Source organism: Candidatus Nanopelagicales bacterium (genome assembly GCA_041393815.1).
Lineage (GTDB): Bacteria > Actinomycetota > Actinomycetes > S36-B12 > JAWKJK01 > JAWKJK01.
Map to the genome: position 1 here is coordinate 575946 of JAWKJK010000002.1, position 56860 is coordinate 632805.

60 protein-coding genes and 2 tRNA genes (2 of these 62 only partly in view) are annotated in these 56860 nt (G+C 74.6%); 52 read left to right on the plus strand and 10 right to left on the minus strand.

What is annotated here, in order from left to right; genetic code table 11:
- The 3 genes from gltX to R2737_08135 all read left to right on the plus strand — a co-directional run.
- Window positions 1-229, plus strand: the end of a protein-coding gene (gene gltX, locus R2737_08125; protein ID MEZ5116221.1) for a glutamate--tRNA ligase. It extends 1268 nt beyond the left edge of the window; the window shows 229 of its 1497 coding nt (coding positions 1269-1497); its start codon lies off the left edge, out of view; the stop codon is at window positions 227-229.
- Between the two features lie 66 nt (window positions 230-295).
- Window positions 296-367 (plus strand) — tRNA-Gln (locus R2737_08130).
- 63 nt (window positions 368-430) lie between these two features.
- Window positions 431-503 (plus strand) — tRNA-Glu (locus R2737_08135).
- A gap of 146 nt (window positions 504-649) precedes the next feature.
- Here the strand turns inward: R2737_08135 and R2737_08140 are convergent.
- Window positions 650-1366: an IclR family transcriptional regulator gene (locus R2737_08140; protein MEZ5116222.1), complete on the minus strand. Its 717-nt coding sequence runs from the start codon at window positions 1364-1366 to the stop codon at window positions 650-652.
- Between the two features lie 61 nt (window positions 1367-1427).
- Here R2737_08140 and leuC point away from each other — a divergent pair, with 61 nt between their 5' ends.
- The 3 genes from leuC to R2737_08155 all read left to right on the plus strand — a co-directional run bounded on the left by leuC (window position 1428) and on the right by R2737_08155 (window position 4443).
- On the plus strand, window positions 1428-2846 hold the full coding sequence (leuC, locus tag R2737_08145; protein MEZ5116223.1) for a 3-isopropylmalate dehydratase large subunit: 1419 nt from the start codon (window positions 1428-1430) through the stop codon (window positions 2844-2846).
- Between the two features lie 23 nt (window positions 2847-2869).
- Window positions 2870-3472 (plus strand): 3-isopropylmalate dehydratase small subunit, encoded by a 603-nt coding sequence (gene leuD, locus R2737_08150; GenBank protein MEZ5116224.1) that lies wholly within the window; start codon window positions 2870-2872, stop codon window positions 3470-3472.
- A 413-nt stretch (window positions 3473-3885) separates the two neighbouring features.
- Window positions 3886-4443, plus strand: a complete 558-nt coding sequence (locus tag R2737_08155; GenBank protein MEZ5116225.1) for an HU family DNA-binding protein — start codon at window positions 3886-3888, stop codon at window positions 4441-4443.
- A gap of 66 nt (window positions 4444-4509) precedes the next feature.
- Here R2737_08155 and R2737_08160 read toward each other — a convergent pair whose 3' ends face one another.
- Together R2737_08160 and cofC are read right to left on the minus strand one after the other, a co-directional pair.
- Window positions 4510-4728, minus strand: coding sequence for a hypothetical protein (locus R2737_08160; protein MEZ5116226.1), 219 nt, complete (start codon window positions 4726-4728; stop codon window positions 4510-4512).
- Window positions 4725-5408 (minus strand): 2-phospho-L-lactate guanylyltransferase, encoded by a 684-nt coding sequence (gene cofC, locus R2737_08165; protein ID MEZ5116227.1) that lies wholly within the window; start codon window positions 5406-5408, stop codon window positions 4725-4727. Before cofC ends, R2737_08160 begins: the two co-directional genes overlap by 4 nt.
- Window positions 5409-5513: 105 nt before the next feature.
- Here cofC and R2737_08170 point away from each other — a divergent pair, with 105 nt between their 5' ends.
- Window positions 5514-6290, plus strand: coding sequence for a lysophospholipid acyltransferase family protein (locus R2737_08170; protein ID MEZ5116228.1), 777 nt, complete (start codon window positions 5514-5516; stop codon window positions 6288-6290).
- A complete protein-coding gene (locus tag R2737_08175; GenBank protein MEZ5116229.1) occupies window positions 6287-7300 on the plus strand; it encodes an NAD(P)H-dependent glycerol-3-phosphate dehydrogenase in 1014 nt (337 codons plus the stop codon). The genes R2737_08170 and R2737_08175 overlap by 4 nt, the downstream gene beginning before the upstream one ends.
- On the opposite strand, the gene R2737_08180 is transcribed toward R2737_08175, so the two are convergent.
- Entirely contained in the window at window positions 7285-8451 is a 1167-nt protein-coding gene (locus tag R2737_08180; protein ID MEZ5116230.1) for a PLP-dependent transferase, read from the minus strand. The two genes, R2737_08175 and R2737_08180, sit on opposite strands and share 16 nt — an antisense overlap.
- Window positions 8452-8520: 69 nt before the next feature.
- Here R2737_08180 and R2737_08185 point away from each other — a divergent pair, with 69 nt between their 5' ends.
- Window positions 8521-9633, plus strand: coding sequence for a D-alanine--D-alanine ligase family protein (locus R2737_08185; protein MEZ5116231.1), 1113 nt, complete (start codon window positions 8521-8523; stop codon window positions 9631-9633).
- A gap of 16 nt (window positions 9634-9649) precedes the next feature.
- Here the strand turns inward: R2737_08185 and R2737_08190 are convergent, their stop codons facing one another.
- A complete protein-coding gene (locus tag R2737_08190) occupies window positions 9650-10129 on the minus strand; it encodes a DUF3515 family protein (protein MEZ5116232.1) in 480 nt (159 codons plus the stop codon).
- Window positions 10108-10344, minus strand: coding sequence for an Lrp/AsnC ligand binding domain-containing protein (locus R2737_08195; GenBank protein ID MEZ5116233.1), 237 nt, complete (start codon window positions 10342-10344; stop codon window positions 10108-10110). The genes R2737_08190 and R2737_08195 overlap by 22 nt, the downstream gene beginning before the upstream one ends.
- Before the next feature lie 148 nt (window positions 10345-10492).
- Here R2737_08195 and R2737_08200 point away from each other — a divergent pair, with 148 nt between their 5' ends.
- Window positions 10493-11452: a thiamine-phosphate kinase gene (locus R2737_08200; GenBank protein ID MEZ5116234.1), complete on the plus strand. Its 960-nt coding sequence runs from the start codon at window positions 10493-10495 to the stop codon at window positions 11450-11452.
- 154 nt (window positions 11453-11606) lie between these two features.
- On the opposite strand, the gene rpmB is transcribed toward R2737_08200, so the two are convergent.
- Complete coding sequence (gene rpmB, locus R2737_08205) at window positions 11607-11795, minus strand: 50S ribosomal protein L28 (GenBank protein MEZ5116235.1); 189 nt, start codon at window positions 11793-11795, stop codon at window positions 11607-11609.
- Between the two features lie 168 nt (window positions 11796-11963).
- On the opposite strand from rpmB, the gene R2737_08210 reads away from it, so the two are divergent.
- The 15 genes from R2737_08210 (at window position 11964) to R2737_08280 (ending at window position 27007) form a co-directional block, all read left to right on the plus strand.
- Entirely contained in the window at window positions 11964-13637 is a 1674-nt protein-coding gene (locus tag R2737_08210; protein MEZ5116236.1) for a DAK2 domain-containing protein, read from the plus strand.
- A 13-nt stretch (window positions 13638-13650) separates the two neighbouring features.
- Entirely contained in the window at window positions 13651-16020 is a 2370-nt protein-coding gene (gene recG, locus R2737_08215; protein MEZ5116237.1) for an ATP-dependent DNA helicase RecG, read from the plus strand.
- Window positions 16021-16107: 87 nt separating this feature from the next.
- The gene (locus tag R2737_08220) at window positions 16108-16998 is read left to right on the plus strand and encodes an alpha/beta fold hydrolase (protein MEZ5116238.1); all 891 of its coding nucleotides are present in this window, start codon (window positions 16108-16110) and stop codon (window positions 16996-16998) included.
- On the plus strand, window positions 16995-17579 hold the full coding sequence (gene rsmD / locus R2737_08225; protein ID MEZ5116239.1) for a 16S rRNA (guanine(966)-N(2))-methyltransferase RsmD: 585 nt from the start codon (window positions 16995-16997) through the stop codon (window positions 17577-17579). Before R2737_08220 ends, rsmD begins: the two co-directional genes overlap by 4 nt.
- Before the next feature lie 28 nt (window positions 17580-17607).
- Window positions 17608-18132 (plus strand): pantetheine-phosphate adenylyltransferase, encoded by a 525-nt coding sequence (gene coaD, locus R2737_08230; protein ID MEZ5116240.1) that lies wholly within the window; start codon window positions 17608-17610, stop codon window positions 18130-18132.
- Window positions 18102-18587, plus strand: coding sequence for a hypothetical protein (locus tag R2737_08235; GenBank protein ID MEZ5116241.1), 486 nt, complete (start codon window positions 18102-18104; stop codon window positions 18585-18587). The genes coaD and R2737_08235 overlap by 31 nt, the downstream gene beginning before the upstream one ends.
- Before the next feature lie 192 nt (window positions 18588-18779).
- Window positions 18780-19346 carry a YceD family protein gene (locus R2737_08240; GenBank protein ID MEZ5116242.1) on the plus strand — a complete coding sequence of 189 codons (567 nt, stop codon included), beginning with the start codon at window positions 18780-18782 and terminating at the stop codon, window positions 19344-19346.
- 1 nt (window position 19347) lies between these two features.
- Entirely contained in the window at window positions 19348-19521 is a 174-nt protein-coding gene (gene rpmF / locus R2737_08245; GenBank protein ID MEZ5116243.1) for a 50S ribosomal protein L32, read from the plus strand.
- 7 nt (window positions 19522-19528) lie between these two features.
- Entirely contained in the window at window positions 19529-20644 is a 1116-nt protein-coding gene (locus R2737_08250; GenBank protein ID MEZ5116244.1) for a hypothetical protein, read from the plus strand.
- Entirely contained in the window at window positions 20641-20913 is a 273-nt protein-coding gene (locus tag R2737_08255) for a phosphopantetheine-binding protein (GenBank protein ID MEZ5116245.1), read from the plus strand. Before R2737_08250 ends, R2737_08255 begins: the two co-directional genes overlap by 4 nt.
- Window positions 20910-21653, plus strand: a complete 744-nt coding sequence (gene rnc / locus R2737_08260; protein MEZ5116246.1) for a ribonuclease III — start codon at window positions 20910-20912, stop codon at window positions 21651-21653. Before R2737_08255 ends, rnc begins: the two co-directional genes overlap by 4 nt.
- A gap of 11 nt (window positions 21654-21664) precedes the next feature.
- Window positions 21665-22534 (plus strand): bifunctional DNA-formamidopyrimidine glycosylase/DNA-(apurinic or apyrimidinic site) lyase, encoded by an 870-nt coding sequence (gene mutM / locus R2737_08265; GenBank protein MEZ5116247.1) that lies wholly within the window; start codon window positions 21665-21667, stop codon window positions 22532-22534.
- Between the two features lie 149 nt (window positions 22535-22683).
- On the plus strand, window positions 22684-22887 hold the full coding sequence (locus tag R2737_08270) for a hypothetical protein (GenBank protein MEZ5116248.1): 204 nt from the start codon (window positions 22684-22686) through the stop codon (window positions 22885-22887).
- Between the two features lie 161 nt (window positions 22888-23048).
- A complete protein-coding gene (gene smc / locus R2737_08275; protein ID MEZ5116249.1) occupies window positions 23049-26633 on the plus strand; it encodes a chromosome segregation protein SMC in 3585 nt (1194 codons plus the stop codon).
- Complete coding sequence (locus R2737_08280) at window positions 26630-27007, plus strand: hypothetical protein (protein ID MEZ5116250.1); 378 nt, start codon at window positions 26630-26632, stop codon at window positions 27005-27007. Before smc ends, R2737_08280 begins: the two co-directional genes overlap by 4 nt.
- Here R2737_08280 and R2737_08285 read toward each other — a convergent pair.
- On the minus strand, window positions 26973-27728 hold the full coding sequence (locus tag R2737_08285; protein MEZ5116251.1) for a lysoplasmalogenase: 756 nt from the start codon (window positions 27726-27728) through the stop codon (window positions 26973-26975). The genes R2737_08280 and R2737_08285 overlap by 35 nt on opposite strands.
- Window positions 27729-27784: 56 nt before the next feature.
- On the opposite strand from R2737_08285, the gene ftsY reads away from it, so the two are divergent.
- The 27 genes from ftsY (at window position 27785) to R2737_08420 (ending at window position 55737) form a co-directional block, all read left to right on the plus strand.
- Entirely contained in the window at window positions 27785-29017 is a 1233-nt protein-coding gene (gene ftsY / locus R2737_08290) for a signal recognition particle-docking protein FtsY (protein ID MEZ5116252.1), read from the plus strand.
- 127 nt (window positions 29018-29144) lie between these two features.
- Window positions 29145-30482, plus strand: coding sequence for an ammonium transporter (locus R2737_08295; GenBank protein MEZ5116253.1), 1338 nt, complete (start codon window positions 29145-29147; stop codon window positions 30480-30482).
- Window positions 30479-30817, plus strand: coding sequence for a P-II family nitrogen regulator (locus R2737_08300; GenBank protein ID MEZ5116254.1), 339 nt, complete (start codon window positions 30479-30481; stop codon window positions 30815-30817). Before R2737_08295 ends, R2737_08300 begins: the two co-directional genes overlap by 4 nt.
- A 42-nt stretch (window positions 30818-30859) precedes the next feature.
- A complete protein-coding gene (locus R2737_08305) occupies window positions 30860-33217 on the plus strand; it encodes a [protein-PII] uridylyltransferase (GenBank protein ID MEZ5116255.1) in 2358 nt (785 codons plus the stop codon).
- Between the two features lie 81 nt (window positions 33218-33298).
- On the plus strand, window positions 33299-34861 hold the full coding sequence (gene ffh, locus R2737_08310) for a signal recognition particle protein (protein ID MEZ5116256.1): 1563 nt from the start codon (window positions 33299-33301) through the stop codon (window positions 34859-34861).
- Window positions 34862-35511: 650 nt separating this feature from the next.
- Window positions 35512-36090 (plus strand): 30S ribosomal protein S16, encoded by a 579-nt coding sequence (gene rpsP / locus R2737_08315; GenBank protein MEZ5116257.1) that lies wholly within the window; start codon window positions 35512-35514, stop codon window positions 36088-36090.
- Between the two features lie 2 nt (window positions 36091-36092).
- Entirely contained in the window at window positions 36093-36338 is a 246-nt protein-coding gene (locus tag R2737_08320) for an RNA-binding protein (protein ID MEZ5116258.1), read from the plus strand.
- Between the two features lie 10 nt (window positions 36339-36348).
- A complete protein-coding gene (gene rimM, locus R2737_08325) occupies window positions 36349-36894 on the plus strand; it encodes a ribosome maturation factor RimM (protein MEZ5116259.1) in 546 nt (181 codons plus the stop codon).
- A gap of 1 nt (window position 36895) precedes the next feature.
- Window positions 36896-37606 carry a tRNA (guanosine(37)-N1)-methyltransferase TrmD gene (gene trmD, locus R2737_08330; GenBank protein ID MEZ5116260.1) on the plus strand — a complete coding sequence of 237 codons (711 nt, stop codon included), beginning with the start codon at window positions 36896-36898 and terminating at the stop codon, window positions 37604-37606.
- Window positions 37607-37807: 201 nt separating this feature from the next.
- On the plus strand, window positions 37808-38179 hold the full coding sequence (gene rplS / locus R2737_08335) for a 50S ribosomal protein L19 (protein ID MEZ5116261.1): 372 nt from the start codon (window positions 37808-37810) through the stop codon (window positions 38177-38179).
- Window positions 38180-38284: 105 nt separating this feature from the next.
- Window positions 38285-38953: a signal peptidase I gene (gene lepB / locus R2737_08340; GenBank protein MEZ5116262.1), complete on the plus strand. Its 669-nt coding sequence runs from the start codon at window positions 38285-38287 to the stop codon at window positions 38951-38953.
- Between the two features lies 1 nt (window position 38954).
- Complete coding sequence (gene lepB, locus R2737_08345) at window positions 38955-39809, plus strand: signal peptidase I (protein ID MEZ5116263.1); 855 nt, start codon at window positions 38955-38957, stop codon at window positions 39807-39809.
- Window positions 39810-39835: 26 nt separating this feature from the next.
- Window positions 39836-40582, plus strand: coding sequence for a ribonuclease HII (locus tag R2737_08350; protein MEZ5116264.1), 747 nt, complete (start codon window positions 39836-39838; stop codon window positions 40580-40582).
- A gap of 28 nt (window positions 40583-40610) precedes the next feature.
- Window positions 40611-40919 carry a DUF2469 domain-containing protein gene (locus tag R2737_08355; GenBank protein ID MEZ5116265.1) on the plus strand — a complete coding sequence of 103 codons (309 nt, stop codon included), beginning with the start codon at window positions 40611-40613 and terminating at the stop codon, window positions 40917-40919.
- A gap of 147 nt (window positions 40920-41066) precedes the next feature.
- Complete coding sequence (locus R2737_08360; protein MEZ5116266.1) at window positions 41067-41423, plus strand: YraN family protein; 357 nt, start codon at window positions 41067-41069, stop codon at window positions 41421-41423.
- A 1-nt stretch (window position 41424) separates the two neighbouring features.
- Entirely contained in the window at window positions 41425-43014 is a 1590-nt protein-coding gene (locus R2737_08365; GenBank protein ID MEZ5116267.1) for a YifB family Mg chelatase-like AAA ATPase, read from the plus strand.
- Window positions 43011-44189, plus strand: a complete 1179-nt coding sequence (gene dprA / locus R2737_08370; GenBank protein MEZ5116268.1) for a DNA-processing protein DprA — start codon at window positions 43011-43013, stop codon at window positions 44187-44189. The genes R2737_08365 and dprA overlap by 4 nt, the downstream gene beginning before the upstream one ends.
- Window positions 44190-44418: 229 nt before the next feature.
- A complete protein-coding gene (locus R2737_08375; protein MEZ5116269.1) occupies window positions 44419-45459 on the plus strand; it encodes a tyrosine recombinase XerC in 1041 nt (346 codons plus the stop codon).
- Complete coding sequence (gene whiG / locus R2737_08380; protein ID MEZ5116270.1) at window positions 45434-46408, plus strand: RNA polymerase sigma factor WhiG; 975 nt, start codon at window positions 45434-45436, stop codon at window positions 46406-46408. Before R2737_08375 ends, whiG begins: the two co-directional genes overlap by 26 nt.
- A 1148-nt stretch (window positions 46409-47556) precedes the next feature.
- Window positions 47557-48492, plus strand: coding sequence for a 30S ribosomal protein S2 (gene rpsB, locus R2737_08385; protein ID MEZ5116271.1), 936 nt, complete (start codon window positions 47557-47559; stop codon window positions 48490-48492).
- Window positions 48493-48643: 151 nt separating this feature from the next.
- Complete coding sequence (gene tsf, locus R2737_08390) at window positions 48644-49459, plus strand: translation elongation factor Ts (protein ID MEZ5116272.1); 816 nt, start codon at window positions 48644-48646, stop codon at window positions 49457-49459.
- Between the two features lie 209 nt (window positions 49460-49668).
- On the plus strand, window positions 49669-50499 hold the full coding sequence (gene pyrH, locus R2737_08395; protein ID MEZ5116273.1) for a UMP kinase: 831 nt from the start codon (window positions 49669-49671) through the stop codon (window positions 50497-50499).
- Window positions 50496-51053 carry a ribosome recycling factor gene (gene frr / locus R2737_08400; GenBank protein MEZ5116274.1) on the plus strand — a complete coding sequence of 186 codons (558 nt, stop codon included), beginning with the start codon at window positions 50496-50498 and terminating at the stop codon, window positions 51051-51053. The genes pyrH and frr overlap by 4 nt, the downstream gene beginning before the upstream one ends.
- A 9-nt stretch (window positions 51054-51062) precedes the next feature.
- Window positions 51063-51944, plus strand: coding sequence for a phosphatidate cytidylyltransferase (locus R2737_08405; protein MEZ5116275.1), 882 nt, complete (start codon window positions 51063-51065; stop codon window positions 51942-51944).
- A 20-nt stretch (window positions 51945-51964) separates the two neighbouring features.
- On the plus strand, window positions 51965-53068 hold the full coding sequence (gene rlmN, locus R2737_08410) for a 23S rRNA (adenine(2503)-C(2))-methyltransferase RlmN (GenBank protein ID MEZ5116276.1): 1104 nt from the start codon (window positions 51965-51967) through the stop codon (window positions 53066-53068).
- Between the two features lie 83 nt (window positions 53069-53151).
- Window positions 53152-53736 carry a potassium channel family protein gene (locus R2737_08415; GenBank protein ID MEZ5116277.1) on the plus strand — a complete coding sequence of 195 codons (585 nt, stop codon included), beginning with the start codon at window positions 53152-53154 and terminating at the stop codon, window positions 53734-53736.
- A 120-nt stretch (window positions 53737-53856) separates the two neighbouring features.
- The gene (locus R2737_08420; protein MEZ5116278.1) at window positions 53857-55737 is read left to right on the plus strand and encodes a propionyl-CoA synthetase; all 1881 of its coding nucleotides are present in this window, start codon (window positions 53857-53859) and stop codon (window positions 55735-55737) included.
- Window positions 55738-55754: 17 nt separating this feature from the next.
- On the opposite strand, the gene R2737_08425 is transcribed toward R2737_08420, so the two are convergent.
- Window positions 55755-56375 carry a LysE family transporter gene (locus R2737_08425; GenBank protein MEZ5116279.1) on the minus strand — a complete coding sequence of 207 codons (621 nt, stop codon included), beginning with the start codon at window positions 56373-56375 and terminating at the stop codon, window positions 55755-55757.
- A 19-nt stretch (window positions 56376-56394) separates the two neighbouring features.
- Window positions 56395-56860: the 3' end of an acyl-CoA dehydrogenase family protein gene (locus R2737_08430; protein MEZ5116280.1), read on the minus strand. Its footprint extends 707 nt past the window's final position; 466 of the gene's 1173 nt are visible here — the last part of the coding sequence; the start codon falls outside the window, past its right edge; it ends in the stop codon at window positions 56395-56397.

Here is a 56860-nt window from a genome sequence, read left to right on the forward strand (position 1 = left end):
CGCTCACGCGGCGCTGTCCGGACTCCCCGACTGGACCGCGGCCGACATCGAGACGGCTCTTCGCTCGGCCCTGGTCGAAGGGCTGGGGCTGAAGCCCAAGCTGGCGTTCGGCCCGGTCCGGGTCGCGGTCACCGGTCGCCGGGTCTCGCCCCCGCTGTTCGAGTCGCTGGAGATCCTCGGCCGGGACGCGACGCTGCGGCGGATCTGGGACGCCACCCGGCAGCCGTGAGTTTGGGGCTGCTCGCACCTGCTGGCTATACTCGCCCGGTCGCCGTCCGCGAGGGCGGAGACCCCTTGGGGTATGGGGTAATTGGCAGCCCGACGGATTCTGGCTCCGTTAGTCTAGGTTCGAGTCCTGGTACCCCAGCTGGGTCGTGACCCTCCGGCGCAGCCGGTGGAGCACGACCTCGTCGGTCCCACCGACACGCACGGCCCCGTTGTGTAGCGGCCTAGCACGCCGCCCTCTCAAGGCGGTAGCGCGGGTTCGAATCCCGTCGGGGCTACGCGGATGACGAAGGGCCCCGCACCTCACCGAGGTGCGGGGCCCTTCGTCATCCCCGCAGCCCCTGTGGTGCCGGTTGCGTGAGCTGTAGCTCACGCAACCGGCACCACAAGCGGTGGGCGGTGGGCGGTGGGCGGTGGGCGCGGGTCAGGACGGGCGGCGGAGGGCGTCGGTGAGCCGCTGGGCGGCGGCCAGCACGGCGGGGGCGTGCAGCCGGCCGGGGGCCCGCCCGAGCCGCTCGATCGGCCCGGACACCGACACCGCGGCCACGACCCGGCCCTGGGGGCCGCGCACCGGAGCCGACACCGAGGCGACGCCCGCCTCCCGCTCGGCGACGCTCTGCGCCCAGCCGCGTCGACGCACCCCTGCGAGCGTGGTCGCGGTGAACGAGGCGCCCTGCAGGCCCAGGTGCATCCGCTCCGGCTCCTCCCAGGCCAGCAGCACCTGCGCCGCGGAGCCCGCGTGCATCGACAGCACCGCGCCGACCGGGACGGTGTCGCGCAGCCCGGACAGCTTCTCCGCGGCGGCGACGCAGATGCGCTGGTCGCCCTGGCGGCGGTACAGCTGGGCGCTCTCCCCGGTGGCGTCACGCAGGGCCGCGAGGACCGGTCCGGCAGCGACCAGCAGTCGGTCCTGGCCCGCCGCGGTGGCCAGTTCGGCCAGCCTCGGGCCGAGCACGAACCGCCCGCCGAGGTCGCGCGAGACCAGCCGGTGGTGCTCCAGCGCGGTGGCCAGCCGGTGCGCGGTCGGCCGGGCCAGCCCGGTGGCGGTGACCAGACCGCCCAGCGAGAGCGGGCCCGCTTCCAGCGCCGACAGCACGAGCGCACACTTGTCCAGGACGCCGACACCGCTAGACTTGTCCATGTACTGATACTGATGTCTCGAATCGTGAGACGTCAAGTGCGACGCGACGAAGGGAACGGCCGTGGGACGCACGCTGGCGGAGAAGGTCTGGGACGCGCACGTGGTGCGCCGCGCGGAGGGCGAGCCCGACCTGCTCTACATCGATCTGCACCTGGTGCACGAGGTCACCAGCCCGCAGGCCTTCGACGGGCTGCGGATCACCGGGCGCACCGTCCGGCGGCCCGACCTGACCCTCGCCACCGAGGACCACAACGTCCCCACCGTGGACACCCACCTGCCCATCGCCGACCCGGTGTCGCGGGCGCAGGTCGAGGCGCTGCGGGCCAACTGCGCCGAGTTCGGGGTGCCGCTGGCACCGATGGGCCATGAGGAGCAGGGCATCGTGCACGTGGTCGGCCCGCAGCTGGGTCTGACCCAGCCCGGCATGACGGTGGTCTGCGGCGACTCGCACACCTCGACCCACGGGGCCTTCGGCGCGCTCGCATTCGGCATCGGCACCAGCGAGGTCGAGCACGTGCTGGCCACCCAGACCCTGCCGCTGAAGCCGTTCAGGACCATGGCGATCACGGTGGACGGCGAGCTGCCCGTGGGGGTGACCGCCAAGGACCTGATCCTGGCGATCATCGCCCGGATCGGGACCGGCGGCGGCCAGGGCCACGTCCTGGAGTACCGCGGCGAGGCCATCCGGGGCCTGTCCATGGAGGGCCGGATGACGCTGTGCAACATGTCGATCGAGGCCGGTGCCCGGGCCGGCATGGTCGCGCCGGACGAGACGACCTTCGCCTACCTGGCCGGCCGCCAGCACGCCCCCCGGGGCGAGGACTGGGACGCCGCGGTGGCGTACTGGCGGACCCTCGGCACGGACCCGGACGCGCAGTTCGACCGCGAGGTCGTCATCGACGCGACCACGCTGACCCCCTTCGTCACGTGGGGCACGAACCCCGGGCAGGGGGCACCGTTGGGGTCCGCGGTCCCGTCGCCGGACGACGCGAGCGACCCGGTGGAGCGCGCCGCCATCGAGAAGGCACTGGCGTACATGGACCTCGCGCCGGGCACCCCGCTGCGCGACGTGTCCGTCGACACGGTCTTCGTCGGCTCGTGCACCAACGGCCGGATCGAGGACCTGCGGGCGGTCGCCGAGGTGCTGCGCGGCCGCCGGGTTGCCGACGGCGTACGGATGCTCGTCGTGCCCGGTTCGGTACGCGTCAAGGCGCAGGCCGAGGAGGAGGGGCTGGACCGGGTCTTCACCGCGGCCGGTGCGGAGTGGCGCGCGGCCGGCTGCTCGATGTGCCTGGCGATGAACCCGGACAAGCTGGCGCCGGGGGAGCGCAGCGCGTCCACCTCCAACCGGAACTTCGAGGGCCGGCAGGGACCGGGGGGACGCACCCACCTGGTGTCGCCGTACGTGGCCGCCGCCACGGCCGTCACCGGCCGTCTTGCCGCCCCCGCCGACCTCGACCCCGTCCCCGCCGGCGTCTGACGCCGAGAACGCAGGAGCCCGACATGGAGAAGTTCACCCGGCACACCGGTCGCGCCGTGCCGCTGCGTCACAGCAACGTCGACACCGACCAGATCATCCCGGCGGAGTACCTCAAGCGCATCACGCGCACCGGCTTCCACGACGGCCTGTTCGCCGCCTGGCGGCGCGAGCCGGACTTCGTGCTCAACCGCGAGCACCACGCGGGGGCGACGATCCTGATCGCCGGGCCCGACTTCGGGACCGGGTCCTCGCGCGAGCACGCGGTCTGGGCGCTGCAGGACTACGGCTTCGCGGTCGTGATCTCCTCGCGGTTCGCCGACATCTTCCGGGGCAACTCGGGGAAGGGCGGCCTGCTCACGGCCGAGGTCGACCAGTCCGTGGTCGAGGCGCTGTGGGACCTGGTCGAAGCCGACCCGGCGGTGCACATCACCGTGGACCTGGTCGACCGGGAGATCCGCGCCGGGGACCTCAGCGCGCCGTTCGAGGTGGACGACTACGTCCGCTGGCGGCTGCTGGAGGGCCTGGACGACATCGGGATCACGCTGCAGCACGTGGGCCTGATCGAGCAGTACGAGTCCGAGCGGCCCGCGTTCATGCCGACGACCGCGTCGCTCGGGGGCCGGTGACGGGTCCGTGGCGCCGTCCGAACGTCCTGGCGGGGGAGCGCCGTCCGGTGGCCGCGGAAACCCCGACCCGGATGGCGACCACGGTGACTCGGGCTGGACAGAGCCGGAAGTCGTTGCCGCGGAACTACTTCGGGTCGTCACCGCACTGATCGCGACGCCCGGGCTCGCCCGTGACCAGGTGCTGCGCTGGAGCCGCAGTGCCGCCAGGGCGGCCGAGCGGGCCAAGCAGTCGGCGGACTCGGCGGTGCCCCGCCTGCGCGATCTGGAGCGCGAGATCCGATCGGCTCTGGACAGCCGAAGGCGTTGAAGCGCAACATCTCCCCCGGCGTGGCGCCCCGCGTCACCCGGGTGCGGCGGCTAGCGTGCCCTCGAGTCGGCCGTCCGGCCGACCTGACCCTCCGGAGGGGTAGGCAGTGAACAAGGCGGACCTGATCGACGCGTTGTCCGCGCGTCTGGAGATCAGCAAGAAGGAGGCCTCGGAGGCGGTCGAGCACATCATCGACCTCATCAAGGCCGAGGTGAAGAAGCCCGGCGGCAAGGTCGCCATCAGCGGTTTCGGTGTCTTCGAGGCGGCCTCCCGGGCCGCTCGCACCGGCCGGAACCCGCGCACCGGCGAGGTCGTGAAGATCCGCGCGACCCGCCTGCCGAAGTTCCGCCCGGGTGCGGAGTTCAAGGCCATGGTGTCCGGCGCCCGCAAGGCGACGGCGAAGGCCACGGCTCCGGCGAAGGCGGCGGCCAAGAAGGCCGCGGCCCCGGCCAAGGCGGCGGCCAAGAAGGCCGCGGCTCCGGCCAAGAAGGCCGCGCCGGCGAAGAAGGCGGCTCCGGCCAAGAAGGCCGCGCCGGCGAAGAAGGCGGCTCCGGCCAAGAAGGCCGCGCCGGCGAAGAAGGCGGCTCCGGCCAAGAAGGCCCCGGCCGCCAAGAAGGCCCCGGCGAAGAAGGCCCCGGCCAAGCGCACCGCGGCGAAGCGCTGACGCGGTTCGACGCACCACACGGAGCAGGGCCCGCCCCCTCGGGGCGGGCCCTGCTCCGTGTCGGTATCAGGCCTCCGCGGCCTCGGCGCCGGGCAGTCGTAGCGCCGTGACGGTGAGCCGGTCCGCGTCCAGCTCCACCTCGAGACGCTGACCCGGTCGCAGCAGCCGCAGGCCGGACGCCGCGAACGCCTCGGTCGCGAACGGCAGGCTCCGGCCGTCGTCCAGCACGACCCGGCCCGACCCCGTGTCCGGCCGGAAGTCCTGGCAGGTCGCACCGGTCGTCATCGGCCGCAGTCCCGGTCGCGAGCCGGCTCCGCCGCAGTTGCGGCAGCGGCCAGCACCGTTGCGGTCGCGGTGCCGACGCCGAGCCGAGCCGCGTCCCACAGGTCCACCTCGGTGTCGACGTCGCGGCGCAGCCCGCTGATCCCGCGTAGCGCGAGCTCCCGGGCCCCGCCCGCCGCGTGGGCGGCCCGGGATCGCGCGCCGAACCGCGGCTCCAGCGCGACTCCGGGCGGCGCGCAGAGCAGCGTGGTGCCGGTCCCGGCCACGTCGCTGACGAAGCAGCGCACGCCCGCCGCTCCCGCTGCTGACAGGGCCAGGGCCAGCTGGCCGGGCGTCAGCGCCGGCAGGTCCGCCGACACCGCCGCCACGCCGGTCGCCGGGTCTGCCAACGACGCCCCGTACGCCAGAGCGGGGTTCAGGCCCGCATCGGGGCGGTCGGGGACGACGTGCGCCCCGTCGTCCGCGAGTGTCCGGGCGGCCCTCCGGTCGTCGGTCACCGCGATCACCTGCGTCACGAGGGGGCAGGCGCGCGCGGCCGCGACCACGTCCCGGGCGAAGGCCAGCGCGAGCGCGACGCGCTCGTCGGAGGTCCGGGTCGACAGCCGGGTCTTGGCCCGGTCCAGCCGCTTCACCGGGACGACCACCGTCCAGCGCAGGTCGTCCCGGACCTCCCGATCGCCCACATGCGCCATCCAACCACCGGCCCGCGGAACGGCCTGGGATGATCGTGGCTCGCCCGCTCGGGGCGAGGGCACGCCGGGACCGGTCCCGGCACGAGGAGGGTGGCGGTGGCGCGTCGGCGACGCGGCTTCTGGTACGCCTTCGCGGAGGGCGTGCTGCGTCCGCCGATGGCCGTGCTGACCCGGCGGGACTGGGAGGGCACCGAGAACCTCGAGCAGGACGGCGGCGGGATCATCGTCGCGGCCAACCACTTGTCCTGGTTCGACCCGATCGTCATCGCGCACGTGCTCAACAACAACGACCGCCCGCCGCGGTTCCTGGCCAAGGAGGCGGTGTTCCGCATCCCGGTGGCGGGGGCCATCATCGGCGGTGCCGGGCAGATCCCGGTCTACCGGGAGAGCCGGGACGCGGCCCGGGCGGTGCGGGCGGCGGTCGACGCCGTGAAGGCCGGCGAGTGCGTCGTCGTCTACCCCGAGGGCACGATCACCCGCGACCCGGACCTGTGGCCGATGAGCGGCAAGACCGGGGCCGCGCGCATCGCGCTGATGTCGGGCCGTCCGGTGATCCCCCTGGCCCACTGGGGCGCCCAGGACGTGATGGGTCCGTACCAGAAGGAGTTCAAGGCACTGCCGCGCAAGACCATGCGGGTCAAGGTCGGTCCGCCGGTGGACCTGTCCGACCTCGAGGGCAGGTCCCTCGTCGCGGAGACGCTCCGGATCGCCACCGACCGCATCCTGGACGCCATCACCGGCCTGCTCGCCGACATCCGCGGCGAGCAGCCGCCCGAGGTGCGGTTCAAGTACCGGGGGAAGGACGGCGCCGACTCGAACGGCGCCGGCGACGACCCGAAGAACACAGACCGCGACAGCGGGAGGGACTCATGACGCGTGTGGCCGTGATGGGCAGCGGATCCTGGGGGACCGCGTTCGGCATGATCCTGTCCGACGCCGGCGGGGACGTCGCCATGTGGGCGCGCGAGGCATCGGTCGCCCGGTCGATCGACGAGGACCACGTCAACGAGCGCTACCACCCGGGCATCCCTCTGCCGCCGGCGATGCACGCCACGACCGACCCGGCTGCGGCCCTCGAGGGCGCCGAGATCGTCGTGCTCGCCGTACCCGCGCAGTCGCTGCGGGAGAACCTGGCCGCCTGGCTCCCCGCGATCGCGCCGGACAGCATCCTCGTCAGCCTGATGAAGGGCATCGAGCTCGGGACGACCCGGCGGATGAGCGAGGTGATCGCCGAGGTCGCGCACGCGGACACCTCGCGGGTCGCCGTCGTCTCGGGGCCGAACCTGGCCCGCGAGATCGCCGAGCGCCAACCGGCGGCCACCACGGTCGCCTGCGCCGACGAGGGCAGCGCCCGGCGGCTGCAGGACGCCTGCACGACCGCGTACTTCCGGCCCTACTTCACCACCGACGTCGTGGGAGCCGAGATCGGCGGATCCGTCAAGAACGTCATCGCGCTCGCCAACGGGATGGCGGTGGGCCTCGGCTTCGGGGAGAACGCCCAGGCCTCGCTGATCACCCGCGGGCTGGCCGAGATGACCCGGCTCGGGGTCGCACTCGGCGCCAATCCGCTGACGTTCCTCGGGCTGGCCGGCATCGGGGACCTGATCGCGACCTGCCAGTCGCCGCTGTCCCGCAACCGCACCTTCGGGGAGAACCTCGGCAAGGGACTGACGGTGGACGAGACGATCGCCGTCACCAAGCAGACCTGCGAGGGCGTGAAGAGCTGCCAGCCGATCCTCGACCTCGCCACGGCCCACGGCGTGGAGATGCCGATCACCGAGCAGGTGGTCCAGGTGGTGCACCACGGCATGGCGCCCCGGGAGATGCTGGCGGCCTTCATGTCCCGGGAGACCCGGGCCGAGCAGGGTCAGACCGGGTTCTGACCCTGCGGCACCGCCGCGAGCGCCCGGTCGAGGTCGTCCCACAGGTCCTCGACGTCCTCCACGCCGACCGACAGGCGCAGCAGCGTCTCGGGCACCCCCGACCGTTCGGCCGGCCAGCGCCGGCGCCGCTCGACCAGCGACTCCACCCCGCCGAGGCTGGTGGCGTGGGTCCACACCCGCACCGCCGCGCACACGCGCTCCGCGTCCGACGCGTGGCCGGCGGTCTCGACCGCCAGCACCGCGCCGAACCCCGCCATCTGGCGGGCGGCCACCGCGTGACCCGGGTCGTCCGGCAGCCCCGGGTAGCGCACCCGGGTGACGGCCGGGTGCTCACGCAGCCGGTCGGCGAGCACCGCCGCGCTGGCCTCGCCCCGGCGCAGCCGCAGCGGCAGCGTGCGCATGCCGCGCAGGGCCAGGAAGCACTCCAGGGCCCCTGGCACCGCGCCGAGGAGTACCCGTCGCTCCCGCACCGCCTCGGCGCCCCCCTCGTCGCGGACCACCAGCGCGCCCATGAGCAGGTCGGAGTGGCCCGCGAGGAACTTGGTCACGCTGTGCATCACCACGTCGGCACCGAGGTCCAGGGGCCGTTGGTTCAGCGGAGTGGCAAAGGTGTTGTCGCACAGCACCCGCGCGCCGGCGGCGTGCGCAGCCTCGGCGCACGCGGCGATGTCGGCGACCTCGAGCATCGGGTTCGTGGGCGACTCCAGCCACAGCAGCTCGGCACCGTCACACGCCGCGGCCACCTCGTCGGTCCGTTGCACGTCCACCGTCCTCAGCCGCAGCCGGCCCGCCGCCGCGAGCTCCTCCAGCCGGACGGCCGTTCCGGTGTAGGTGTGCCTCGGCGCCACCACCAATGCGCCGACCGGCAGCGGGTCGAGTGCGGCGTTGACGGCGGCCATCCCGGAGCCGAACGTCACCGCGTAGCCGCCCTCGAGCAGTCCCAGCGCGTCCTCCACCGCGAGCATGGACTCGGTGCCGTCCCGGGCGTACCCCAGCGGCCCGCCGGCGTGGAACGTCGACGACAGCACGACCGGTGGGTTGACCGGTGCCCCGGGCGTCGGTGCGGGGCGGCCGGCCTGGACCAGCCGGGTCTCGATCGCCAGCGGCCGGGCGGGGACGTCGTCGGACGGCGTGGCTGCGGGGTCACTCACGAGCCGCGACCCTAGCCGCCGCACGACCGCCCCGGGCGGCTGCGGGCACCCGGCCGATAGGGTCCACGCGTGTCCGAGTCGCCCCGCCGCACCCGGGTCGCGGTGGTCTTCGGCGGCCGCTCCAGCGAGCACGCGATCTCCTGCGTCAGCGCGGGCAGCATCCTGCGGTCCCTGGACCGCGACCGGTTCGAGGTCGTCCCCATCGGCATCACCCCCGACGGCCGCTGGGTGCTCGAGCGCGACGACCCGGACCGGCTGGTCATCACCGACGGCCGGCTGCCGGCGGTGGGCGAGGACCGGCACGAGGTGGTCCTGCACGCCGATCCCGGCCGCGGGCTGGAGGTGCGGCCCGCCGCGGACGTCCCTGGCGAGCTGACCACGGTCGACGTCGTGTTCCCGGTGCTGCACGGCCCGTGGGGCGAGGACGGCACCGTCCAGGGCCTGCTGGAGATGGCCGGGGTCCCGTACGTCGGCTCGGGGGTGTACGCCTCCGCCGCCGCGATGGACAAGGGCCACATGAAGGCGGCCTTCCGGGCCGCCGGGCTGCCGGTGGGCCCGTACGCGGTGGTCACCGACCGGGAGTGGCGGGACGACCGCGACGGTGCCCTGGCGCGGATCGCGGACCTCGGGCTGCCGGTGTTCGTGAAGCCCGCGCGCGCCGGGTCCAGTCTGGGGATCACCAAGGTGCACCGGGCGGAGCGGGTCGCCGCCGCCGTGGAGGAGGCCCGCCGGCACGACCCCCGCGTCGTCGTGGAGGCGTCGCTGGAGGGGGTGCGGGAGATCGAGTGCGGCGTGCTGGCCGACGCCGACGGGCTGCCGGCCGCGAGCGTGTGTGCGGAGATCCGGGTGCGCGAGGGGCACGAGTTCTACGACTTCGCGGCCAAGTACCTCGACGACAGCGCCGACCTCATCGTCCCCGCGGACCTGCCGGAGCCGGTGTCGGACGAGGTCCGCGCGCTGGCCGTGCGGGCGTTCGACGCGCTGTCCTGCGAGGGGCTGGCCCGGGTGGACTTCTTCGTGGCCGCCGACGGCGGCGTCGTCCTCAACGAGGTCAACACGATGCCGGGGTTCACGTCCATCTCGATGTTCCCGCGGATGTGGCAGGCCACGGGGCTGACCTACCCGCAGTTGCTCGAACGGCTCATCGAGGACGCGCTGCGCCGGGGGACCGGGCTGCGCTGAGGTGACCCCTGCGCGGTCAGGGAGTCTGCAGCGGCACGGTCGCGGTGATCGCGGGCGCGAGGTCGACCAGCGGGTTGACCTCGGGGGAGTAGGCGTCCGGCACCGTGACCTCCACCGTGGCCACCCGCCCGACGGTGGAGAACCGGTAGCCGGCGCTGAGCTCCTCGGCCAGCCAGTCCACCCCCTCGATGCTGAGCAGCTCCGACGTCGGCTCCAGGGCGGAGGGGACGGGCACGCCGCAGCGCAGCACGAGCGGCGGGTCGGCCCAGGCCCAGGCCAGGTCGCTGTCGGGCTCGGTCGGGCGCCGCTTCTGGCCCTCCAGCAGCCACGGCAGCCGGGGCCCGAGGGCTGCGCACGCGGCGGCCGCCTCCCCGGTGGGGGACGGGCTCGGCGGGGGGACCGCGACGGGGGACGAGCAGCCGGCCAGCAGCGCCGCCACCAGCAGGCCGGCGGCCAGGGGCGGGAGCGGTCGGGTCAGAGGTGGACCACCGGGCACGTGAGGGTGCGGGTGATGCCCTCGACGCCCTGGATCCGGGCCACCACGAGCTTGCCGAGCTCGTCGACGGTCTGGGCCTCCGCGCGCACGATCACGTCATACGGACCGGTGACGTCCTCGGCCAGCGTGACCCCCTTGATCCCGGCGATCTCGCTGGCGACCGAGGCGGCCTTGCCCACCTCGGTCTGGATCAGGATGTATGCCTGGACGACCACGGACGTTCCTCTCTCGCGAGGCGAAACCGTGGGCGGCTGCGCCTGCCGGGAGACTACCGGGGTGGGCGCGGCCCGGTGATCGGGATCCCCGGTTCCGGCGGCGGCGCCGGGCGGACGGACGAGCGGACGGACGAGCGGAGGCGGCACGGTGGCGGCACAGGGGCAGACGCTGGGGGAGCTCGGCGAGTTCGGGCTGGTCGATCGGTTGGTCGCGGGGACCCCGGTGGGGGCGGGCGTGCTGCTCGGGCCCGGGGACGATGCCGCGGTGGTGGCGGCACCCGACGGCCGCGTGGTGGCCACGACCGACATGCTGGTGGAGGGCCGGCACTTCCGGCGGGACTGGTCGGACCCGGGCGAGATCGGGCGCAAGGCCGCCGCGCAGAACCTCGCCGACGTCGCGGCCATGGGCGCCCGACCCACGGCGTTGCTGGTGTCGCTGGGCGCACCGCCCGACCTGCCTGCGGACTGGGCGCTGGCGCTCGCGGACGGCCTGCGGGCCGAGGCGGCGGTCGTGGGGGCGTCGCTGGTGGGGGGCGACCTGGTCCGCAGCGACGCGGTCGTGGTCGCGGTCACCGCGCTGGGCGACCTCGAGGGCCGCGCCCCGGTCACGAGGGCCGGGGCGCGCGTCGGCGACGTGGTCGCCGTCGCCGGTCGGCTGGGCTGGGCGGCGGCCGGGCTGGCGGTGCTGTCGCGGGGGTTCCGGTCCCCCCGGGTGCTGGTGGAGGCGCACCGGGTCCCGGTGCCGCCGTACGCCGCCGGGCCCGCCGCGGCGCTGGCCGGCGCCACCGCGATGATCGACCTCAGCGACGGGCTGCTGGCCGACGCCGGGCACCTGGCCCGGGCATCGCAGGTGGCCGTGGACGTCCGGGCCGGCGACCTGGTGGTGGACGATCCGGTGGCTCAGGCGGCCGCGGCGTTCTCCGCCGACCCGCTGGTGTGGGTGCTGTCCGGTGGCGAGGACCACGCGCTGCTGGCCACGTTCCCGCCGGATGCCGTCCTGCCCGAGGCGTTCCGGCCGGTGGGCGTGGTGTGCGAGGGGGAGGCCGGCGCCGTGACCGTCGACGGCCGGGCCTGGGAGGGTCCGACCGGCCACGACCACTTCCGCTGACCCTCACCTCGCTGGTGGAACGTTCGACCAGTCCCGGCGCGCCCCTACGCGGCCGTACGTTCCACCGGCGGGGGCGGGTGGGGCGGGACGTGCGACGGCCCCGGTCCCCCTGGTGCGGGGGAGCCGGGGCCGTCGGAGTCGTCGGGCTGGTGCCTCAGGCGCGGGCCACCTTGCCGGCCTTCAGGCACGACGCGCACACGTTCATCCGGGTGGGGGCGCCGCCCACGACGGCGCGCACCTTCTGGATGTTGGGGTTCCAGCGCCGCTTCGTGCGCCGGTGGCTGTGCGAGATGCTGTGCCCGAAGCCGGGACCCTTGCCGCAGACGTCGCAGGTGGCAGCCACGGTGAACACTCCAACGATGAGGGGGTCGACTCACGCGCCCGCACGGGCGCGGCCCGGACGGCCGGGCAACCCGCACAGGGTAGCCGAGTCGTGCGGGCGCCCCCAAATCGCGGCCGCTACCGTGACGACCGTCACCCGGCCGGGCGACGAGCGGCGGAGGGAGCGGGTGTGCGACGGGTCGTCGACGCCGACACGGTACGCGCCTGGGCACACACCTGCCTGAGCGCGCTCGGGGACGCGCGGGCCGAGATCGACGCGCTCAACGTCTTCCCCGTCCCCGACGGGGACACCGGGACCAACCTGTTCCTCACCATGGAGGCCGCGTGCGCGGCCGTGGACGAGGCGTACGCGCAGTCCGGCGGCGACCCCGACGCCCTGGTCGACGTCGAGGCGGACGCGGCGGACCCGCCGTCGGACGGCGTGCAGCTGCACGCGGTGGCCCGGGCGCTGTCCACCGGAGCCCTGCTCGGGGCCCGCGGCAACTCCGGCGTCATCCTCAGCCAGATCCTGCGCGGCACCGGCGAGATCCTGGCGGAGACCCCGGACGGCGTGCGCTTCGGCGGCGACCTGGTGCGCCAGGTGCTGCGCCGGTCCGCGGACCTCGCCTACCAGGCGGTGGCCAAGCCGGTCGAGGGCACCATGCTCACGGTGGCGCGCGCCGCCGCCGAGGCGGCAGAGGCCGTGGCGGGCGACGACCTGGTCGCCGTCGTCACCGCGGCGGCGGAGGGTGCGCGGGAGGCGCTGGAACGCACCCCGATGCAGCTGGAGGCCCTGCGGCGGGCCGGCGTGGTCGACTCCGGTGGCCGCGGCGTCGTCGTGCTCTACGACACCCTGCTCGACGTCGTCACCGGGGTGCACCGCTCGTCCGCGCCGGTGCACCTGCCCAACCCCCACCCGGTCGACGCCGGGGCCCCCGCGCACTATGCGGGACCGGCCTACGAGGTCATGTACCTGCTGGACGCCGACGATGCCGGGGTGCCCGCGCTCAAGGACCGCCTGGCCGGCCTCGGCGACTCACTGGTGGTCGTCGGTGGCGACGGGCTGTGGAACGTGCACGTCCACGTCGACGACGCGGGAGCGGCGGTGGAGGCCGCGCTGGACGCGGGGCGCCCGTACCGCATCCGGATCACGCACCTGGAGACCGCGGACGTCCTGCGCGAGAGCGGCCGCGGCCAGCGGTCGCAGCGCGCGCTGGTCGTGGTGGCCCACGGGCCGGGGATCGCGGCACTGCTGGAGTCCGACGGCGCGACGATCGTGCCCGCGGCACCGCGCAAGCGGCCGTCGACCGGCGAGATCCTCGAGGCGATCCTGCGTGCATCGGCCGGCGAGGTCATCGTGCTCCCCAGCGACGGCGACGTGCGCGCGGTCGCGGAGGCCGCCGCCGAGGAGGCGCGCTCCTCGGGAGTCCGGGTGGCGGTCATCCCGACCCGATCGGTCGTCCAGTCGCTGGCCGCCGTCGCGGTGCACGAGCCGGGGGCCCGCTTCGACGACGACGTCGTGGCGATGACCCGGGCCGCCGGCGCCACCCACTACGGCGCCGTGACCGTCGCGTCCCGGGAGGCCGTGACGACGGCCGGCGTCTGCCAACCCGGCGACGTGCTCGGGCTCGCCGACGGCGACATCGTGGAGATCGGCCAGGCACCGGGCGACGTGGCGGCGGCGATCCTGGACCGGCTGCTGTCGGCCGGTGGGGAGCTGGCGACCGTCGTCACCGGCCTGGATGCCGAACCCGCGCTCGTGGACGGCGTGCTGGAGCACCTGCGGCGCCGGCACCCCACCGTCGAACCGGTCGTCTACGACGGCGGCCAGCCGCTGTGGCCGCTGATCGTCGGAGTGGAGTGAGACGCTGGCGCCGATGCCCACGCCCACACCGCCCCCGGTGGCACCGCGCCCCGGGACCGACGACCCCCTGGACGTCCCGCTGGTCCGGGTCCTGGGGGACAAGACGGCCAAGGTGCTCGCCTCGTCGCTGGACCTGCGCACCGTCGGCGACCTGCTGCGCCACTACCCGCGCCGCTACGTCACCCGCGGCGAACTGACCGAGATCGGGTCGCTCCGGCAGGGCGACCACGTGACGATCATGGCCAAGGTGGTGCGCGCGACCAGCCGGCCGATGCGCCAGCGCCGGGGGTCCATGCAGCAGCTGGTCGTCACCGACGGCTCAAACGAGCTGGACCTGACGTTCTTCAAGCAGCCGTGGCGGGTCGAGAAGCTGCAGCCCGGCACCGTGGGCCTGTTCGCCGGCACGGTGTCCGTCTACCGCGGCCGCCGTCAGCTGACCCACCCCAGCATGGTGCTGCTCGACGCCGACGACGACGAGGCCGGCGACTACGCCGCCCGCTACGCCAGCGAGCTCATCCCCGTCTACCCGGCCAGCGCCAAGGCGCAGACCTGGACGATCGACAAGGCGGTCCGGATCGTGCTGGACCACCTGGTCGAGCTCGACGACCCGGTCCCGCGGTCGGTGCGAGACCAGCACGGGCTGATGGGGCTGACCGAGGCGCTGCGGGCGATCCACCGACCGGCAGACCGCGACCAGCTGGCCCGGGCGCGCGCCCGGCTGCGCTTCGACGAGGCCTTCGCCCTGCAGGCCCTGCTGGCCCAGCGCCGCCGCGAGCTGCGCGCCCTGCCCGCCGTGTCCCGGGTCTCCGGGGCCGGCGGCCTGCTGTCCCAGTTCGACCTGCGGTCCCCCTTCGAGCTCACCGCCGGCCAGCGCGAGGTGGGGGAGCAGATCGAGCGTGACCTGGCCAGCACCCACCCGATGCACCGGCTGCTGCAGGGCGAGGTCGGCAGCGGCAAGACCCTGGTCGCGCTGCGCGCGATGCTCGCGGCGGTCGACGCCGGCGGGCAGGCGGCGCTGCTGGCGCCCACCGAGGTGCTCGCGCAGCAGCACCACCGCTCCATCACCGCGCTGCTCGGTCCGCTGGCCGAGCGCGGTCGCCTCGGCGGCGCGGACCACGGCACCCGGGTGGCGCTGCTCACCGGCTCGCAGTCGACCGGTCGCCGCCGCGGGGAGCTGCTCGACGTGGTCAGCGGCGACGCGGGCATCGTCATCGGCACCCACGCCCTGCTGGAGGACGTGGTCGAGTTCCACGACCTCGCGCTGGTCGTCATCGACGAGCAGCACCGCTTCGGGGTCGAGCAGCGGGCCGCGCTGACCGCGAAGTCCCGCGACGGGCAGGTCCCGCACGTCCTGGTCATGACGGCCACCCCCATCCCGCGCACGGTCGCCATGACCGTCTTCGGAGACCTGGACGTGTCGACGCTCACCGAGCTGCCGCGCGGGCGGTCCCCGATCACCACCCACGTGGTGCCCGCGATCGAGCGGCCGGCCTACCTGGACCGCACCTGGGCCCGCATCCGCGAGGAGGTCGCGGTCGGCCACAAGGCGTTCGTCGTCTGCCCGCGGATCGGCGACGACGCGGGCCCGGAGGAGGAGACCGGGGCCGAGGCGTACGACCGGCCCGAGCCGGTCGGACCCGGTCCGGACGGGTCGGGTCCCGACCGTGCGGACCGCGGGGCGGGGGGCGGGTCGGGCGACCCGAGCCTCGAGGGTGACGCGGACGGGGCGGACGAGCAGCGCGCCCCCCGCGGCCGCCCGCCGCTGGCGGTCCTCGACGTCCTCCCGCTGCTGGTGGAGGGTCCGCTGGCCGGGCTGCGGGTGGCCATGCTGCACGGCCGGATGCCGGCGGACTGGAAGGACCAGGCGATGCGCCGGTTCGCCCTCCCGGCGGAGGACCCGGAGGCCCTCGACGTGCTGGTGGCCACGACGGTCATCGAGGTCGGGGTGGACGTGCCCGCGGCGACGGTCATGGTGGTCATGGACGCGGATCGGTTCGGCATCTCCCAGCTGCACCAGCTGCGCGGTCGGGTGGGCCGCGGCCGCGACCCCGGGCTGTGCCTGCTGGTCACCGACGCGGAGACCGGTTCCCCCGCCCGTGAGCGGCTGGACGCGGTCGCCGCCACCGCCGACGGGTTCGCCCTGTCCCGGTTGGACCTGCAGCTGCGCCGGGAGGGCGACGTCCTGGGGTCGCAGCAGTCCGGGCGGCGGTCCTCTCTGCGGCTGCTGGAGGTGCTGCGGCACGAGGACGTCGTCCTCGCCGCCCGCGACGCCGCGACGGCGGTCGTCGAGGACGACCCGGAACTGCGGCAGCACCCGGCCCTGGCCCGCGAGGTCGCCGCGCTGCGCGAGGAGGAGCGCTCCGACTACCTCGACAAGACGTAGCCGGACGTAGTCCGCCGCCGGGACCGTGCGCGGTGTCCTGGCGGGACCGGTCCCGGGGCCGTCCCGCGGGCGTCTACCCTCCGCCGCATGGAGGGCGTCGAGCGCCGCACGGTCCGTACTCCCGACGGTCGTCGGCTGACGGTGCACCTGGCCGGTCCGGACGAGGGCATCCCCGTGCTGGTGCACCACGGGACCCCCGGGAGCAGCAGGCCCTACCCGGAGCTGCTCGCCGCGGCTCGGGCCCGAGGACTGCGCTGGGTGGGGCTGTCGCGGCCCGGCTACGACGGCTCGGACCGGCTCGCGGGCCGGGACGTCGCGACGGTCGCGGCGGACGTGGCCACGGTGCTCGACGCCCTGGGCGCGCCGGACGCGCTGGTGGCCGGCTGGTCCGGCGGCGGCCCGCACGCGCTGGCGACCGCTGCGTTGCTGCCGCAGCGGACCCGCGCGGTGGCGGTCCTGGCCGGGGTCGCGCCCTGGGACGCCGAGGGCCTGGACCCGACGGCCGGGATGGGCGAGGACAACGTGGTCGAGTTCGACGCGGCCGTCGCGGGGGAGCACGCGTTGCGGCCGCTGCTCGCCGACGCGGCGGAGGGGCTGCGCGAGGTCGGCGGCCCGGACCTGGCCGCGGCCATGGCGAGCCTGCTGCCGGAGGTGGACGTACGCGCCCTCGAGGCCGGCGCGGGGGACTGGCTGGCCGCGTCGTTCCACGCCGGACTGGTCGACGGGGTGGACGGCTGGGTGGACGACGACCTGGCCTTCGTCCGTCCCTGGGGCGTCGACCTCGACGACCTGGCCGGCGTCCCGGTGGCCATCTGGCAGGGGGATCGGGACCTGATGGTCCCGCCGGCGCACGGCCGCTGGCTGGTCGACCACGTCCCCCACGCGGAGGCCCACCTGCTGCCCGCGGACGGGCACCTGTCCCTGACGGTCGACCGCGCCGACGAGGTGGTCGCGGCCCTGGTGGCGGCCGGCCGGTGACGCGCATCATCGGGGGCGCGGCCCGTGGCCGCCGGCTGCGGGTCCCGTCCGCAGGGACTCGGCCCACGTCGGACCGGGTCCGCGAGGCACTGTTCTCGGCGCTGGAGAGCCTGCTCGGCGGCTGGGCCGGCCGGCGGGTCCTGGACCTGTACGCCGGGTCGGGGGCGCTGGGCCTCGAGGCGGTGAGCCGGGGCGCCGCGCACGCGCTGCTGGTGGAACGGGACCGGCGGGCCGCCGGGGTCGCGCGCGGCAACGTCACCGACCTCGGGCTGGACGCCGCGACGGTGCTGGCCGCCAGCGTCCCCGTGCTGGCCGCGTCCGCACCGCCGGCGCAGGCGGCGCCCCCGTACGACGTCGTCCTGGCCGACCCGCCGTACGACCTCGCCGCGGACGACCTGGCGGCGGTGCTCGCCGGCCTGATGCAGCACGGCTGGCTGGCCGACGGGGCGGTCATCGTGCTCGAGCGGTCGGCCCGCGACCCCGAGTGGCGCTGGCCGGACGGGCTGGAGCCGCTACGGGACCGTCGCTACGGCGAGACCCGCCTTTGGTACGGTCGCCGAGGCGGCGCGGACGCGCCGTAGCGCAGCGCGCCGCAGAATGGGAGGCCCCGTGCGCAAGGCGGTCTGCCCGGGGTCGTTCGATCCCGTGACCAACGGCCACCTCGACGTGTTCAGCCGGGCCGCCTCCCTCGCCGACGAGGTCGTCGTCGCGGTGCTGGTGAACAAGAAGAAGGCCAGCCTGTTCTCGGTCGAGGAGCGCATCGAGCTGCTGCGCGAGGTCGTGGCGCCCTACCCCAACATCACCGTCGACGCGTTCCACGGCCTGCTCGTCGACTACTGCGCCACCCACGACATCCAGGCGATCGTCAAGGGCCTGCGGGCCGTCAGCGACTTCGACTACGAGCTGCAGATGGCTCAGATGAACTACCGGCTCGCCGGTCTGGAGACGCTGTTCGTCTCCACCAACCCCCTCTACTCGTACCTGTCGTCCAGCCTCGTCAAGGAGGTGGCGACGTACGGAGGCGACGTGTCCGGCCTGGTGCCGGACGTCGTGCTCGACCGCCTCCAGGACAAGCTGGCCGGCGAGATCCCGGGAGCGCCCGCGTGGAGATCCACGACAAGCTCGACGAGCTGACCCTGCTCGTCGAGGAGGCCAAGGCGATGCCGCTGTCCGCCTCCTGCATCGTCAACCGGGCCCAGGTGCTGGACCTGCTCGACGACATCCGCGGCCTGCTGCCGGAGGAGCTGGACAAGGCCGACGCGCTGCTCGCCGACCGGGAGCACCTGGTCGAGGAGGGGCGGCGCGAGGCGGCCCGGCTGGTGGAGTCGGCCCGCGAGGAGCAGGCGCACCTGGTCTCCGAGCACGAGGTCTACCGCGCCGCGATCACCGAGGCCGAGCACGTGCACGCCGACGCGGTGGCCGAGGCCGAGCGGATGCGGGCGGAGACCGACGACTACATCGACGGCAAGTTGGCCAACTTCGAGGTCGCCCTGCACAAGACGCTGCAGGCGGTCGAGCGCGGGCGCGAGCGGATCCGCGGCCGCCAGGCCTACGACGAGCTCGGTCCCGCGGACGACCCGCTCCCGTAGCGACACCCTGCCGGCCGGGTGCCGGCCGGGCCCGGCCGCGAGGTCGCGGCCGGGCCGCAGTGCCTCGCGCGGTTTGGGCGGGTCCGGGCGGCTCCGGTATCCTCGACCGTCGGCCTCCCGAAGGCCGCGATCCGCCGTGCCCGAGGACGACGAGGGGGAGCCCTGTCCGCCCTGGACCCGCGCGCGCCGCTCGTGCTCGACACCCGCGAGCTCGGCCGCCGTGCCGGGTCGATGCGGACGGTGTCCCGGACCGTGCCGGCTCCGGCGGATCTCGGCATCGCGGTGGCCGCGATCCCTGAGGGATCCGACCTCGAGCTGGACCTGCGGCTGGAGTCGGTGATCGAGGGGGTCCTCGTGTCCGGCGCCGCCCGGGCCCACGTCGTCGGCGAGTGCGCGCGCTGCCTCGACCGGGTGGAGTGGGACGAGACGGTGGACGTGCAGGAGCTGTTCGAGTACCCCGACAGCGACGCGTACGGCCGCCGGGTCGACGACGACGAGGACGACGAGCCGCGGCCGCGGCTGGAGGACGACCTGGTCGACCTCGAGCCGGTGCTGCGGGACGCGGTGGTGCTGGCCCTCCCGCTGGCCCCGCTGTGCCGGGACGACTGTCCGGGCCTGTGCCCCGAGTGCGGGGCTCGCCTGGCCGACGACCCGGGTCACCGGCACGACCAGGTCGACCCGCGCTGGGCCGCCCTGAGCGGGCTGTTGGACACCCCCGCCGCGGGCGACGCGGCGGACGACGACGAGAAGGAAGACTGACGTGGCCGTCCCGAAGCGGAAGACCTCGCGCTCCAACACCCGGCACCGCCGGTCGCAGTGGAAGACCGCCGCCCCCGCGCTGGTGACGTGCGACCGCTGCCGCTCGCCGAAGCTGGCCCACACCGCCTGCCCGACGTGCGGCACCTACGCCAAGCGCCAGGTCCTCGACGTCTGACCGTGCCGTGACCGCCCCCACCCCGGGGCGGCCGGTGCGCGTCGCCCTCGACCTGCTCGGGGGGGACGGTGCCCCCGAGGTCGTGGCGGACGCCGCGGCGCTGCTGCTCGGTGATCCCGGAGTGCTCGGTGATCCCGGAGTGCTCGGTGAGCCCGAGCTGCTCGGCCACTCCGAGCACCAGCCGCCCGACGTCCACCTCGTCCTCGTGGGGCCGCCCGACCTGGCCGCCTCGCTGCTCGCCGTCCGGGGCCTGGACCCCGATGGCCCCCGGCTGTCCGTCGTGCCCGCCGCGGCCGGCGTCGGGATGGCGGACGACCCGGTCCACGCGGTCCGCGCGCACCGCGACGTCTCCGTCCGGGTCGCCGCCGACCTGGTCGCCTCCGGCCGGGCGGACGCCACCGTCACCGCCGGACACACCGGCGCCGCGCTGGCTGCGGGGCTGTTCTGCCTGGGCCGCCTGCGGGGCGTGACCCGGCCCGCGCTGGCCGTCGTGCTGCCCGCGCTGCGCGGCCCGGTGGTCCTGCTCGACGCCGGCGCCGGCACCTCCGCCACCCCCGACCTGCTCGGCCAGTTCGCGCTGGCCGGGACCGCGTACGCCCAGGCCCTCGGCCTGGCCGCTCCCCGCGTGGGCCTGCTCACCATCGGCAGCGAGCCGGGCAAGGGCGACACCCTGCGCCGCGACGCAGACCCGCTGCTCGCGACCCTCCCGATCACGTACGTCGGCCCGGTCGAGGGCCACGACGTCGCACTGGGCGGCGTCGCCGACGTCGTCGTCACCGACGGCTTCACCGGCAACGTCGCCCTCAAGGCCGTCGAGGGGGCGGTCGCGTGGTCCGCCGAACGGCTGGGGTCCGCGTACGGCGACGTCGGGACGGCCCGCCGGGTCGTGCGCGAGGTCGCCACCGGGGACTTCGCCGGGGGGATGCTCCTCGGCGTCCGCGGCGTCAGCGTGGTCGGGCACGGCGCCACCACGCCCGACGCCCTCGCGGCGTGCGTCGGACTGGCGGTCCGCGCGGTGCGGCGCGACCTGGTCGCCCGCACCGGGACCCTGCTGGAGGACCTGGTGCGCCTGCGCCGGGGCGCCGCCGGGCTGCCTCCCGCCGTCGGCGGGGTGACCGCGTGACCGCCGCCCTGGACGCCGAGGAGGCGCTGCGGCTCGGCGCCGCCGCGCTGGCACGGGTGCTCGACCTGGACGCGTCCCTGCTGCGGGCGGACACCCCGCTGGCCGACCTCGGAGCCGACTCGGTGGCCCGGGTCTGCTTCGCCGACGCGGTGGAGGAGCTGGCCCGCACGCAGCGGGGGGTCGTCATCACCATCCCCGACGACCGGCTGCGGGCTGCGGCGACGCTGGGCGACCTGGTCGCCCCCCTGACGCAGGGAGGTGCGCGGTGACGGACGCGGTGCTGCCGTACTCCGAGCTGGAGGAGCGGCTCGGCGTACGCCTCGACCACGACCTGCTTCAGCGGTCGCTGACCCACCGGTCGTTCGCGTACGAGGCCGGGGGTCTGCCGACCAACGAGCGGCTGGAGTTCCTCGGCGACGCGGTGCTCGGCCTGATCGTCACCGACGCCGTGTTCACCCGCTTCCCCGACCTGGCGGAGGGTCGGCTGGCCAAGCTGCGCGCTGCCGTCGTCCAGTCCCGCGCGCTGGCGGAGGTGGGCCGCACGCTCGGCCTGGGCGACTTCCTCCGACTGGGCCGGGGGGAGGAGACCACCGGCGGCAGGGACAAGTCATCGATCCTCGCCGACACGGTGGAGGCCGTGATCGGGGCGGTCTACCTCGCGCACGGGATCGACGTCGCCGCGGACCTGGTGCACCGGCTCTTCGACCCGGTCATCGAGCAGGCCGCCGAGCTCGGTGCCGCGCTGGACTGGAAGACCTCGCTGCAGGAGCTCGTGGCCACCATGGACTGCGGTCCGCCGGAGTACGTCGTCGACGAGAGCGGTCCGGACCACGCCAAGGCCTTCGTCGCCCGGGTCCGGGTGGGCCAGCGCCTGCTCGGGCGCGGAGAGGGCCGGTCGAAGAAGGACGCCGAGCAGGAGGCCGCGTCCAGCGCCTACGTCGCGCTGCGCGCCGAGCTGGGCGGCGAGGACCGCGCCGCCGATGACGCCGCCGACCCGCCGACCCGCTGACCGGCTGACGCATGCCCGAGCTGCCCGAGGTCGAGGTGGTGCGCCGCGGGCTGGACCGCTGGGTCGCCGGGCGCACGGTGGCGTCCGCCCGGGTGCTCCACCCGAGGGCGGCCCGGCGCCACCCGGCCGGCCCGGTGGACCTGCAGCGGCGGCTGGCCGGGCGGACGGTCCTGACCGCGAGCCGGCGGGGCAAGTACCTGTGGCTGCGCCTGGACGGCGACGAGGCCCTGGTCGCCCACCTCGGGATGAGCGGCCAGCTGCTGGTGCAGCCGCCGGACGCGACGCCGGAGACCCACCTGCGCGCCGTGCTGGAGTTCGCCGACGGCGGTCGGGAGCTGAGGTTCGTGGACCAGCGGACCTTCGGCGGGCTGGCCCTCGACCCGCTGGCGGCCGACGGAGCCGGGGGCCGGGTTCCCGCGTCCGTGGCGCACATCGCCCGCGACCCGCTGGACCCCCTCTTCGACGACGACGCGTTCGTCCGCGGGCTACGGCGGCGCCGGACCGGGGTCAAGCGCGCCCTGCTGGACCAGACCCTGCTGTCCGGCGTGGGCAACATCTACGCCGACGAGGCGTTGTGGCGGTCCCGGCTGCACTGGGCCCGGGCCACCGAGGGGCTGCCCCCGAAGGTCGTCAGGGGGCTGCTCGGGGACGTGCGGGACGTGATGGCGGAGGCGCTGGCGGAGGGCGGCACGTCGTTCGATGCGCTGTACGTCAACGTCAACGGGGAGTCGGGGTACTTCGCCCGCGGCCTGAACGCGTACGGCCGCCGCGACCTGCCCTGCCCGCGGTGCGGCGCGCCGATGGTCCGCGACGCGTTCATGAACCGGTCGTCCTATCGCTGCCCCCGGTGCCAGCGGACCCCCGCCCGCCCGCGCTGGTAGGGCGACGGCCGGGGGCGGAGACCGGGTCGTGACCGGGCCGCGACCCCGCCTTGACTGGGCCTTCGCGGTCCTGGGACCCTGGTGGGGTCGCCCGCTCCGCGGGCGCTCCCCGGTGGCCGCGCAACGCGGCGTCGCGCTCGGAGGACGGCATGCCCAAGGCCCTGTACGGCCACGTCGGTGGACCTGACCCCCGTCTCGTGGCCGAGGTGGCGCGTCTGCGGGTCCGGGTGCGCGAGCTGGAGGCCGAGCTGGCCCGCACGCGCGCCGCCGCGCTGGACGACCTGCGGCTGGACGACGTGTCCCTGGACTCCGACCTGCTGGCCCTGCAGGCCGGCGAGCCCGCGCTGGCCTGACCGCCGCGCACCGCACCACCCCCGGCCCGGGTCCCGCGCGCCTGTCCGGACCCGCGGGACGGCGAGGGTAGGGTGGCGCAACCTTTCCCGGACCCGTCTTCCCCACGGACCTGTCCGCCGGTGCGACCGACCGTCGCCCCCGGTGGCGAGGAGTGGCGCGCGTGCACCTGAAGAGCCTGACCCTCAAGGGCTTCAAGTCCTTCGCGTCCTCGACGACGCTGCACTTCGAGCCGGGGGTCACCTGCGTCGTCGGCCCCAACGGGTCCGGCAAGTCCAACGTCGTCGACGCCCTGGCCTGGGTCATGGGCGAGCAGGGGGCCAAGAGCCTGCGCGGCGGCAAGATGGAGGACGTCATCTTCGCCGGCACGTCCGGCCGCGCGCCGCTGGGGCGTGCCGAGGTCGCGCTCACCATCGACAACACCGACGGCGCCCTGCCCATCGACTACGCCGAGGTCACCATTTCGCGGACGATGTTCCGCAACGGCGGGTCCGAGTACGCCATCAACGGCACCCCGTGCCGCCTGCTGGACGTGCAGGAGCTGCTCAGCGACTCCGGCATCGGCCGGGAGATGCACGTCATCGTCGGCCAGGGCCAGCTCGACACGATCCTGCACGCGTCCCCCGAGGACCGCCGCGGCTTCATCGAGGAGGCCGCCGGGGTGCTCAAGCACCGCAAGCGCAAGGAGAAGGCGCTACGGAAGCTCGACGCCATGCAGGGCAACCTGACCCGGCTGCAGGACCTCACCACCGAGCTGCGCCGCCAGCTCAAGCCGCTTGGCCGGCAGGCCGAGGTGGCCCGTCGCGCCGTCGTGATCCAGAGCGACGTGCGCGACGCCCGGCTTCGGCTGCTGGCCGACGACCTGCTCGCGTTCCGGGAGGCGCTGGCCCAGGAGGTCGCCGACGAGACCGCGCTGCGCGAGCGACGCGCCGAGGTCGAGTCCGCGCTGGCCGCCGCGCAGTCCCGCGAGGCCGACGTCGAGGCGCGGGTGCAGGACGACGCGCCGCGCGTGGTCCGCGCGCAGGAGACCTGGTACCGCCTGTCCAGCCTGCGCGAGCGCATCACCGGGACCGCGTCGCTGGCCGCGGAGCGGGTCCGGCACCTGCAGCCGGAGCCGGAGGAGGAGCGCCGCGGGCGCGAGCCGGAGGAGATGGAGGCCGAGGCCCGCCAGGTCCGCGCCGAGGAGTTCGAGCTCGGCCGGCAGGTCGAGGCCGACCGCGCGGTACTGGCGGAGGCGGTGCAGGCGCGCAGCCTGGCGGAGGCCGAGCTGGCCGCCGAGGAGCGCCGGGTCGCGGCCGCCGAGCGCGCCGCGGCCGACCGGCGCGAGGGCCTGGCCCGGCTGGCGGGCCAGGTCGCGGCCGCGCGCTCGAGGCTGGAGGCCCGTACGGCGGAGATCGACCGGCTGGCCGAGCAGGTGGACGGCGCGCGGACCCGCGCCGAGGTCGCGCAGCGCGACTTCCACGCCCAGGAGGCGAAGATCGCCGGGCTGGGCGAGGGCGAGGTCGGCCTGGACGCCGAGCACGAGGCGGCGCTGGCGGCGCTGGAGGCCGCCGACGCCGAGGTGGAGGCGCTGCGCGGGCGCGAGCAGGCCGCGGAGCGGGAGCGCGGCGCGCTGACCGCCCGGGTCGAGGCCCTGGAGCTGGGCCTGGCGCGCAAGGACGGCGGGGCGGCGCTGCTCGGTGCCGCGGACCGGGTCCCGGGGCTGCTCGGGTCGGTGTCCGCACTGCTGCACGTCGAGCACGGGTACGAGGCGGCCGTGGCCGCCGCGCTGGGCGGGCTGGCCGACGCCGTCGCCGTGGCGGACCTGGCCGCGGCGGTGACCGCGCTGGACCTGCTCAAGGCCGACGACGCGGGTCGGGCCAGCCTGCTGGTCGGCGGTCCGGAGCCGGACCACGACCACCCGGCCGCCACGGCCGCGAGGCTCCCCGACGGTGCCCGCTGGGCCGTGGACGTGGTGTCGGCACCGCCGGAGCTGGCGGGCCCGGTACGCCGCGCCCTGGCCGGGGTGGCGGTCGTCGACGACCTGGGTCGGGGCCGGACCGCCGTCGCGGCCGACCCCGCGCTGGTGGCCGTGACCCGCGAGGGGGACCTGCTCGCCCGGGACCGGGCCCGTGGGGGCTCGGCCAGCGCACCGAGCCTGCTGGAGGTCCAGGCGGCCGTCGACGAGACGCGTGAGCGCCTGGACCGGACCGCGCACGAGGTGGAGCGGCTGCGCTTCGAGCTGGCCGCCGCCACGGACCGGCAGCGGGCCTCGGCCGCGGCGGTCGAGGGGGCGCTGTCCCGGCTGCACGACTCCGACGCCCGGATGGCCGCGGTGGCCGAGCAGCTCGGTCAGCTCGGGCAGGCCGCCCGGGCCGCCACCGCGGAGGCGGACCGCCTGCAGGCCGCCGCCGAGGCCGCTCGGTCCGCCCGCGACGCCGACGAGCGGACCCTGGCCGAGCTGCAGCAGCGGCTGGCCACGGCCGAGGAGGCCGGCGACACCGACCTCGACCGCGCCGACGACCGGCACCGGCTCGGGGAGGTGGCCCAGGCCGCCCGCCAGGCCGAGGTCGAGGCGCGGCTGGCGGTCCGCACCGGCGAGGAGCGGGCCCGGGCGCTGGCCGGCCGGGCCGAGCAGCTGGAGCGGGCCGCCGGGCTGGAGCGGGTGGCCCGTCGCCGGGCCGCCGAGCGCCGGGAGCGCCGGGCCCGGGAGGCGGAGGTCGCGGCCGCCGTCCTCGCCGGCGCCAGCGTCACGTTGGAGTCGCTGGAGACCTCGCTGCGGCTCGCCGGCGCGGAGCGGGCGGAGACCGAGCGGCTGCGCGCGGAGCGCGACTCCGAGCTGCAGGGCCTGCGCACCCGGATCCGCGAGCTCACCTCCGAGCTGGACCAGCTCACCGACTCCGTCCACCGCGACGAGGTGGCGCGTGCCGAGCAGCGGCTGCGGATCGAGCAACTGGAGGCCCGGGCGCTGGAGGAGTTCGGCGTGGAGCCGGACGTGCTGGTGGACGAGTACGGCCCGCAGGTCCCCGTGCCCCCGTCACCGCCGGCACCCGGCGACGAGGTCCCGGCCGACGCGCCGGCAGCCGAGCCGTACCCGTTCGACCGGGCCCAGCAGGAGCGCCGGCTCAAGGCCGCCGAGCGCGCCCTCGCGCTGCTGGGCCGGGTCAACCCGCTGGCGCTGGAGGAGTTCGCGGCGCTGGAGGAGCGGCACCGCTTCCTGACCGAGCAGCTGGACGACCTCAAGCGCTCACGCGGTGACCTGCTCGCGATCGTGCGGGAGGTGGACGAGCGGGTCGAGGAGGTGTTCACGCAGGCCTACCACGACACCGAGCGGGAGTTCGAGCGCGTCTTCGCCCGGCTGTTCCCCGGTGGCGAGGGCCGACTGGTCCTCACCGACCCCTCGGACATGCTCACCACGGGCATCGACGTCGAGGCCCGTCCGCCGGGCAAGAAGATCAAGCGGCTGTCCCTGCTGTCCGGCGGGGAGCGCTCCCTGACCGCGGTGGCGTTCCTGGTGGCCCTGTTCAAGGCCCGGCCGAGCCCGTTCTATGTGATGGACGAGGTCGAGGCCGCCCTGGACGACGTCAACCTCGGGCGCCTCATCGAGGTGATCGACGAGCTGCGCAGCAGCAGCCAGCTGATCGTTATCACCCACCAGAAGCGCACGATGGAGATCGCCGATGCGCTGTACGGCGTGTCCATGCGCGGCGACGGCGTCACGCAGGTGATCAGCCAGCGGCTGCGGGAGCCCGAGGCGGCCTCGGCGTGAACCTCACCCCCGTCGGCGGCCGGGTCCTGCTGTTCTCGGTCACCGCGTTCGGGTCGATGGCGGGCATCGCGGTGGGCTTCGGGCTCGGGTCGCTCCTGCCCGGCGGCGACCCGAACTGGATCGCGCTCGGCCTCGGCATCGCCCTGTGCTCCACCGGGGCGATGGTCTCCGCGGGGTGGGTCGAGTACCTGCGTCGTGCGCCCCACCTCAGCAGGGTGATGGGTGCCGCGGGCATCGCGGGGCTGCTCGCGCCGTTGCTGGTGCTCTCCTGGGTGCCCTACACCCTCGCGTTCCCCGCGCTGGCGCTGGTCATCGGCGGGGTCACCGCCTGGGTGGACATCAGGGCGTCGCAGCGCTCCCAGTGGGACGGCTGACCGCCCGCACCGCCCGGACGAAGCCGGTCACGATGAGCAGTTGCGCCGGCAGGTACGTCACCATGATCAGCACCGAGGTCACGCGGCCGTCGGGGAGCACGTCCACGAACGCGCGCAGCGCGATGCAGGCGTCGGACACCACGAACAGCACCGCACCCCACGCGACCCGCCACCCGTCGGCCCGGGGCACCCGCAGCACCAGGTCCAGCGCCGCGACGGCCATCAGGACCAGCGCCGCGCTGTAGACCAGGACCGGGATCCGCAGGTCGCCCGTCCCCGGCCACAGCAGCGCGTTCATCCCGACCCAGAAGACGCCGTACGGGATCCAGGCGATCGGCCAGGCACGGACCAGGCCGGGCCCGGGCACTGACCGGAACGCCAGCAGGTAGAGCACCTGCATCACCAGGAACGACCCGATCCCCAGCAGGAACAGCAGGTCACCGTCGCGCGGCAGGCTCAGGAACACGTCCCCTCCCCATGCGAACACCGTGCCGACGAGCAGGAGCGCCAGCGGCCGGGGCACCGGCCGCGGCGTGGCCGTCCAGGCCCACAGCCCGAGCAGGGGCATGAACAGCCAGATCGAGACCCGGCCCACCCAGGCGGCGTCGAGGACCTGCGCCGCCAGGTTGACCACCGCCACGACGACGGCGGCCGCGAGCAGCGCGCGGACGCCGGGCAGCGGGACACGGGTGGACGGTGCGGTGGCGGCGGGACCGGTCATGGCCCGATCCTGCCGTCGGACGGGACGGGCCGCGGGGGATGGGAGGATGTCCCCTCGTGGAACCGTCCCTGATCCTGTACCTCGTCCTGACCGTCGCGGTCCTCGTCCTGATCGCGGCCGTCGCCGTCACCCTGGTCCGGCGCCGGAGCGCACCGTCGCAGCCGCCCCGTCCCGGCGTCGACTACGCCCCGGGGGTGGGGGACGACGCCGAGCCACCCCGGGACACCCCGCGCCGCGGGGTGGAGCAGGTCGACGTGGGGGACTCCCTCGGCGGGGCCGCGACCGCGGTGGCCGAGCCGCCCGAGGCCGAGGTCGTCGAGGTCGAGGTCGTCGAGGAGGCGGCCCCCGCACTGGAGGTCCCTGCCCCCAGCGCCGGCCGGCTGGCCCGGCTGCGGGCCCGGCTGGCCCGCTCGCAGAACGCGCTCGGCCGCGGGCTGCTGGCGCTGCTCTCCCGCGACACCCTGGATGCCGCCACGTGGGACGAGATCGAGGAGACGCTGCTGGTCGCCGACCTCGGCGTCGGCCCCACCCAGGAGCTGGTGGAGCGGCTGAAGACCCGCGTGCGGGTCGACTCCGTACGCGACCCCGAGGCGGTCCGCGCCATCCTGCGCGAGGAGCTGCTCGCCCTGGTGGGCACCGACCTCGACCGCACGCTGGCCACCGGGCGGCGTGAGGGGCGGCCCTCGGTGGTCCTGGTCGTCGGGGTCAACGGCACCGGCAAGACCACGACCACGGGCAAGCTCGCCCGCGTCCTCATCGCGGACGGACGGCACGTGGTCCTGGGCGCCGCGGACACGTTCCGCGCCGCCGCTGCCGACCAGCTGCAGACCTGGGGCGACCGGGTCGGCGCCACCGTGGTGCGCGGCCCCGAGGGCGGCGACCCCGCCGCCGTCGCGTTCGACGCCGTACGCGCGGGCACCGAGCAGGAGGCCGACACCGTGGTCATCGACACCGCCGGGCGCCTGCACACCAAGGTCGGGCTGATGGACGAGCTCGGCAAGGTCAAGCGCGTGGTCGAGAAGCAGGGCCCGGTGGACGAGGTGCTGCTGGTGCTCGACGCCACCACCGGCCAGAACGGCCTGGCGCAGGCCCGCGTCTTCGGCGAGGTCGTGGACGTGACCGGCCTGGTGCTGACCAAGCTCGACGGGACCGCCAAGGGCGGCATCGTCGTGGCCGTGCAGCGCGAGCTCGGCGTGCCGGTCAAGCTGGTCGGGCTCGGCGAGGGTCCCGACGACCTGGCGCCGTTCGAGCCCGAGGCGTTCGTGGACGCGCTCCTCAGCGACGAGTGAGGAAGCGCGAAACACATCTGTAACACGCCGCGGCGGATCGTCATCCGGCGGCAACACCGCAGCGCGGGCAGCGCAACACTCCGCGACGAGCCTTCCCTCACCCGATCCGTGGAGGGAAGGCGAATCGATGGAAGAGACACTGTTGAGCGCAGGAGACACGTCCTGGGTTCTGACCAGTGCCGCCCTGGTGCTTCTGATGCTCCCGGGCCTGGCGCTGTTCTACGGCGGCATGACCCGTTCCAAGAGCGTGCTGAACATGGCCATGATGGTCTTCGGCGCGCTGTTCCTCGTCGGGGTCCTGTGGATCCTGTACGGCTACTCGATGGCGTTCGGGACCGACGCGTTCGGCGGGTTCGTCGGCGGACCGTTCGAGTTCTTCGGCCTCGAGGGCCTCATGACCGACGATCCCGAGGCCACGCTGCCGGTGATGGCGTTCGTCGGCTTCCAGGCGATGTTCGCGGCCATCACGGTCGCGCTGATCGCCGGCGCGATCGCCGACCGCACCAAGTTCAGCGCCTGGATGGTGTTCGCCGGCATCTGGGCCACCATCGTGTACTTCCCCGTGGCGCACTGGGTCTGGGCGGCTGACGGCTGGATCTTCACCGGCTCCGGCCCGCTCAACGGCATCCCCGCCATCGACTTCGCCGGTGGCACGGCGGTCCACATCAACGCCGGCGCGGCGGGCCTCGCCCTCGCCTTCGTCCTCGGCCGCCGACTCGGCTGGCCGAAGACGCCGATGAAGCCGCACAACCTGATGCTGGTCATGCTCGGCGCCGGGCTGCTGTGGTTCGGCTGGTTCGGCTTCAACGCCGGTTCCGCGCTGGCCGCCAACAACGCCGCTTCTGTGGTGTTCGTCAACACCTTCGCCGCGACCTGCGCCGCCGCCATCGGCTGGCTGGTCACGGAAAAGATCCGCGACGGGCACGCCACCAGCCTCGGCGCCGCGTCCGGCGTCGTCGCCGGTCTGGTCGCCATCACGCCGTCCTGCTCGGCGGTGTCGCCGGTGGGCGCGCTGATCCTGGGTCTCATCGCCGGCGTCCTGTGCGCCCTGGCGGTCGGCCTGAAGTACCGCTTCAAGTTCGACGACTCGCTCGACGTCGTGGGCGTCCACCTCGTCGGCGGCCTCGTCGGCACCCTGCTCATCGGCTTCCTCGCCACCGAGGCCGCGCCCGCGGGCGTCAACGGCCTGTTCTACGGCGGCGGTGCCGGGCAGCTGTGGTCGCAGTTCATCGCCGCGATCACCGTGATGCTCTACTCGTTCGTCCTGGCGTTCGTGATCGGCAAGCTCATCGCCGTCACGATGGGCTTCCGGGTCAGCGAGGAGGACGAGGTCACCGGCGTCGACCTCACGATCCACGCCGAGACCGCGTACGAGCTGCAGGACAGCGGCGCCGGCAACTTCGCCGGGGTCGGGCACGCGGCGGCCAAGGCCGCCCAGGCTGCGACGAAGGAGGTGTCGGCATGAGGCTCGTCACCGCGGTCATCAAGCCGTTCAAGCTCGAGGACGTGAAGTCCGCCCTGGAGTCGTACGGCATCCACGGCCTGACCGTCACCGAGGCCAGCGGCTACGGCCGGCAGCGCGGGCACACCGAGGTGTACCGCGGGGCGGAGTACACCGTCGATCTGGTGCCGAAGGTGCGCATCGAGGTCGTGGTGGAGGACTCCGACGCCGAGTCCGTCGCCGAGGTGATCGTGAAGTCGGCCCAGACCGGTCGCATCGGCGACGGCAAGGTCTGGATCGCGCCGGTCGACACGATCATCCGGGTCCGCACCGGCGAGCGGGGCGCGGACGCGCTCTGACCTGCCACCACCACACATCCACGGAAGAGGGAAGGCGGCGGCGTGCGCGGCACACCGGAGACGGGGACCGGGGGGTCGGTCACCGGACCGGCGGCCGCGTACGCCGCCGCTCGCACGGAGCTGCTGGGTCGGCCCGGGTCTCCCGGGCCGGCCCGGCGGCGCGCCCTGGTGTCGCTCACCGACGAGTGGCTCGGGGCGCTGTTCACGGCCGCGGGCGGGCAGGACGCCGGTGCGGCGCTCGCGGCCGTCGGCGGCTACGGCCGCGGCGAGCTGGCGCCGGGCAGCGACCTGGACCTGCTGCTGCTGCACCGCGGCGGCGACGTCGGACTGGTCGCCGACCGGATCTGGTACCCGGTGTGGGACGCGGGCCTCCGCCTCGACCACAGCGTCCGGACCGTGCCCGAGGCACGTCGGCTGGCCAGCCAGGACCTGCGGGTCGTGCTCGGCCTGCTGGACGTGCGCCTCGTGGCCGGCGACGCGTCGCTCGTCGAGCAGCTGCGCACCTCGGTGCTCGCGGACTGGCGCGCGCTGGCGGCCAAGCGTCTCGCGGAGCTCCGGGAGACCGTGCTGGAGCGGGTGGCGCGGCAGGGGGAGCTCGCCTACCTGCTGGAGCCGGACCTGAAGGAGTCGTACGGCGGCCTGCGCGACACCACGGTGCTGCGGGCCGTGGCCGCGTCGTGGGTGACCGACGCCCCTCGCGGTGTGATCGAGGCCCCGCACGAGTGGCTGCTGGACGTGCGCGACGCGCTGCACACGGCGACCGGCCGGCCCAGCGACCGGCTGCTGCTGCAGGAGCAGGACGCCGTCGCGGCGCTGCTGGGCCTGCCCGACTCCGACGCCCTGCTGCGTCGTACGACGGCCGCCGGTCGGTCGGTGGCCTACGCGTCGGAGGCGACCTGGCACCGGGTGGCCCGGGCGACGCGGCACCGGCCGCGGCTGGCGTTCCGCCGCCTGCGCAGCGCCGGGCCGGAGCGGACCCCGCTGGCCGAGGGCGTGGTGGTCCAGGACGGCGAGGCCGTGCTGGCCGCGGACGCCCGGCCCGAGCGCGACCCCGTGCTGCCGCTGCGCGCGGCCGCCGCGGCTGCCCAGGCCGGTATCCCGCTGGCCCCGCACACGGTGGACCGGCTGGCCGCCGAGACCGGGCCGATGCCCGTCCCCTGGCCCCGCGAGGCCCGCGAGTCCCTGGTGTCCCTGCTGGGCGCCGGGCGCCCGACCCTGCCGGTGTGGGAGGCCCTGGACCAGGCCGGGCTGGTCGCGGCGCTGCTGCCCGGGTGGGACGTCGTCCGGTCCGCGCCGCAGCGCAACCCGGTGCACCGCTTCACCGTCGACCGGCACCTGGTCGAGACCGCCGTGGAGGCCGCGGCCCGAAGCCGGCGGGTCCCGCGCCCGGACCTGCTCCTGGTCGGCGCGCTGCTGCACGACATCGGCAAGGGACGCCCGGGTGACCACACTGACGTCGGGGTCGGGATCGTCGCCGACCTGGCGCCGCGGATGGGGTTCGACGAGGACGACACCGAGGTGCTGGTGTCGCTGGTCCGCCACCACCTGCTGCTGCCCGAGGCCGCCACTCGACGGGACCTGGACGACCCCGCGACGGTGGCGGCCGTCGCCGAGGCCGTCGGCAGCCACGACCTGCTCGACCTGCTGCACGCGCTCACCGAGGCCGACGCCGCCGCGACCGGCCCGGCGGCGTGGAGCGACTGGAAGCGCTCCCTGGTCGACGACCTGGTGGCCCGGACGCACGCGGCGCTCGCCGGGCGACCGGAGCCGCCGGGCCCGCGGCTGACGCAGACCCAGCTCGCGCTGGCCGACGGGACCGGGGTGGAGCTGCTGATCGAGCCCGGAGAGCCGGCGAGCATCGTGACGGTGGCGGCCCCGGACCGGATCGGCCTGCTGGCGGCCGTGGCCGGTGTGCTGGCCCTCCACCGGCTGGAGGTCCGGGCGGCCCAGGCGGAGACGATCGGGGACCGGGCGGTGCAGTCGTGGACGGTGGTCCCGGTCTTCGGCGACCCGCCGCCGCGGGACCGGCTGCGCGAGGACCTGCGCCGCGCCCTGGACGGCAGCCTGGACGTGCCCGGCCGGCTGGCCGAGCGGGAGCGGGCCTATCGGCGGGCCGACGCCCCCGAGCCACCACCGCCCGTGGTCCGGATCGTGCCCGGCGCGTCGCAGCGGGCGACCGTGCTGGAGGTTCGTGCCCACGACGTCCCTGGCCTGCTCCACCGGGTCGCCCGGGCGCTGGCCGCTGCGGGCGTGGGGATCGCCGCCGCCCGGGTCTCCACGCTGGGCTCGGAGGTGGTCGACGTGTTCTACCTGGTCGACCTCGAGGGCCGGCCGCTGTCGGACGACCGGGCCGCGGCGACCCGCACCACCGTCCTGGCGTCGCTCGGCGCGACCCCGTAGCGTCCGGCGCTGCGCGCGCGCCGGGCTACCCTGGACGCCGCTGTCCGCACCCGCCCCCTGCACCCGAGGACGTCGTACGCCGTGTTCGCCTCCCTGTCCGACCGCCTGGCCGCCACGTTCAAGAACCTGCGCGGGAAGGGCCGGCTGTCCGAGGCCGACGTCGACGAGACCGTGCGCGAGATCCGCATCGCGCTGCTCGACGCCGACGTGGCCCTGCCCGTGGTGCGCGCGTTCTGCGCCACCGTCAAGGAACGGGCGCTGTCCGCGGAGGTGTCGGGCGCTCTCAACCCGGCCCAGCAGGTCGTCAAGATCGTGCACGAGGAGCTGGTGGCCGTCCTCGGCGGGGAGACCCGTCGGCTGCGGCTGGCCAAGACCCCGCCGACGGTGATCCTGCTGGCGGGTCTGCAGGGCTCCGGCAAGACCACCCTCGCCGGCAAGCTGGCGCACAGCCTGCGCGGACAGGGGCACACGCCGCTGCTGGTGGCGGCCGACCTGCAGCGGCCCAACGCCGTCGACCAGCTGAAGGTGGTGGGGGAGCGCGCCGGGGTCGCGGTCTACGCGCCGCAGCCGGGCAACGGCGTCGGCGACCCCGTCGTCGTCGCGCGCGACTCGGTACGGCTGGCGAAGGACAAGCTGCACGACGTCGTCATCGTCGACACCGCCGGTCGGCTGGCGATCGACGCGGAGCTGATGGAGCAGCTGCGCCAGGTGCGCGACGCGGTGACGCCGGACGAGGTCCTGCTCGTGGTCGACGCCATGATCGGCCAGGACGCCGTGCGCACCGCGGAGGCGTTCGCGGAGGGCGTCGGGTTCGACGGCGTCGTCCTCACCAAGCTCGACGGCGACGCCCGCGGCGGTGCCGCCCTGTCGGTCGTGACGGTCACCGAGCGGCCGATCATGTACGCGTCCACCGGCGAGAAGCTGGAGGACTTCGAGACCTTCCACCCCGACCGGATGGCCTCGCGCATCCTCGACATGGGCGACGTGCTCACGCTCATCGAGCAGGCGGAGAAGGCGTTCGACGCCGAGCAGGCGGCGGCGATGGCGCAGAAGGTCGCCACCGGCGAGGACTTCACCCTGGAGGACTTCCTCCAGCAGATGCAGGCCGTGAAGAAGATGGGCAGCCTGGGCAAGCTGCTCGGGATGCTGCCCGGCATGGGCGACGTCAAGGCCCAGCTGGACCAGATCGACGACCGCGACCTGGACCGGGTGTCCGCGATCATCCAGTCGATGACGCCGGCCGAGCGGTCGGACCCGAAGATCCTCAACGGCTCGCGGCGGGCCCGCATCGCGCGCGGCTCGGGCAGCCAGGTCAGCGACGTCAACAACCTGATCGAGCGGTTCGGCGAGGCGCAGAAGATGATGCGCCAGATGCGCGGCGGCCGGGGGATGCCGGGGATGCCCGGGATGCCGGGGATGCCGGGGATGGGTGGCGGCGGGGGCAAGAAGGCCCGCGGCCGCTCCGGGTCGGCGCCGAAGTCCAAGAAGGGGCGCTCCGGCAACCCGGCCAAGCGGGCGGCGCAGGAGAAGTCGGTTACGCAGGCGAAGCTGGACGCGCCGGTGGGCGGGCTGAGCGAGGCCGACGCCGAGAAGGCCCTCGGCGAGCTGCCGCCGGAGTTCCGCGACCTCCTCGGCGGCCGCTGACCCCCCTCAGCCCCACCCCACGCCCGCTCTGCTGTGTGGGCACACGATCCGCTAAGCGGATCGTGTGCCCAACTCGCGCGGCGTGTCGCCCCCGAATGAGGCCATACGGACCCGGCGCCGTGACGGGTGGTGCTGGAGCGACGGACGGCGCCGCGGCCCACTCCGTCCGGCCCTGCGGCCCGCCCCGGGGCTCCGGTCTGCGGCCCGCCCCGGGGCTCCGGTCTGCGGCCCGCCCCGGGGCTCCGGTCTGCGGCCCGCCCCGGGGCTCCGGTCTGCGGCCCGCCCCGGGCTCCGGTCTGCGGCCCGCCCCGGGGCTCCGGTCTGCGGCCCGCCCCGGGGCTCCGGTCTGCGGTCGCTCGCCGGCACCTCCCGCCCCACCAACCCCGTCCTCCTCGTACGTCCCCGCCGGTGGAACGCCCGGCCAGCTCCAGCGGCCGAGAGGCTGGTCGTACGTTCCACCAGGGGGGCGTGGGAGCGCGGTGGAGCGCGGGTTTCCGGGGTGAGCGTGGGCTCTGGCACAATGACGCGGTCGAACCGGCGCCGACGGGGCCCTCTCACCCCCCGGAACCGAGTCCGCCGGGCACCTGGCACCGCACCCCCACGCGGCTGCCGTGCGCCCACCCCCCTGACCGGTAGGAGAAGCACCACCCGTGGCAGTCAAGATCAAGCTCAAGCGGCTCGGCAAGATCCGCCAGCCCCAGTACCGCATCGTCGTCGCCGACTCCCGCACCAAGCGGGACGGTCGCGCGATCGAGGAGATCGGCCTGTACCACCCGATGGAGCAGCCCAGCCTCATCCAGGTGGACTCCGAGCGGGTGCAGTACTGGCTCGGCGTCGGCGCCCAGCCGACCGAGTCGGTGACCGCGATCCTCAAGGTGACCGGCGACTGGCAGAAGTTCAAGGGCCTCCCGGGCGCCGAGGGCACCCTGCAGATGCCCGCCGCCAAGCCGGACCGCAAGGCCCTGTACGAGGCCGCCGCCAAGGAGGCCGCGGACGAGCCGGCCACCGAGGCGACCACCCCGAAGGCCAAGCGCGTCGCCAAGGCCGAGGAGGCCGACCTCGAGGCCGCCGCGACCCAGCAGGCCGAGGAGACCGCCGGCGTCGAGGCCATGACCGAGGCCGAGGCCGTCGTCGAGCAGGCCGCCGAGGAGGTCGTCGCCGAGGCGGCGGTCGCCGAGGCCGCCGCTGACGAGGCCGCCGCCGAGTCCGCCGAGTCCTCCGAGGCCTGACGGTGCTCGAGGAGGCGCTCGAGCACCTCGTGCGCGGGATCGTGGAGCACCCGGACGACGTCCGGGTGCGCACCCGTCCGCAGCACAACCGTCGGGGCCGCACGCTCGAGGTCCGGGTCAACCCCGACGACATGGGCCGGGTCATCGGTCGGTCCGGCCGTACTGCCACGGCCCTGCGCACCGTGCTCGGCGCGCTGGCCCAGGGCCGCGCGGTCCGGATCGACTTCCTCGACCTGAACGAGCGCTGACGGACCCGCGATGCGGGTCGTCGTCGGCCGCGTCGGGCGGGCCCACGGCCTGCGCGGCGAGGTGACGGTCGAGCCGCGTACGGACGACCCGGACGTGCACTTCGCCGCGGGGTCGGTGCTCCACACCGACCCCGCGGCCGCCGGTCCCCTCACCGTCGCGGCCGTCCGCTGGCACGCCGGCCGCCCGCTGCTGACGTTCGCCGGGGTCGGTGACCGCACCGCGGCCGAGGGGCTGCGCGGGGTCCTGCTCGAGGCCGAGCGCGACCCGGCCGAGCGCCCGGACGACCCCGACGAGTTCTACGACCACCAACTGGTGGGCCTCTCCGTCCACGCGCTGCCCGACCGCGCCCGGGTCGGCGAGGTCACCGAAGTCGTCCACCTACCCGCTCAGGACCTGCTGGCCGTACGACTCGATGGCGGCGGTGAGGCCCTGGTGCCGTTCGTGTCGGCGATCGTCCCCGAGGTCGACCTGGCGGCCCGCACCCTGCTGGTCGACCCGCCCGGCGGACTGCTGTCACCGGCGGACTCCGGCCCCCAGGACGCCGGGGAGGCCTGACGTGCGCATCGACGTCGTCACGATCTTCCCCGACTACCTGCGCCCGCTGGACCTGTCGCTGGTCGGCAAGGCCCGCGCCGACGGACTGCTCGACATCCGGGTGCACGACCTGCGCGACCACACCCACGACCGCCACCGCACCGTCGACGACACTCCCTACGGCGGCGGCCCGGGCATGGTCATGCGGCCCGAGCCGTGGGGCGAGGTGCTGGACCAGCTCCTCGCCGAGGCGCAGCCGGGGCGCGAGCCGGTCCTCATCGTCCCCACCCCGTCCGGCGTCCCGTTCACCCAGCGCACCGCCACCGCGTACGCCGCGATCCCCTGGCTGGTGCTCGCCTGCGGCCGGTACGAGGGCATCGACCAACGGGTGGTTGACCACTACCGCACCCGTGTCCGCGTCGACGAGGTCTCGATCGGCGACTACGTGCTCGCCGGGGGCGAGGCCGCGGCGCTGGTCGTCGTCGAGGCGGTGGCGCGGCTGGTGCCGGGCGTGCTCGGCAACGCCGAGAGCGTCGCGGACGACTCCTTCGCCGAGGGTGAGATGGCTGCGCTGGTCGAGGGGCCGGTCTACACCAAGCCGCCGGTCTGGCGCGGGTACGAGGTCCCCGACGTGCTCATGTCCGGCCACCACGGCCGCATCGCGCAGTGGCGTCGCGAGCGGGCCCTGGACCGCACGGCCCGGCACCGCCCGGACCTGGCCGGCGACGGCTGACCCGGCTCCACCAGTGCCGCGCGCCGCCCCGCGCGGTTTCGTCCGTACCGGCCCGCTGTGGCACACTGACTCGGCTGCGGCGAACACCGCCGGCGCCCCTGCCACAGGGGGAAGCGCCCGCCCGCCCGGCCCCGCACCACGTACGCACGACACCGACCCGACCGTGGGCGACCTGTGGCGCCTGCAGGAAGCGACCTGGACATGCACACCCTCGACTCCGTCGACGCAGCCTCCCTGCGCTCCGACATCCCCGACTTCCGCCCCGGTGACACCGTGAAGGTGCACGTCAAGGTGGTGGAGGGCAACCGCTCCCGCATCCAGGTCTTCCAGGGCGTCGTGATCCGCCGGTCCGGTGGCGGCGTGCGCGAGACGTTCACCGTCCGCAAGGTCAGCTTCGGCGTCGGCGTCGAGCGCACCTTCCCGGTGCACTCGCCGATCATCGAGAAGGTCGAGCTGGTCAGCCGCGGCGACGTGCGCCGCGCGAAGCTGTACTACCTGCGCGACCTGCGCGGCAAGGCCGCCAAGATCAAGGAGAAGCGCGAGACCCCGAAGGCCGAGACCGCCGAGGCCTGATCGGGTCGGCGCTCCGCCGCCCGCAGACGCACCGATTCGCCCGTGGACACGCCGCCGGTGGACGACGAGGTCGTGCCCCAGGCTGGTCGGCGAGCGCGTTCGCGCATGCCGTTCTGGCTCGAGCTGCCGCTACTGCTGCTCGTCGCCTTCGGCCTGGCGTTCCTGGTGAAGGCGTTCCTGGTCCAGGCGTTCTACATCCCGTCCGGGTCCATGGAGGACACCCTCCAGATCGGGGACCGGGTCTTCGTCAACAAGCTCGTCTACCGGTTCCGGCCGATCGAGCGCGGCGACATCGTGGTGTTCAACGGGGTGGACTCGTTCACCCCGGAGATCACGGTGGCGGAGCCGAGCAACCCGGTGAGCGCGGTCCTGCAGGAGCTCGGTCGCGCGATCGGGGTCGCTCCGCCGGACGAGCGCGACTTCATCAAGCGGGTCATCGGGGTGGCCGGCGACCGTGTCACCTGCTGCGACGCCGAGGGCCGCATCACCGTCAACGGCGTGCCGCTCGACGAGGGCGGCTACCTGTACCCCGGCGACTCGCCCAGCGACGAAGCGTTCGACGTGGTGGTGCCGGAGGGCAAACTGTGGGTCATGGGTGACCACCGCTCGGCGTCCTCGGACTCCCGGGCCCACCAGGGCGACCCGGGCGGCGGGTTCGTCCCGGTCGACCGGGTCCTCGGCCGGGCCTTCGTGGTGGTCTGGCCGTTCGACCACGCGCAGGTCCTGGAGATCCCCGCGACGTTCGAGCAGCCCGCGCTGGCCGGGACGGGCTGACGTGGCCGAGCCGGTACGCCCCGACGAGGAGGCGGCCGACCGACCCGCCCGCCCCGTCCCGGGGGAGTCGTCCGACGTGACCGCGTCCACCGCCACAACCGACGATGCCGCCCACGGCCGGCACCGCGCGGAGCGTGAGCGCTCCGGCTGGGGTGCGGCGCTGCGCGAGCTCGGCATCGTGGTCGTCGCCGCGCTGGTGCTGTCGGTGGTCGTCCGGCTGTTCCTGGTGCAGGCGTTCTTCGTGCCGTCCGCGTCCATGGAGAACACCCTCCTGCCCGACGACCGGATCCTCGCCAGCAAGATCACAACCCGGTTCACCGGCGTGCACCGCGGGGAGGTGGTCGTGTTCCGCGACCCCGGCGGCTGGCTGCCGCCCCCGCCGCCGAAGCCCGGCGGGGTGTCGGGGGCGATCCGCTCCGCACTGGAGTTCGTCGGGCTGCTGCCCACCGACACCGGCCAGGACCTGGTCAAGCGTGTCATCGGGATCGGCGGCGACCGGGTCCAGTGCTGTGACGCCCAGGGGCGCATCGTGCTCAACGGAGTACCGCTGGACGAGACGTACCTCAAGCCCGGCGGCGGCACCGACCAGGTCCGCTTCGACGTGGTCGTGCCCGCGGACTCGATGTTCGTGATGGGGGACAACCGAGGCGACTCGCGCGACTCCCGCTACCACCTCGAGGTGGACAACGGGGCGGTCCCCACCGACCAGGTCGTCGGCCGGGTGTTCCTGGTCGTGTGGCCGTTCAGCCGGTTCTCCACCGTCACGATCCCGGACATCTACGGCAACCCGGCGCTGGACCGTCAGGGCGTCGGGTCGGACACGAGCCAGGAGCCGTCGCCGGCAGCGCCGTCCTAGGCACCTCGCGTCCTAGGCTGTCGTCCGTGAGCACCGCCCCCACGCTGCGCGTCGAGCGGACGCTGATGCGGGAGGGCGCGGCGCTGGTGGCCGGCATGGACGAGGTGGGTCGCGGCGCCCTCGGCGGACCGGTCTCGGTGGGCGTGGTCCTGGTCGACCCCGGCTCGCGCACCGCGCCCGCGGGCCTGCGCGACAGCAAGCTGCTGACCCCGGCGGCCCGGGAGGCCCTCGCGCCGCGGGTCCGGCGCTGGGCGGTGGCCTCGGCGGTGGGTCACGCGTCCGCGGCGGAGATCGACGCCTGGGGGATCATCCGGGCGCTGCGGCTGGCGGGGGAGCGCGCGCTGGCGGCACTTCCGGTGCTGCCGACGGTCGTGCTGCTCGACGGCAGCCACGACTGGCTGACCCGCCCCGCCCCGCACCCGGAGCAGGAGGCGCTGTTCGGGCCCGCGGACGACGAGGGCGACGGGGCTCCCTGGCCGGGCGTGCTCGTCGCCCCGCCGGTGGTCACCCGGGTCAAGGCCGACCTGGTCTGCTCGTCGGTGGCGGCGGCGAGCGTCCTGGCGAAGACCGAGCGGGACGCCGCGGTGCGCGACCTGGCCCGGCGCTACCCGCAGTACCGCTGGGACGACAACAAGGCGTACGCCGCCCCGGAGCACCTCGAGGCGCTGCGGCGGCACGGTCCGTGCGAGGAGCACCGCCGGTCCTGGAGCCTGCCGGGGCTGGGCGATCCGACGACCGGCCGGTCCGGCGACCGGGAGCGGGTGAGCGCGTGAGTCCGACGACCTGCGGAGGTGCGCACCGATGAGTGCGGAGGACCTCGAGCGGTACGAGACCGAGATGGAGCTGCAGCTCTACCGGGAGTACCGCGACGTGGTGGGCCTGTTCTCGTACGTCGTCGAGACCGAGCGGCGCTTCTACCTGGCGAACTCCGTCGAGGTCCACCCGCGCACCGCCGACAACGGCGAGCTGTACGTCGAGGTCCGGATGAGCGACGCCTGGGTGTGGGACATGTACCGGCCGGCGCGCTTCGTCAAGCGGGTGCGAGTGCTCACGTTCAAGGACGTCAACGTGGAGGAGCTCGCGAAGTCCGACCTGCAGGTCCCCGAGTAGCTCCGGCAGAGGGCGGCTCCGCGAACGCCCGAGCGCGACGGCTGTCCACAGCTGCCTGCGCTCGTGCCGGGGTCATCCACAGTCCCTCCCGGGCCTCTGGCGCGGGCCCCATGTCGGCGACGACGCTCCTCCGCGGAGGTGGTCGCCATGAGGGGGACGGACGCACTGGGCCGCTACGGCGAGGACGTCGCCGCCCGGCACCTGCAGGAGTGCGGGCTGGTGGTGCTCGAGCGCAACTGGCGCTGTGAGGCCGGGGAGATCGACATCGTCGCGCGCGACGGCGACGTGCTCGTCGTGTGCGAGGTGAAGACGCGCCGGGGCACCGAGTACGGCGGCCCCACCGCCGCGGTCACCGCGCGGAAGGTGCGCAGGCTGCGCCGCCTGGCGCTGCGGTGGATCGAGGAGCGCGGGGTCCACCCGCGTGAGATCCGGTTCGACGTGGTCGGGATCCTGCAGCCGCACCGCGGGGGTGCGGTCGTGGAGCACCTGCGCGGGGTGGCCTGAGGTGAAGCTGGCCCGCACCACCGGCGTGGTGGTGCTCGGGGTCGAGGGGCACCTGGTCGAGATCGAGGCGCACGTCGGCCAGGGACTGCCGGGCATGACGATCGTCGGACTCCCGGATACCGCGGTCGGAGAAGCGCGTGACCGGGCCCGCACGGCCGTGCTCAGCAGCGGGGCGGAGTGGCCGGGAACCCGGATCACCGTGGGCCTGTCGCCCGCGGCCCTGCACAAGCGGGGGAGCGGGCTGGACCTCGGGATCGCGGTGGCGGTGCTGGCCGCGACGGGGCAGGTCCCGGCTGCCGCCGCCGAGCGGTGCGTGATGGTGGGCGAGCTCGGCCTGGACGGGCGGGTCCGCCCGGTGCGCGGTGCCGTGGTGGCCGCGGTCGCGGCGCACCGGGCCGGCCGGGACCGGCTGGTGGTGCCGGCCGGGAACCTGGCGGAGGCGGGGCTGGTGCCCGGGGTGGAGGTGGTCGGCGTCCGGACGCTGCGCCACCTGTGCGCCGTGCTGCGGGGGGAGGCCGTCGGGGCCGCGCTCGGGGAGAGTGACGACGGACCCGGGCCGGACCGGGGCGGGGCGGCTGACCCCGGCCGCGGTGACGATCCGGAGCTGGCCGACGGGCGCGGCCCGGACCTGGCGGACGTGCGAGGCCAGGGCGCCGCCCGCCGCGCGCTGGAGATCGCAGCCGCAGGGGGTCACCACCTGTCCCTGGCCGGGCCGCCGGGGGTCGGCAAGACACTGCTCGCAGAGCGCTTGCCCGGGTTGCTGCCCGATCTCGACGACGCGGCGGCGCTGGAGGTGACGGCGTTGCGCTCGGTCGCCGGGCGGCTGGACCCCGGCGCCGGGTTGGTCCGCCGGCCGCCGTTCGAGGCGCCGCACCACACGGCGTCACCGGTCGCGCTGATCGGGGGTGGCTCCGGGTCGGCGATCCGGGCCGGCCTGGTGTCCCTGGCTCACCGGGGGGTGCTGTTCCTGGACGAGGCGCCCGAGTTCGACCGGGCGGTGCTGGAGGCGCTACGCCAGCCGCTGGAGTCCGGGACCATCACGGTGGCCCGGTCCGGCCACGTCGTCCGGTTCCCCGCGCGCTTCCAACTGGTGCTCGCCGCCAACCCGTGCCCGTGCGGCGCGCGCAGCGAGCGCGGCGACGACTGCAGTTGTACGGCGATGGCGCGCCGCAGGTATGCCGCCAAGCTGTCCGGCCCCCTGTTGGACCGGATCGACCTGCGGGTGGTCGTGCGCCGCCCGGGGCCGGTGGACCTGGACGCCGACCGGCAGCCGGAGGGCTCCGCCGCTGTCCGCGACCGGGTGTGCGCGGCGCGCGAGCGGGCCGTGCGTCGGCTGGTCGGGACGCCGTGGCGGACCAATGCCGAGGTGCCCGCCCGGGCGCTGCGGACCCGGTGGACGCCGGAGCCGACGGCGCACCGGGTGCTGGAGCGGGCGCTGGCGCGGGGGACGCTCTCGCTGCGCGGGGCCGACCGCGCGCTGCGGGTGGCCTGGACGCTGGCGGACCTGGCCGGACGAGGCCGCCCGGGGCCGGACGATGTGGCCACGGCGCTCGGGCTGCGTGGTCCGGACGCGTCCGGGGCCGCGGCGTGACCGGCGGGGTCAGTGGCGGCGTGACCGGCGCGGCCATGACCGTCGGCATGCCCGGCGCAGACCGGGAGGACCTGCTGGCACGGGTGGCCCTCGGGAGGCTGGCCGAGCCGGGCGACCCGGGGGTCGGGGCGCTGGTCCGTGAGCACGGTTCGGTCGCGGCGCTGGACCGCGTGCTGCGGCGCCGAGGGCAGCTACGCGCCCGGGATCGGGTGCGGGACGCAGCCGAGGCCGATCTCGCTCGGGTGTCCGTCCTGGGAGCGCGGGTCGTGGTCCCCGGGTCGACGGAGTGGCCGACCCAGCTCGACGACCTCGGCGCCGCGACGCCGCTGCTGCTGTACCAGTTGGGCGCGGCCTCGCTGCGGCTGTCTGCGCTCGGGTCCGTGGCGGTCGTGGGGGCTCGCGCCGCGACCCCGTACGGCGTGCGGGTGGCCCAGGACCTCGGGTCCGGTCTGGCGTCGCGCGGGGTCGCGGTCGTCTCCGGCGGCGCGTTCGGGGTCGACGCGGCCGCGCACCGCGGCGCGCTGGCGGTGGACGGTCCCACGGTCTGCGTCCTCGCCTGCGGGATCGACGTGGCCTACCCCCGCGCGCACGAGGCGCTGCTCGCGCGGATCGCCGACGACGGCGCGCTGGTCAGCGAGGTGCCGCCGGGCGTCGGGCCGCTGCGGCACCGGTTCCTCAGCCGCAACCGGATCATCGCCGCGCTGGCCCGGGGGACCGTCGTCGTGGAGGCGGCCCTGCGGTCCGGGGCCCGCAACACCGCGGGGACGGCACGCGACCTCGGCCGGGTGGTGATGGGCGTTCCCGGGCCGGTGACCTCGGCGATGTCGGCCGGCGTGCACGAGCTGATCCGTGAGGGTGCGGTGCTGGTGGGTGACAGCGACGACGTACTGACGTCGATGGGGCCGTTGACGTGGGGCGGCCCGGTGCGGCGCGGAGCGACTCACCCCCGGGACGGCCTGGCACGCCGGGAGTGCCGGGTACTCGACGCCTTCCCCGCCCGCGCCCCGGTCGGGGTGGAGCCGCTGGCCACGGACAGCGGCTGCCCGGTGGGTGAGGTGGTGGCCTCGCTCGGGCTGCTGGAGGCCTTGGGCCTGGTGGTCCGCGCCGACGACGGTTGGACCCTCACGCCGCTGGCGCGGACCTCGACCTCGGCGTCGGAAGCCCCGGCGCCCTGAGGTCAGTGGCGGCCCGAGTGGCCCGCCACGCGGGCCCTGCCTCGCCGACGGAATGAGTCCCCACGTTGCTTCGCGGCCGATTCAGGCCTCGCAAGCGACGCCACCACTCATTCCGTCCCGGAGAGGTGGCCCCGTCGGTCAGGGGCGTCGGGGAGCGCGGCGGCGTGACGGGGACGCGCCGAGGGCCGCGCTGCGTGACCCCGGCCGGTCCCTCGCGCACGATGGACCGGTGGCCGACGTGGACGACGCCGACAGGGCCCGGGCGAACGGGGCCCGCGGGGCCGCGGTACGAGGGACCGTGGCGCCGGCGGCTCGTCGGGCGGACGGAGCCGCGGCAGCCGATGAGGAGGTACCGGTCCTCCCGGGCGCCCTGACCGCAGCCCGGTCGGGGTTCGGGTCCTACCTGCGGGACCAGCGGGCGCGCAGCGCCCACACCGTGCGTGCCTACCTCGGGGACGTCGACTCGCTGCTGGCGCACGCGGCCGAGGTGGGCTGCGAGGACCCGGTCGACCTCGACCTCGCAGTGCTGCGCTCGTGGCTGGCACGTCAGGACGCCGCGGGGATGTCCCGGGCGACGATGGCCCGCCGGGCTGCGGCCGCTCGATCGTTCACGGCCTGGGCGCGGCGCACGGGCCTGATCACCACCGACCCGGGGGAACGGCTGGCCAGTCCCCGCGTCCGCCGGGTGCTGCCGTCGGTGCTCAGTGCCGACGAGGCCACCCGCCTGATGGACCTGGCCGCGGTGGCCGCCGACGACGGGTCTCCGCTCGGGCTTCGCGACCGGGCGGTGGTGGAGCTGCTCTACGCGACTGGAATCCGGGTGTCGGAGCTCTGCGGGCTCGACCTCGGCGACGTGGACCCCGCGCGCCGTACCGTGCGCGTCCTCGGCAAGGGCGCCAAGGAGCGGGTGGTGCCGTACGGCGTCCCCGCGCAGCGCGCCCTCGACGACTGGCTGGGGTCCGGGCGCCCCGCGCTGGCGGGTCCGCGCAGCGGGACGGCGCTGCTGCTGGGAGCACGCGGCGGCCGGCTGGACCCGCGGACCGCCCGCGCCGTCGTGCACCGCTTGGTCTCGCACGTCGACGGGGCCGCGGACATCGGCCCGCACGGCCTGCGGCACTCCGCGGCCACCCACGTGCTGGAGGGCGGCGCGGACCTGCGCTCGGTTCAGGAGCTGCTGGGGCACGCTACGCTCGCCACGACCCAGATCTATACCCACGTGTCCGTCGAACGACTGAGGTCCACCTATGAGCAGGCGCACCCGCGGGCCTGACGACGCCGTCGCCGCGGCGGTGGAGCGACCTCGCCTGGAGGTCGGGTCCGGCGGAGCCGCCGAGGGTGCCGTCGGCGGTGCCCGCGTCGCCGACGCGAGCGTGAGCGCCGCCCGGGACGATGTCGTCCCAGAGCAGGTGGCCCCCACGCCCGAGGCGGAGGAGGCCGAGGCGGACACCCGTCGTGCCGAAGAGGCACTGCGCCGGCTGTGGGGCGACTACAAGGACACCGCGGACTCCGACCTGCGCGAGCGGCTCATCCTGCACTACTCACCGCTGGTGAAGTACGTCGCCGGTCGCGTGGGCGTCGGCCTGCCGCCCAACGTGGAGCAGGCCGACCTGGTGTCGTACGGCATCTTCGGCCTCATCGACGCGATCGAGAAGTACGACCTCGAACGAGGCAACAAGTTCGAGACGTATGCCATCAGCAGGATCCGCGGCGCCATCATCGACGAGTTGCGCTCGCTGGACTGGATCCCGCGGTCGGTGCGGTCCAAGGCCCGCGACGTCGAGAAGGCGTACGCCACCCTGGAGGGGCGGCTGCAGCGGACCCCGACCGAGGCCGAGGTCGCCGACGAGCTCGGGATCAGCCAGACCGAGCTGCAGGCGATCTTCAGCCAGGTGTCGTTCGTCAACGTCGTCGCGCTCGACGAGCTCGTGCACGGGTCCGAGTCCGGCGACGGCGCCACGCTGGGGGACACGCTGGAGGACCGGCGGGCCGAGGACCCGGTCGCCGCGTTCGAGACCGAGGAGACCAAGTTCATGCTCGCCCGCGCGATCAACGGTCTGGGCGAGCGGGAGAAGATCGTGGTGACCCTGTACTACTACGAGGGCCTCACCCTGGCGGAGATCGGGCAGGTCCTGGGCGTGACCGAGAGTCGCATCTGCCAGCTGCACACGAAGGCGGTGCTGCAGCTGCGGTCCCGGCTGGCGGATGCCGAGGCTGTCTGACCGCCCCTCGGCCGGGCAGCAGCACCACCGTTCCTCCGCCCACGAGCAGCAGCGGATCGAGGTAGTCCCGACCCCGACGCAGCCCCCAGTGCAGGCAGGTCGGCCACTGCCCGCAGTGCGAGGCGCCGAGGGCGATCGTCCCGAGCAACTCACCCCGGCGCACGGTGTCGCCCACCCGGACCTGCGGGCTCACCGGCTCGTACGTGGTCCGCAGCGCCCCGTGCGACACGACGACCACCCCTCGACCGGCCAGGTCCCCGGCGACGGTGACCACGCCCGGCCCGGCCGACAGGACGGGGTCGCCGACGGCCGCCGCGAGGTCGACGCCCCGATGCCCGGACAGCCACGGTCGAGCCGGCGGGTCGAACCGCCGCTGCAGCCGGGGCCGTCCGGCGACCGGCCACCCCCACGCCCGGCCGCGCAGGTCACGGCCACCCGGATCCGGTGTCCCGGGAAGCGGGCCCACGACGTGCGCGGGTCCGGGCAGCGCGGGTCCGGGCAGCGCTGCCGCGGAGGGCACGGGGGCCAGGACGAGGGTCGTGGCGGCGATGATGGCGGCCACGGCGGCGATCACGACCCGCGGGTCGACCGCGGCGAGGGAGCATCCGCGCGGCCGGGGCCGGCCGAGCCGGTGCGGGTAACGCGGCCGGGGCCGGCCGAGCCGGTGCGGGAAACGCGGCCGGGGCCGGCCGAGCCGGTGCGGGAAAGTCGTCACGGCGCCACCGTCTCCCGCAGCGACGCCGGCGGTAGCCCTCACGGTCGCGCCTGTGGACGGCCCGCACGCATCGGCGCCGCCTGGGGACGACCGGGGGCACCGTCTCGACCACCCGGACCGGGCACGACGCCGACGCACGATCACGGATAGCCGAGGACCCGAGAGCGCCGGCTCGCTGATACCGGACATACCGCGCGTTTCGGACCGGGCCCCCCGCTGACGTAGACTTCTCCCCGGTGCGCCCTCGGGTGCACCCATTTCGCACGCTCGCTTCCCGGGGCCCGGCCCCGGCGGCACGTCCCTCGGTCCCCGGTCCGCCGGGGTGGTGGGCGCGACCGGCGGGCGTCAGGCGCGGCGACCCGACCGGGCGTCGCGAGGAACCGAGTACGCGCGCCGGCCGATCCGCCGTCGCACGAGAAGGAGTGCTGCGGCCATGGCCGTCGTCACCATGAGGCAGCTGCTCGAGAGCGGCGTCCACTTCGGTCACCAGACCCGCCGGTGGAACCCCAAGATGAAGCGGTTCATCTTCACCGAGCGCAACGGCATCTACATCATCGATCTGCAGCAGTCGCTGTCGTACATCGACCGCGCCTACGAGTTCATCAAGGAGACCGTCGCGCACGGCGGCTCGATCCTGTTCGTGGGCACCAAGAAGCAGGCGCAGGAGGCTGTGGCGCAGCAGGCCACCCGCGTCGGCATGCCGTACGTCAACCAGCGCTGGCTCGGCGGCATGCTCACCAACTTCTCGACGGTCCACAAGCGGCTGCAGCGGCTCAAGGAGCTCGAGGAGATCGACTTCGACGACGTGGCCGGCTCCGGCATGACCAAGAAGGAGCTGCTCGTCCTCAAGCGCGAGAAGGACAAGCTCGAGCGCACCCTCGGCGGTATCCGTGACATGAGCCGCGTCCCGAGCGCGGTCTGGATCGTGGACACCAAGAAGGAGCACATCGCCATCGGCGAGGCGCGCAAGCTCGGCATCCCGGTCGTCGCCATCCTCGACACCAACTGCGACCCGGACGAGGTCGACTTCCCCATCCCGGGCAACGACGACGCGATCCGCTCCGTCGCCCTGCTGACCCGCGTGGTCGCCGACGCCGCCGCCGAGGGCCTGATGGCCCGCGCCGGCCGCGGCCACGGCGAGGGCGAGTCCGCTGGCGTCGCGGTGGACGAGCCGCTGGCCGAGTGGGAGAAGGAGCTGCTCGCCGGCGCCGAGGCCGCGGAGGCTGCGGACGCCGCCGTCGCCGCGACCGAGGCCGTCGCTGCGGAGGCCGTCGCCGACGTCTCCGCCGAGGCCCCGGCCTCCGAGCCGGTCGCCGAGGCGGTCGTCGAGGTCGTGGCCGAGGCCGCGCCGGAGACCCCGCAGGCCTGACCCGGCCGCCGCACGGGCCGCCCCTGGGCCGGCCCGTGCGCGTCCCCCTGCCCGACGTCCCGTCCGTCCCACGCCGACACCGGCTGCGGGTCGGCCCGACCCGGGCCCCCGAACCGATCCGCCAGACCAGCGAAGGAAACGAGAACACCCGATGGCGAACATCACTGCCGCCGACGTCAAGAAGCTCCGCGACCTCACGGCCGCCGGGATGATGGAGTGCAAGAAGGCGCTGGAGGAGGCCGACGGCGACTTCGACAAGGCCGTGGAGATCCTGCGCATCTCCGGTGCCGCCAAGGCCGCCAAGCGGGGCGCCGAGCGCACCGCCTCCAACGGCCTGGTGGCCGCTCACGACGGTGCGCTGGTCGAGCTGAACTGCGAGACCGACTTCGTCGCCAAGAACGCCGACTTCCAGGCCCTGGCCGACCAGATCGTCACCGCCGCCGCGGCGGCGGGCGTGGCCGACGCCGAGGCGCTGAAGTCGGTGTCGCTGGCCTCTGGCAAGACCGTGCAGGAGGAGATCGAGGGGCTGGCCGGCGTCATCGGCGAGAAGCTCGAGCTCGGCCGGGTGGCCGTCCTCGATGCGCCGGTCGCGGTCTACCTGCACCGCCGCGCCTCCGACCTGCCCCCGCAGGTGGGCGTGCTGGTGTCGTACCAGGGCTCCGAGGACGCCGCCCGCGGCGTCGCCATGCAGGTGGCGGCCATGCGCCCGGTGTACGTGACCCGCGACGAGGTCCCCGCCGACGTCGTGGAGAACGAGCGCCGGATCGCCGAGGCGACGGCCCGCGAAGAGGGCAAGCCCGAGGCTGCCCTGCCGAGGATTGTCGAGGGGCGCCTGAACGGGTTCTTCAAGGACTCCGTGCTGGTCGACCAGCCGTCGGTCACCGACTCGAAGAAGTCGGTCCAGGGCGTGCTGGACGAGGCGGGCACCTCCGTGAGCCGGTTCGTCCGCTTCGAGGTCGGCCAGTAGCTCGGCCTGGGACACGGTCAACACAACGGGCCGGTGGACGTCGGGGGTCGACGGACACCGGCCCGTCCCTTAGCGCAGGGGGGTGGACGGGCGGTGGACGTCGGGGGTCGACGGACACCGGCCCGTCCCTTAGCGCAGGGGGGTGGACGGGCGGTGGACGTCGGGGGTCGACGGACACCGGCCCGTCCCTTAGGGCAGACTGCCGAGTCGTGGAGACGCTGGTGACCTCAGGCGTGACCCCCACCCGCTCCGCCGTGGTGCAGCCGGCGCTGGAGGGCACCTGGCAGACCTGGGAGGAGGCTCCCGACTCGGGTTGGCCCCGGGTGCTGCTGAAGCTGTCCGGCGAGGCGTTCGCCGGTGGCGGTGGGCTCGGCGTCGACCCCGACGTGGTGAACTCGATCGCGCGCCAGATCGCCGAGGTGGTCCGCTCCGGCACCCAGGTCGCGGTCGTGATCGGCGGGGGCAACTACTTCCGCGGTGCCCAGCTGTCCGAGCACGGCATGGACCGGGCCCGGGCTGACTACATGGGCATGCTCGGCACGGTGATGAACTGCCTGGCGCTGCAGGACTTCCTGGAGAAGCAGGGCGTCGACACCCGCGTGCAGACGGCCATCGCGATGGGCCAGGTCGCCGAGCCGTACGTGCCCCGCCGAGCGATCCGGCACCTGGAGAAGGGGCGGGTGGTCATCTTCGGCGCCGGCTTGGGGGCCCCCTACTTCTCCACCGACACCACCGCGGCACAGCGTGCCCTCGAGGTCGGCGCCCAGGTCGTGCTGATGGCCAAGGGGGTCGACGGCGTCTACGACGCGGATCCGCGACAGGTGCCCGACGCGAACCGGTTCGAACGTCTGACGCACGCCGAGGTCCTCGCCCGCGGGCTGAAGGTCGCTGACGCCACGGCGATCTCGCTGTGCCAGGACAACCACCTGCCGATCGTGGTGTTCAACCTGCTCGTCGAAGGCAACATCGCCCGCGCCGTGCGGGGTGAGAGGATCGGGACGATCGTGACGACGGACGACGGTGGATCGGAGCGGCAGTGATCGACGAGACCCTCCTCGAGACCGAGGACAAGATGGACAAGGCGCTCGCGTTCGCGCGCGAGGACTTCTCGACGATCCGCACCGGCCGGGCGACGCCGGCGATGTTCAACAAGATCACGGTGGACTACTACGGGACGCAGACGCCGATCAACCAGCTCGCGTCGTTCCAGACGCCCGAGGCCCGGATGGTCATCATCACCCCGTACGACAAGGGGTCGATGCACGCGATCGAGAAGGCCATCCGTGACAGCGACCTCGGGGTGAACCCCAACACGGACGGCCAGATCATCCGCATCGTGCTCCCGCAGCTCACCGAGGAGCGGCGCAAGGAGTACATCAAGATGGCGCGACACAAGGCTGAGGAGGCCCGCGTCGCGATCCGCAACATCCGCCGCCACGCCAAGGACACCCTGGACAAGCTGGCGAAGGACGGGGAGGCCGGCGAGGACGACGTGCGCCGCGCGGAGAAGCACCTCGAGGAGGTCACGCACACGTACGTGACCCACGTGGACGAGATGCTGAAGCACAAGGAAGCCGAGCTCCTCGAGGTCTGACGGCGACCCATGGGAGACGGCGACGACGCAGCGGGCCGTACCGGCGGGGACGCCGGGACGGCCGCGCCCGCGACCTCGCGGGCCGGCCGCAACCTGCCCGCCGCGATCGCCTCCGGCGTCGCCCTGGGAGCGGTCGTCCTGGTCAGCCTGTTCACGGTCAAGTGGCTGTTCGCCGTGGTCGCGGCGGCGGCGATCGTCATCGGCATCGCCGAGCTCACCGGTGCGTTCGCCGGTCGCGGGATCCGGCTGGCACGCACGCCGCTGTACGCCTCCGCGGTCATCGGGTCCGCCGCGGCATACCTGTGGGGGGTCGAGGCGCAGCTGGCGGTCTTCGGCGCCACCGTGGTCGCGATCCTGATCTGGCGGATCCGGCGCGGGACGCAGGACTACGTCCGGGACGCGTCGGCCAGCGTGTTCGTCGCGGCCTACCTGCCGTTCATGGTCGGCTTCGTGATGCTGATGCTGGCGGCCGACAACGGGCCGCAGCGGATCGTCGGCTTCATCCTGCTGACCATCTGCAACGACATCGGCGGCTACGCCACCGGCGTGCTGTTCGGGAAGCACCCGATCGCCCCGCAGGTGAGCCCGAAGAAGTCCTGGGAGGGTTTCGCCGGGTCCCTCGTCACGCAGTGCATCGCCGGCGTCCTGGTGTTCGTCTACCTGTTCGACGCCCCGTGGTGGCAGGGCGTCGTGACCGCGGTGGTCATGACCGTCGTCGCGACCGCCGGGGACTTCGCCGAGAGCGCCATCAAGCGCGACCTGGGCGTGAAGGACATGGGTACGTTCCTTCCCGGCCACGGCGGCCTGATGGACCGGCTGGACTCGCTGGTGCCCAACGCGTTCGCGGCGTGGGCGCTGTTCACGCTGTTCCTCGGACCGGGGACGGCCTGACCTCGTGCGACACTGACCGGGTGCCCGAACCCGGTGAGCTGACGTTCGTCGCGCCGCGTCGGGCCAAGCCCCCGCGGCACTGGGTCGACCTCGACCCGGGAGAGCGCCGCTCGGCGGTGGAGGCGCTGGGGTTGCCGGGCTTCCGGGCCGACCAGCTGTCGCGGCAGTGGTTCGGCCGGCTGTCGGACCGACCGTCGACCTGGACCGACCTGCCCGCCGACCTGCGTGGTCGGGTCGCCGAGGAGCTGTTCCCGCCGCTGCTGGACCCGGTGCGCGACCTCACGTGCGACGGGGGCACCACCGTCAAGACGCTGTGGCGGCTGTTCGACGGGGCCCTGGTGGAGAGCGTGCTGATGCGCTATCCCGACCGGGTCACGATGTGCGTGTCCTCGCAGGCCGGCTGCGGGATGAACTGCCCGTTCTGCGCGACCGGCCAGGCGGGGCTCACGCGCAACCTGTCGACCGCCGAGATCGTGGAGCAGGTCCTGGCAGGTGCCCGTGCGCTGGCGGCCGGGGAGATCCCCGGGGGACCGGGCCGCGTCGGCAACGTCGTGTTCATGGGCATGGGCGAGCCGCTGGCCAACTACGGGGCGCTGGTGCGCGCGCTGCGGCGGCTGACCGACAAGGCCCCGGCCGGCTTCGGAATGTCTGCCCGCGGCATCACGGTGTCCACGGTCGGGCTGGTGCCGAGGATCCGCGACCTGGCCGGGGAGGGCCTGCCGGTGACCCTGGCAGTGTCTCTGCACGCACCGGACGACGAGCTCAGGGACACCCTGGTCCCCATCAACACCCGCTGGAAGGTTGCCGAGGTGCTCGACGCGGCCTGGGACTACGCCGAGCGCACCCACCGCCGGGTCAGCATCGAGTACGCGCTGATCCGCGACGTCAACGACCAGGCCTGGCGTGCGGACCTGCTCGGCGACCTGCTCCGCGGACACCTGGTGCACGTGAACCTGATCCCGCTGAACCCCACACCGGGATCGCAGTGGACCGCGTCCCGGCGCGAGGACGAGCGCACGTTCGTGCGCCGCCTGGAGGCGAAGGGCGTCGCGGTGACGGTGCGCGACACGCGCGGCCGGGAGATCGACGGAGCCTGCGGGCAGCTGGCCGCGGCCCCGACCTGACCGGTCCGCGCGGTCCTGGCACGTTCGCGTCGGCCCCGGCGGGTCGCGCGACCGCGCGACCCGTGCCTTGCCACAGTGGGTCCGTGGACGTCCACGCAGACCCGGAGCAGCAGTTCCTCGCGGCCAGCCGGCACGACCGGCGGAGGCTGCTGCTGCGCTCCGCCCTGCGGATCCTGCTCATCCTCGTCGTGCTGGTCGCGGCCTACGCCGTCGTCCCCGTGACCTCCGACGACCTGAACCTGGCCCAGGTGCTGCTGCCGGTCCTGGGGCTGGCCGTCTTCGTCTACGTCGTGGTGCGGCAGATCCGGCGGATCTTCGTCGCGGACAACCCCGAGATCCGCGCACTCGAGTCGCTGGTCATCATCGTCACCTTCTTCGTCCTGATGTGCTCCTACTACTACGTCTTCCTCTCCGCCACCGATCCCGCCTCGTTCACCGAGCCGGTCGGCAAGGTCGCGGGCGCGTACTTCTCGATGACCGTGCTGTCCACCGTCGGCTTCGGTGACATCACGCCCGTCACGGACGGGGCCCGGATCGTCGTCACCATGCAGATGGCCATCGACGTCCTGATCATCGGCGTCGCCGTCCGGCTGCTCACCCGGGTCGCGAAGGTGGCCCGCTCCCACCGCGCGAACCAGCAGGCCGACCGGCAGGTGCGGCCCGACTAGCACCGGCGCCGCCGCTCGTCGCGCCCGCGCGTCCGTTCGCCGATGGGTCCACCCGGATCCGCCCGGACCGGCCGGGTCCCCTGCCACGATGGCCGGACGGACGAGACCGGGAGGACGGACGTGGGAGCGTACGCCGAGGCCTACCGCCGCAGCATCGACGACCCGGACGGGTTCTGGGGGGACGCCGCGTCACTGGTGACCTGGGACTCGCCGCCGGAGGCGGTGCTGGACCGGTCCGCGGCGCCGTTGTACCGCTGGTACCCCGACGCGATGCTCAACACCTGCGCGAACGCCCTGGACCGCCACGTCGACGGTGGACACGGCGACCGGCCGGCCCTGCACTACGAGAGCCCGGTCACCGGCACCTCGCGCACCTACACCTACCGGGAGCTGCGTGAGGAGGTGGCGCGGTTCGCCGGTGTCCTCGCCGGCCTCGGCGTGGGCACGGGTGACCGGGTGCTGGTGTACATGCCGATGGTCCCCGAGGCGGTCGTCGCCATGCTCGCGACCGCGCGGCTGGGCGCGGTGCACTCCGTGGTGTTCGGCGGGTTCGCCCCGCACGAGCTGGCCCTGCGCATCGACGACGCCGAGCCGAAGGTCGTGGTGTCCGCGTCGTGCGGCATCGAGCCGAACCGGGTGGTCGCGTACAAGCCGATGCTGGACGAGGCCATCGAGGAGGCGACCCACGTCCCGGAGCGCTGCGTGGTCCTGCAGCGGCCGCAGGAGACCGCGGCGATGGGGGAGCGCGACGTCGACTGGGCCGAGGCGATGGCCACCGCTACCCCGGTGGACCCCGTGCCGGTGGCGGCCACCGACCCGCTCTATGTGCTCTACACCTCCGGCACCACCGGAAAGCCCAAGGGCGTGGTCCGTGACAACGGCGGCCATGCGGTGGCGATGGCGTGGAGCCTGCCGAACGTGTACGGCATCGGTCCGGGTGACACCTGGTGGGCCGCCTCCGACGTCGGCTGGGTCGTCGGCCACTCCTACATCGTGTACGCCCCGCTGATCGTCGGTGCCACGACCGTGCTGTACGAGGGCAAGCCGGTCGGCACCCCGGACGCCGGTGCGTTCTGGCGCGTCGTCGAGAAGTACGGCGTGAACGCGCTTTTCACGGCTCCCACCGCGATCCGGGCCATCAAGAAGGAGGACCCGGACGGCGAGCACGTCCGCAACTACGACCTATCGTCGCTGCGCACGCTGTTCCTCGCGGGTGAGCGGCTCGACCCGGACACCTACCACTGGGCGCACGACACCCTCGGCGTGCCCGTCGTCGACAACTGGTGGCAGACCGAGACCGGCTGGCCGATCGCGGCGAACCTGCGCGGCCTGGAGCCGATGCCGGTGAAGCCGGGCTCCCCGACTGTGCCGGTGCCCGGCTATGCGGTCGCGGTCGTCGACGAGCGCGGCGAGGAGGTCCCGGCCGGGGCCGAGGGCAACATCGTGATCCGGCTTCCGCTGCCGCCCGGGACTCTGCCCACGCTATGGGGGGACGACGACCGGTACGTGTCGTCGTACCTGTCGGCCTTCCCCGGGTCCTACACCACCGGGGACGGCGGCTTCGTCGACGAGGACGGGTACGTCTACGTGATGGGGCGCACCGACGACGTCATCAACGTCGCCGGGCACCGCCTGTCCACCGGCTCGATGGAAGCGGTCGTGGCCGCGCACCCGGATGTCGCCGAGTGCGCCGTGATCGGCGTGCACGACACGATGAAGGGCCAGGTGCCGCGCGCGTTCGTGGTGCTGAAGGCGGGCAGCACCGCGGAGCCGGCGGCGCTGCAGGCCGAGGTGGTGGCGGCCGTACGGCGCGAGATCGGCCCGGTCGCCGCACTGAAGGAGGTCGTCGTCGTGCCCGCCCTCCCGAAGACCCGGTCGGGGAAGATCCTGCGCCGCACGATGCGCGGGATCGCCGACGGGCGGGACGAGCCGGTGCCGTCCACCATCGAGGACCCTCGGGTGCTGGACACGCTGACCCCGCTGCTGCGCCCCGGCGGCTGACGCCGCGGGCCCGTGGCCTACCAGGCCAGGGCACCCCGTACGGCGAGCACGGCGCCGAACACCAGCAGCAGCACGCCGGAGCCGGCGAGGATCACCCGGTAGTGCCGCGCCGACAGCCGGTGCCGGCCGGCCGCCACCCCCCAGGCCAGCAGCACCTTGACGCCGACGAGCATGAGGTAGAAGCCGACCAGGAAGGCCACCGCGTCGCCGGGGGACTCCCGCCAGGCCGCGACCAGGACGGTGCCCCCTGCGGTGAGCCAGAACAGCCAGGGGGCGGGGTTGGTGACGTTGGCCAGCGCTCCCTGCCGCAGCGCGGACGACGTCGACAGGGGTGCCGCAGCGGCAGCCTCCGTCGCCGGGTCCGCGCCGCGCGCCGCTCGCAGGGAGTCGACCCCGAACCACCCGACGACCACGCCGCCCACGACACCGAGTGCCGCCAGGGCCCGGTCCGGCAGCGCCGACAGGACGGTGAGGGAGAGCAGGATGATCGGGACGTCGGTGAGCAGGGGTGCCAACGCGACCCGCAGCCCGGCGGGGAAACCGCCGCGCAGGGTTGCCGACACGACCAGCACCAGGAGCGGCCCGGGAGCGACGCCGGACCCGAGTCCCAGTGCCAGCCCCGCCAGCAGCGCCTCCACGGGTCGTCAGCGCAGTGCGTCAGCGGTAGGCGGGGATCCCGGTCAGCGCCTGGCCGACGACGAGAGTGTGCATCTCGTTGGTGCCCTCGTACGTGAACACCGACTCGAGGTTGTTCATGTGCCGGATCACGGGGTACTCCAACGTGATTCCGTTGCCGCCGAGGATCGAGCGGCACTCGCGGGCGATGGCGAGCGCTTCCCGGGCGTTGTTGAGCTTGCCCACGCTGACCTGCTCCGGGCGGATCCGGTGCTCGTCCTTGAGCCGGCCGAGGTGGAGCGCGAGCAGCATCCCCTTGTCGAGCTCGAGCGCCATGTCCGCCAGCTTCTTCTGGGTCAGCTGGAAGCCGGCGATCGGCTTGTCGAACTGCTCGCGGTCGATGGCGTACGCGATCGCGGTCTCCAGGCAGTCGCGTGCGGCACCGAGGGTGCCGAAGACGATCCCGAAGCGGGCCTCGTTCAGGCAGGACAGCGGGCCGCGCAGACCG

Bases quoted from the DNA above. Each gene is read 5' to 3' on its own strand.
- R2737_08140 (MEZ5116222.1), bottom strand. From the start codon at position 1,366: ATGGACAAGTCTAGCGGTGTCGGCGTCCTGGACAAGTGTGCGCTCGTG.
- leuD (MEZ5116224.1), top strand. From the start codon at position 2,870: ATGGAGAAGTTCACCCGGCACACCGGTCGCGCCGTGCCGCTGCGTCAC.
- R2737_08160 (MEZ5116226.1), bottom strand. From the start codon at position 4,728: ATGACGACCGGTGCGACCTGCCAGGACTTCCGGCCGGACACGGGGTCG.
- R2737_08175 (MEZ5116229.1), top strand. From the start codon at position 6,287: ATGACGCGTGTGGCCGTGATGGGCAGCGGATCCTGGGGGACCGCGTTC.
- recG (MEZ5116237.1), top strand. From the start codon at position 13,651: ATGCCCACGCCCACACCGCCCCCGGTGGCACCGCGCCCCGGGACCGAC.
- R2737_08220 (MEZ5116238.1), top strand. From the start codon at position 16,108: ATGGAGGGCGTCGAGCGCCGCACGGTCCGTACTCCCGACGGTCGTCGG.
- mutM (MEZ5116247.1), top strand. From the start codon at position 21,665: ATGCCCGAGCTGCCCGAGGTCGAGGTGGTGCGCCGCGGGCTGGACCGC.
- R2737_08270 (MEZ5116248.1), top strand. From the start codon at position 22,684: ATGCCCAAGGCCCTGTACGGCCACGTCGGTGGACCTGACCCCCGTCTC.
- R2737_08285 (MEZ5116251.1), bottom strand. From the start codon at position 27,728: ATGACCGGTCCCGCCGCCACCGCACCGTCCACCCGTGTCCCGCTGCCC.
- R2737_08295 (MEZ5116253.1), top strand. From the start codon at position 29,145: ATGGAAGAGACACTGTTGAGCGCAGGAGACACGTCCTGGGTTCTGACC.
- R2737_08300 (MEZ5116254.1), top strand. From the start codon at position 30,479: ATGAGGCTCGTCACCGCGGTCATCAAGCCGTTCAAGCTCGAGGACGTG.
- rimM (MEZ5116259.1), top strand. From the start codon at position 36,349: ATGCGGGTCGTCGTCGGCCGCGTCGGGCGGGCCCACGGCCTGCGCGGC.
- rplS (MEZ5116261.1), top strand. From the start codon at position 37,808: ATGCACACCCTCGACTCCGTCGACGCAGCCTCCCTGCGCTCCGACATC.
- lepB (MEZ5116262.1), top strand. From the start codon at position 38,285: ATGCCGTTCTGGCTCGAGCTGCCGCTACTGCTGCTCGTCGCCTTCGGC.
- R2737_08355 (MEZ5116265.1), top strand. From the start codon at position 40,611: ATGAGTGCGGAGGACCTCGAGCGGTACGAGACCGAGATGGAGCTGCAG.
- R2737_08360 (MEZ5116266.1), top strand. From the start codon at position 41,067: ATGAGGGGGACGGACGCACTGGGCCGCTACGGCGAGGACGTCGCCGCC.
- whiG (MEZ5116270.1), top strand. From the start codon at position 45,434: ATGAGCAGGCGCACCCGCGGGCCTGACGACGCCGTCGCCGCGGCGGTG.
- rpsB (MEZ5116271.1), top strand. From the start codon at position 47,557: ATGGCCGTCGTCACCATGAGGCAGCTGCTCGAGAGCGGCGTCCACTTC.
- tsf (MEZ5116272.1), top strand. From the start codon at position 48,644: ATGGCGAACATCACTGCCGCCGACGTCAAGAAGCTCCGCGACCTCACG.
- R2737_08405 (MEZ5116275.1), top strand. From the start codon at position 51,063: ATGGGAGACGGCGACGACGCAGCGGGCCGTACCGGCGGGGACGCCGGG.